At 74.0% G+C, this 55,041-nt stretch carries 53 protein-coding genes and 1 pseudogene (1 of these 54 only partly in view); 30 read left to right on the plus strand and 24 right to left on the minus strand.

What is annotated here, in order from left to right; genetic code table 11:
* Nucleotides 1-148 precede the first annotated feature (148 nt).
* Nucleotides 149-2,125 carry an N-acetylmuramoyl-L-alanine amidase gene (locus ACE1OA_RS31990; protein ID WP_384870358.1) on the minus strand — a complete coding sequence of 659 codons (1,977 nt, stop codon included), beginning with the start codon at nt 2,123-2,125 and terminating at the stop codon, nt 149-151.
* 387 nt (nt 2,126-2,512) lie between these two features.
* The gene (locus tag ACE1OA_RS31995; protein WP_356606960.1) at nt 2,513-3,637 is read right to left on the minus strand and encodes an aminoglycoside phosphotransferase family protein; all 1,125 of its coding nucleotides are present in this window, start codon (nt 3,635-3,637) and stop codon (nt 2,513-2,515) included.
* 234 nt (nt 3,638-3,871) lie between these two features.
* On the opposite strand from ACE1OA_RS31995, the gene ACE1OA_RS32000 reads away from it, so the two are divergent.
* A complete protein-coding gene (locus tag ACE1OA_RS32000; RefSeq protein ID WP_356606962.1) occupies nt 3,872-5,365 on the plus strand; it encodes a DNA-binding protein NsdB in 1,494 nt (497 codons plus the stop codon).
* A 276-nt stretch (nt 5,366-5,641) separates the two neighbouring features.
* On the opposite strand, the gene ACE1OA_RS32005 is transcribed toward ACE1OA_RS32000, so the two are convergent.
* A complete protein-coding gene (locus tag ACE1OA_RS32005; protein ID WP_386542427.1) occupies nt 5,642-7,078 on the minus strand; it encodes a PP2C family protein-serine/threonine phosphatase in 1,437 nt (478 codons plus the stop codon).
* A 197-nt stretch (nt 7,079-7,275) separates the two neighbouring features.
* Here ACE1OA_RS32005 and ACE1OA_RS32010 point away from each other — a divergent pair, with 197 nt between their 5' ends.
* The 3 genes from ACE1OA_RS32010 (at nt 7,276) to ACE1OA_RS32020 (ending at nt 11,092) form a co-directional block, all read left to right on the plus strand.
* The gene (locus ACE1OA_RS32010) at nt 7,276-8,940 is read left to right on the plus strand and encodes a hypothetical protein (protein ID WP_386542428.1); all 1,665 of its coding nucleotides are present in this window, start codon (nt 7,276-7,278) and stop codon (nt 8,938-8,940) included.
* Nucleotides 8,941-8,989: 49 nt separating this feature from the next.
* On the plus strand, nt 8,990-10,183 hold the full coding sequence (locus tag ACE1OA_RS32015; protein WP_432753785.1) for a threonine synthase: 1,194 nt from the start codon (nt 8,990-8,992) through the stop codon (nt 10,181-10,183).
* 393 nt (nt 10,184-10,576) lie between these two features.
* Nucleotides 10,577-11,092 carry a GNAT family N-acetyltransferase gene (locus ACE1OA_RS32020; protein WP_356606970.1) on the plus strand — a complete coding sequence of 172 codons (516 nt, stop codon included), beginning with the start codon at nt 10,577-10,579 and terminating at the stop codon, nt 11,090-11,092.
* 46 nt (nt 11,093-11,138) lie between these two features.
* On the opposite strand, the gene ACE1OA_RS32025 is transcribed toward ACE1OA_RS32020, so the two are convergent.
* The 4 genes from ACE1OA_RS32025 to ACE1OA_RS32040 form a co-directional block, all read right to left on the minus strand.
* On the minus strand, nt 11,139-11,717 hold the full coding sequence (locus ACE1OA_RS32025) for a YdeI/OmpD-associated family protein (protein WP_356606972.1): 579 nt from the start codon (nt 11,715-11,717) through the stop codon (nt 11,139-11,141).
* Between the two features lie 249 nt (nt 11,718-11,966).
* The gene (locus ACE1OA_RS32030) at nt 11,967-12,320 is read right to left on the minus strand and encodes a DUF805 domain-containing protein (protein ID WP_356606974.1); all 354 of its coding nucleotides are present in this window, start codon (nt 12,318-12,320) and stop codon (nt 11,967-11,969) included.
* A gap of 219 nt (nt 12,321-12,539) precedes the next feature.
* Nucleotides 12,540-12,905, minus strand: a complete 366-nt coding sequence (locus tag ACE1OA_RS32035; protein WP_356606976.1) for an SPW repeat protein — start codon at nt 12,903-12,905, stop codon at nt 12,540-12,542.
* A gap of 340 nt (nt 12,906-13,245) precedes the next feature.
* Nucleotides 13,246-13,638 (minus strand): VOC family protein, encoded by a 393-nt coding sequence (locus ACE1OA_RS32040; protein WP_356780041.1) that lies wholly within the window; start codon nt 13,636-13,638, stop codon nt 13,246-13,248.
* Nucleotides 13,639-14,083: 445 nt separating this feature from the next.
* Here ACE1OA_RS32040 and ACE1OA_RS32045 point away from each other — a divergent pair, with 445 nt between their 5' ends.
* From ACE1OA_RS32045 to ACE1OA_RS32065, 5 genes and pseudogenes are all read left to right on the plus strand, one after another.
* Complete coding sequence (locus ACE1OA_RS32045) at nt 14,084-14,455, plus strand: cupin domain-containing protein (protein WP_356606980.1); 372 nt, start codon at nt 14,084-14,086, stop codon at nt 14,453-14,455.
* Nucleotides 14,456-14,497: 42 nt separating this feature from the next.
* A pseudogene (locus tag ACE1OA_RS32050) lies at nt 14,498-14,587 on the plus strand (DUF664 domain-containing protein); the annotation flags it as partial.
* A gap of 231 nt (nt 14,588-14,818) precedes the next feature.
* Complete coding sequence (locus tag ACE1OA_RS32055; protein WP_356606982.1) at nt 14,819-15,349, plus strand: GNAT family N-acetyltransferase; 531 nt, start codon at nt 14,819-14,821, stop codon at nt 15,347-15,349.
* 131 nt (nt 15,350-15,480) lie between these two features.
* A complete protein-coding gene (locus tag ACE1OA_RS32060) occupies nt 15,481-15,819 on the plus strand; it encodes a DUF4440 domain-containing protein (RefSeq protein WP_432754116.1) in 339 nt (112 codons plus the stop codon).
* A 303-nt stretch (nt 15,820-16,122) separates the two neighbouring features.
* Nucleotides 16,123-17,568, plus strand: a complete 1,446-nt coding sequence (locus tag ACE1OA_RS32065) for a carboxylesterase/lipase family protein (RefSeq protein WP_432753786.1) — start codon at nt 16,123-16,125, stop codon at nt 17,566-17,568.
* A gap of 139 nt (nt 17,569-17,707) precedes the next feature.
* Here ACE1OA_RS32065 and ACE1OA_RS32070 read toward each other — a convergent pair whose 3' ends face one another.
* Both ACE1OA_RS32070 and ACE1OA_RS32075 read right to left on the minus strand, forming a co-directional pair.
* On the minus strand, nt 17,708-18,292 hold the full coding sequence (locus tag ACE1OA_RS32070) for a type 1 glutamine amidotransferase domain-containing protein (protein ID WP_356606985.1): 585 nt from the start codon (nt 18,290-18,292) through the stop codon (nt 17,708-17,710).
* Between the two features lie 40 nt (nt 18,293-18,332).
* Entirely contained in the window at nt 18,333-19,121 is a 789-nt protein-coding gene (locus ACE1OA_RS32075) for a metallophosphoesterase (RefSeq protein WP_384874471.1), read from the minus strand.
* A gap of 181 nt (nt 19,122-19,302) precedes the next feature.
* On the opposite strand from ACE1OA_RS32075, the gene ACE1OA_RS32080 reads away from it, so the two are divergent.
* Entirely contained in the window at nt 19,303-19,995 is a 693-nt protein-coding gene (locus tag ACE1OA_RS32080; RefSeq protein WP_356780033.1) for an RraA family protein, read from the plus strand.
* A gap of 95 nt (nt 19,996-20,090) precedes the next feature.
* Here the strand turns inward: ACE1OA_RS32080 and ACE1OA_RS32085 are convergent, their stop codons facing one another.
* The gene (locus tag ACE1OA_RS32085; RefSeq protein WP_356606991.1) at nt 20,091-20,531 is read right to left on the minus strand and encodes an OsmC family protein; all 441 of its coding nucleotides are present in this window, start codon (nt 20,529-20,531) and stop codon (nt 20,091-20,093) included.
* A 294-nt stretch (nt 20,532-20,825) separates the two neighbouring features.
* Here ACE1OA_RS32085 and ACE1OA_RS32090 point away from each other — a divergent pair, with 294 nt between their 5' ends.
* Together ACE1OA_RS32090 and ACE1OA_RS32095 are read left to right on the plus strand one after the other, a co-directional pair.
* A complete protein-coding gene (locus ACE1OA_RS32090) occupies nt 20,826-21,215 on the plus strand; it encodes a hypothetical protein (protein WP_386542433.1) in 390 nt (129 codons plus the stop codon).
* Between the two features lie 97 nt (nt 21,216-21,312).
* Nucleotides 21,313-22,329 (plus strand): glutamate ABC transporter substrate-binding protein, encoded by a 1,017-nt coding sequence (locus ACE1OA_RS32095; RefSeq protein WP_432753787.1) that lies wholly within the window; start codon nt 21,313-21,315, stop codon nt 22,327-22,329.
* Nucleotides 22,330-22,441: 112 nt separating this feature from the next.
* On the opposite strand, the gene ACE1OA_RS32100 is transcribed toward ACE1OA_RS32095, so the two are convergent.
* Nucleotides 22,442-23,125 (minus strand): class I SAM-dependent methyltransferase, encoded by a 684-nt coding sequence (locus ACE1OA_RS32100; protein WP_432754117.1) that lies wholly within the window; start codon nt 23,123-23,125, stop codon nt 22,442-22,444.
* A 141-nt stretch (nt 23,126-23,266) separates the two neighbouring features.
* Complete coding sequence (locus tag ACE1OA_RS32105; protein ID WP_432753788.1) at nt 23,267-23,929, minus strand: NADPH-dependent F420 reductase; 663 nt, start codon at nt 23,927-23,929, stop codon at nt 23,267-23,269.
* A 237-nt stretch (nt 23,930-24,166) separates the two neighbouring features.
* Between ACE1OA_RS32105 and ACE1OA_RS32110 the strand changes: the two genes are divergently transcribed.
* The 7 genes from ACE1OA_RS32110 to ACE1OA_RS32140 all read left to right on the plus strand — a co-directional run bounded on the left by ACE1OA_RS32110 (nt 24,167) and on the right by ACE1OA_RS32140 (nt 31,285).
* Nucleotides 24,167-24,736 carry a dihydrofolate reductase family protein gene (locus ACE1OA_RS32110; protein WP_356780025.1) on the plus strand — a complete coding sequence of 190 codons (570 nt, stop codon included), beginning with the start codon at nt 24,167-24,169 and terminating at the stop codon, nt 24,734-24,736.
* 234 nt (nt 24,737-24,970) lie between these two features.
* Complete coding sequence (locus ACE1OA_RS32115; protein WP_356607001.1) at nt 24,971-26,281, plus strand: YncE family protein; 1,311 nt, start codon at nt 24,971-24,973, stop codon at nt 26,279-26,281.
* Nucleotides 26,282-26,353: 72 nt separating this feature from the next.
* Nucleotides 26,354-26,998 carry a hypothetical protein gene (locus tag ACE1OA_RS32120; RefSeq protein ID WP_356780021.1) on the plus strand — a complete coding sequence of 215 codons (645 nt, stop codon included), beginning with the start codon at nt 26,354-26,356 and terminating at the stop codon, nt 26,996-26,998.
* A 176-nt stretch (nt 26,999-27,174) separates the two neighbouring features.
* Nucleotides 27,175-28,128 carry an alpha/beta hydrolase gene (locus ACE1OA_RS32125; RefSeq protein WP_432753789.1) on the plus strand — a complete coding sequence of 318 codons (954 nt, stop codon included), beginning with the start codon at nt 27,175-27,177 and terminating at the stop codon, nt 28,126-28,128.
* Nucleotides 28,121-29,287 (plus strand): acyltransferase family protein, encoded by a 1,167-nt coding sequence (locus ACE1OA_RS32130; protein WP_432753790.1) that lies wholly within the window; start codon nt 28,121-28,123, stop codon nt 29,285-29,287. Before ACE1OA_RS32125 ends, ACE1OA_RS32130 begins: the two co-directional genes overlap by 8 nt.
* Before the next feature lies 1 nt (nt 29,288).
* Nucleotides 29,289-30,611, plus strand: a complete 1,323-nt coding sequence (locus ACE1OA_RS32135) for a sensor histidine kinase (protein ID WP_356607009.1) — start codon at nt 29,289-29,291, stop codon at nt 30,609-30,611.
* Nucleotides 30,608-31,285, plus strand: coding sequence for a response regulator transcription factor (locus ACE1OA_RS32140; RefSeq protein WP_361315973.1), 678 nt, complete (start codon nt 30,608-30,610; stop codon nt 31,283-31,285). Before ACE1OA_RS32135 ends, ACE1OA_RS32140 begins: the two co-directional genes overlap by 4 nt.
* Nucleotides 31,286-31,367: 82 nt before the next feature.
* On the opposite strand, the gene ACE1OA_RS32145 is transcribed toward ACE1OA_RS32140, so the two are convergent.
* Together ACE1OA_RS32145 and ACE1OA_RS32150 are read right to left on the minus strand one after the other, a co-directional pair.
* Entirely contained in the window at nt 31,368-32,192 is an 825-nt protein-coding gene (locus tag ACE1OA_RS32145; RefSeq protein ID WP_432753791.1) for a hypothetical protein, read from the minus strand.
* On the minus strand, nt 32,192-33,463 hold the full coding sequence (locus ACE1OA_RS32150; RefSeq protein WP_356607015.1) for a VWA domain-containing protein: 1,272 nt from the start codon (nt 33,461-33,463) through the stop codon (nt 32,192-32,194). Before ACE1OA_RS32150 ends, ACE1OA_RS32145 begins: the two co-directional genes overlap by 1 nt.
* Before the next feature lie 311 nt (nt 33,464-33,774).
* Between ACE1OA_RS32150 and ACE1OA_RS32155 the strand changes: the two genes are divergently transcribed.
* Nucleotides 33,775-34,344 carry a GNAT family N-acetyltransferase gene (locus tag ACE1OA_RS32155; RefSeq protein WP_432754118.1) on the plus strand — a complete coding sequence of 190 codons (570 nt, stop codon included), beginning with the start codon at nt 33,775-33,777 and terminating at the stop codon, nt 34,342-34,344.
* Nucleotides 34,345-34,512: 168 nt separating this feature from the next.
* Here ACE1OA_RS32155 and ACE1OA_RS32160 read toward each other — a convergent pair whose 3' ends face one another.
* The gene (locus ACE1OA_RS32160; RefSeq protein WP_432753792.1) at nt 34,513-35,397 is read right to left on the minus strand and encodes a winged helix-turn-helix transcriptional regulator; all 885 of its coding nucleotides are present in this window, start codon (nt 35,395-35,397) and stop codon (nt 34,513-34,515) included.
* Between the two features lie 133 nt (nt 35,398-35,530).
* Here ACE1OA_RS32160 and ACE1OA_RS32165 point away from each other — a divergent pair, with 133 nt between their 5' ends.
* Nucleotides 35,531-36,787 carry an MFS transporter gene (locus tag ACE1OA_RS32165; RefSeq protein ID WP_386542436.1) on the plus strand — a complete coding sequence of 419 codons (1,257 nt, stop codon included), beginning with the start codon at nt 35,531-35,533 and terminating at the stop codon, nt 36,785-36,787.
* Between the two features lie 13 nt (nt 36,788-36,800).
* Here ACE1OA_RS32165 and ACE1OA_RS32170 read toward each other — a convergent pair whose 3' ends face one another.
* The 5 genes from ACE1OA_RS32170 to ACE1OA_RS32190 form a co-directional block, all read right to left on the minus strand.
* Nucleotides 36,801-37,517, minus strand: coding sequence for a flavodoxin family protein (locus tag ACE1OA_RS32170; protein WP_432753793.1), 717 nt, complete (start codon nt 37,515-37,517; stop codon nt 36,801-36,803).
* A 324-nt stretch (nt 37,518-37,841) separates the two neighbouring features.
* Nucleotides 37,842-38,675: an endonuclease I family protein gene (locus ACE1OA_RS32175; protein WP_432753794.1), complete on the minus strand. Its 834-nt coding sequence runs from the start codon at nt 38,673-38,675 to the stop codon at nt 37,842-37,844.
* 256 nt (nt 38,676-38,931) lie between these two features.
* Nucleotides 38,932-39,888, minus strand: coding sequence for an endonuclease/exonuclease/phosphatase family protein (locus ACE1OA_RS32180; RefSeq protein WP_386542438.1), 957 nt, complete (start codon nt 39,886-39,888; stop codon nt 38,932-38,934).
* Nucleotides 39,889-40,076: 188 nt separating this feature from the next.
* Entirely contained in the window at nt 40,077-41,282 is a 1,206-nt protein-coding gene (locus ACE1OA_RS32185) for a hypothetical protein (RefSeq protein WP_432753795.1), read from the minus strand.
* A complete protein-coding gene (locus ACE1OA_RS32190) occupies nt 41,279-41,911 on the minus strand; it encodes an ankyrin repeat domain-containing protein (RefSeq protein ID WP_384874513.1) in 633 nt (210 codons plus the stop codon). Before ACE1OA_RS32190 ends, ACE1OA_RS32185 begins: the two co-directional genes overlap by 4 nt.
* A gap of 403 nt (nt 41,912-42,314) precedes the next feature.
* Here ACE1OA_RS32190 and ACE1OA_RS32195 point away from each other — a divergent pair, with 403 nt between their 5' ends.
* Both ACE1OA_RS32195 and ACE1OA_RS32200 read left to right on the plus strand, forming a co-directional pair.
* On the plus strand, nt 42,315-43,535 hold the full coding sequence (locus tag ACE1OA_RS32195; RefSeq protein ID WP_432753796.1) for an RNA ligase: 1,221 nt from the start codon (nt 42,315-42,317) through the stop codon (nt 43,533-43,535).
* Nucleotides 43,536-43,539: 4 nt separating this feature from the next.
* Nucleotides 43,540-44,457: an AAA family ATPase gene (locus ACE1OA_RS32200; RefSeq protein WP_356607033.1), complete on the plus strand. Its 918-nt coding sequence runs from the start codon at nt 43,540-43,542 to the stop codon at nt 44,455-44,457.
* On the opposite strand, the gene ACE1OA_RS32205 is transcribed toward ACE1OA_RS32200, so the two are convergent.
* Both ACE1OA_RS32205 and ACE1OA_RS32210 read right to left on the minus strand, forming a co-directional pair.
* Complete coding sequence (locus ACE1OA_RS32205; RefSeq protein ID WP_432753797.1) at nt 44,442-44,804, minus strand: hypothetical protein; 363 nt, start codon at nt 44,802-44,804, stop codon at nt 44,442-44,444. The two genes, ACE1OA_RS32200 and ACE1OA_RS32205, sit on opposite strands and share 16 nt — an antisense overlap.
* Before the next feature lie 98 nt (nt 44,805-44,902).
* Nucleotides 44,903-46,210, minus strand: a complete 1,308-nt coding sequence (locus ACE1OA_RS32210; RefSeq protein ID WP_432753798.1) for a serine hydrolase domain-containing protein — start codon at nt 46,208-46,210, stop codon at nt 44,903-44,905.
* Nucleotides 46,211-46,390: 180 nt separating this feature from the next.
* Here ACE1OA_RS32210 and ACE1OA_RS32215 point away from each other — a divergent pair, with 180 nt between their 5' ends.
* From ACE1OA_RS32215 to ACE1OA_RS32230, 4 genes are all read left to right on the plus strand, one after another.
* Entirely contained in the window at nt 46,391-47,515 is a 1,125-nt protein-coding gene (locus tag ACE1OA_RS32215) for a CapA family protein (protein ID WP_356607039.1), read from the plus strand.
* A gap of 42 nt (nt 47,516-47,557) precedes the next feature.
* Complete coding sequence (locus ACE1OA_RS32220) at nt 47,558-48,931, plus strand: phosphoribosyltransferase family protein (protein WP_384874524.1); 1,374 nt, start codon at nt 47,558-47,560, stop codon at nt 48,929-48,931.
* Nucleotides 48,932-49,143: 212 nt separating this feature from the next.
* Nucleotides 49,144-49,905, plus strand: coding sequence for a hypothetical protein (locus ACE1OA_RS32225; protein ID WP_356607043.1), 762 nt, complete (start codon nt 49,144-49,146; stop codon nt 49,903-49,905).
* Nucleotides 49,906-50,061: 156 nt separating this feature from the next.
* Nucleotides 50,062-50,775 carry a DUF4232 domain-containing protein gene (locus tag ACE1OA_RS32230; RefSeq protein ID WP_384874527.1) on the plus strand — a complete coding sequence of 238 codons (714 nt, stop codon included), beginning with the start codon at nt 50,062-50,064 and terminating at the stop codon, nt 50,773-50,775.
* A 177-nt stretch (nt 50,776-50,952) separates the two neighbouring features.
* Here the strand turns inward: ACE1OA_RS32230 and ACE1OA_RS32235 are convergent, their stop codons facing one another.
* On the minus strand, nt 50,953-51,420 hold the full coding sequence (locus tag ACE1OA_RS32235) for a hypothetical protein (protein WP_356607047.1): 468 nt from the start codon (nt 51,418-51,420) through the stop codon (nt 50,953-50,955).
* A 300-nt stretch (nt 51,421-51,720) separates the two neighbouring features.
* Between ACE1OA_RS32235 and ACE1OA_RS32240 the strand changes: the two genes are divergently transcribed.
* The 3 genes from ACE1OA_RS32240 to ACE1OA_RS32250 all read left to right on the plus strand — a co-directional run bounded on the left by ACE1OA_RS32240 (nt 51,721) and on the right by ACE1OA_RS32250 (nt 54,836).
* Nucleotides 51,721-53,208: a carboxylesterase/lipase family protein gene (locus ACE1OA_RS32240; RefSeq protein ID WP_432753799.1), complete on the plus strand. Its 1,488-nt coding sequence runs from the start codon at nt 51,721-51,723 to the stop codon at nt 53,206-53,208.
* A gap of 199 nt (nt 53,209-53,407) precedes the next feature.
* Complete coding sequence (locus ACE1OA_RS32245) at nt 53,408-53,773, plus strand: hypothetical protein (RefSeq protein ID WP_356607049.1); 366 nt, start codon at nt 53,408-53,410, stop codon at nt 53,771-53,773.
* A gap of 136 nt (nt 53,774-53,909) precedes the next feature.
* Entirely contained in the window at nt 53,910-54,836 is a 927-nt protein-coding gene (locus tag ACE1OA_RS32250; RefSeq protein ID WP_356607051.1) for a glutaminase, read from the plus strand.
* 80 nt (nt 54,837-54,916) lie between these two features.
* Here ACE1OA_RS32250 and ACE1OA_RS32255 read toward each other — a convergent pair whose 3' ends face one another.
* A protein-coding gene (locus ACE1OA_RS32255) for a maltokinase N-terminal cap-like domain-containing protein (RefSeq protein ID WP_386542447.1) crosses the window boundary here: on the minus strand, nt 54,917-55,041 show its 3' portion. The gene runs 547 nt beyond the window's last position; only the last 125 of its 672 coding nucleotides appear in the window; its start codon lies beyond the right edge, outside the window; its stop codon occupies nt 54,917-54,919.

Here is a 55,041-nt window from a genome sequence, read left to right on the forward strand (position 1 = left end):
GAGCGCGGTCGAGCGGGGCGGATGCCCGCCCAGCATTACCCGTCGCCCGTACGGCGCACGCCGTCCCGAGGTTAGTCATATGAACGGCGGAGGGTGCCGGCGAACCCACGGTCCGCCGGCACCCCCCGCCGCTCCGCGCCTGTCGACCTCAGCCGCGAGAAACCCGCACGTCAGCGGCCTTCACAAAGGCCACCCGGTGGCCGAACTGGATCTCGTAGTACTCCTCCTGCCCCCGCACCACCGTGTGGCCCGTGGTGTCGAACACCGGCGCGAAGTAGTACTCGCCCGGGGTCCGGTCGCCCACCACGTACCGCTGGCCGGCGAGCAGCCGGTACGGCAGCGGCGACACCGCCTGGACCGGGACGCCCGCCGGGTACGCCGACGCCTCCGGGTAGGCGCGCCCGTACACCGGGACCGACGCCGCCCCCTCCTTGGGCGTCAGCACCAGGGCGCGCGCGTTCACCGCCGTCGGCCGCGCCGCCGGGTTGTGGAACCAGGCGATCTGACCGAGGTACCAGATCGCCGTCCAGTCCCCCCGTCGCTCCGCCACCGCGAACTGCTGGCCCGTCGACGCCCGCGCACCGGTGTCGTTGACCCCGGTCGTCGAGTCCTGGCCGCCTGGGTACAGGCCGACGTCCTTCACCAGCGGGGCGTCGGCGCTCGGCGCCGTGTGCAGCCGGACGGCGTTGCTGCCGTGCGGGGCACACGCCTCGCCCGCCGTCACACATCCCGTGTAGACCGGCTGGTTCGCGCTGTAGTCGGGACGGATCGTGACCACGCCCGCGCGGGGACCCGCGCTCGGAGTGATCGGCCGGCCGAGCAGCCGGAAGTAGTGCGCCCAGTCCCAGTACGGACCCGGGTCCGTGTGCATGCCGCGGATCGTCGCCGTGGTCGTCCCCGGCACGGTGTCGTGCCCCAGGATGTGCTGACGGTCCAGCGGGATGTCGTAGCGCTGGGCGAGGTACCGCACCAGCCGGGCCGAGGTCCGGTACATCGCCTCCGTGTACCAGGCGTCCGGCGAGGTCAGGAAGCCCTCGTGCTCCAGGCCCACCGACTTGGCGTTCACGAACCAGTTGCCCGCGTGCCAGCCGACGTCCTTGAGCGGCAGATGCTGGGCGATGTGCCCGTCCGAGGAACGCAGCGAGTACTGCCAGGACACGTACGTCGGGTCCTGCACGAGCTTGAGGGTGACGTCCCAGGACGCCTCGGTGTCGTGCACGACGATGTAGTCGATCGACTGCGACACCGGCCGGTTCGCCTTGTCGTGGTTGCCGTAGTCCCCGTCGCCGAACTCCTCGTACGGCGCCGGGATCCACTCGCAGGCCACCGTCCGCGGGCACTCGGTCGGGCCGCCGTCCGCGGTCCGCAGCCCGAGCGCGGCGAGTTGGCCCGTGGCGGGCGCCACGTCCGGAACGGCCGCCAGCGTGACCACCTGGCCGCTGTCCGTCGTCCGGGTCTCGCCGGAGCGGATCACCTCGTACACGTCGTTCGCGTACGTCGACGCCGTCGCCGTGTCGTCCGCACCGGAGTAGCGGGCCACGGCGCCGTACCAGTCGGCCGGGTCGGCGCTCAGCGGCCGGCCCGACTCCCGTTGGGCGGCGGCCAGCAGGGCGGCCCCGCCCTCGATGTTCGCCGCCGTGCTCGTCCGCAGCTCCTCCGCGGGGATCCCCGACACGCGGGCGGCTCGCTCCAGCGTCCTGAGGCGCGCGGGAAGCTGCTCGGCCGTCGGCGGCGGGGTCGTCGCCGCGGCGGTCGCGGCGCCGGCCGCGGTCCGGGGGGCGCGCGCGTCGTCGCCGCGGGCGTCCTCCTCGCCGTGCGAGTGGTGCGGTGCCTCGGCGAGGGCCGTCACGGCGTCCGTCAGGTGCATCGGGCCGTAGCCGCCGGTCACGCTCGGCGCCCCGCCGTGCGTGTCCCACCGCGACTGGAGGTACGACACGGCGAGGAGCACGCTCCGCGGCACGCCCTGACGCTCGGCGGCGGCGGTGAACTGCTGCTGCAGGCTGCCGGAGTCCTCCGGCCGGGCGGTGGCGGGAGGCGTTGCGGCGAGCAGCGGGAAGAGCAGAGCGGCGGACGCCACGGCGCCCGCCGCTCGGGTGACACGTCTGGGGGACGCGGATCGGTGCAAGGCAGCCTCCGGAGGCGGGGGGTGACGACGGGGCGTGCGGGGCTGGACCCGTACAGGGGTATCGGCTCCCGGACGATCCGTCAATCACCCCTCACGACACGGGATTTCCCATGTCAGGAGCGGTGCGCCGGAGTTTCGCGACGGCAGTGCGCGGGCCTGCGGCGCGTCAGTGGAGTGGACCAATGCCGCCGTCCCGGAGGGGGCGGACGCGTCCCGGCGCGGCTCGGTGCCGCCGCTCGACGCGGACCGGGGAGGCGTCCGCGCGAGCACGCGGGAAGGCGCACCGCCCCGGGGTGTCTCCTCCCGACACATGGCGACGCCCCGCGTGCCCGGTGCTCTCGGCACCGGGCACGCGGGGCGTGCTTCCGTCTCCTGGTCCGGCGCGCCTCAGCGGGTGCCGACCGCGGCGCGCACGGCCCGCCGCGCCATGGCGCAGTCGTCGTGCAGGCGCCGCAGCAGGCGCCGCTGCTCCTCGCCGGGCGAGACCGCGCCCGACGGGACGGGGATCGAACCGGCGGGCGGTGCCTCCCTCATGGTCCGCTGCACCGCCGTCTCGTAGGTACGGATCTCCCGCGTCAGCACGATCATCAGGTTGACCAGGAAGGCGTCCCGGGACGCCGGTCCCGCCTGCTGCGCGAGCTGGCTGATCTGGCGACGGGCCAGCGGCGCGTCACCGAGCACCGCCCAGATGGTCGCCAGGTCGTATCCGGGGAGGTACCAGCCGGCGTGCTCCCAGTCGACCAGCACGGGGCCGGTGGGGGAGAGCAGGATGTTGGAGAGCAGGGCGTCGCCGTGACAGAACTGCCCCATGCCCTGACGGCCACCGGCGTGCGCCAGGCCGTGCAGCAGCTTCTGCAGGTCGTCGCGGTCCCGGTCGGTGAACAGGCCCAGTTCGTGGTAGCGCGAGATCCGCGAGGCGTAGTCGAGCGGGGCGTCGAAGGTGCCGGCCGGCGGGCGCCAGGCGTTGAGCCGGGCCACCGCGCCGAGCGCGGCCCGGACGTCGGCACGGGGCGGCGCCTCCACGGGGTGGCGGGTGAGCGCCGCCGCGCGTCCGGGCATCCGCTCGATGACCAGCGTGCAGTTGTCCGGGTCGGCTGCGACGAGCCGGGGGGCCCGTACCGGCGGGCGGTGCCGGACGAAGGAGCGGTAGGCGGCTATTTCGTGCTGGAACCGCTCGACCCACGCGGGGGAGTGGTCGAGTAAGCACTTCGCGACCGCCGTCGTGCGTCCCGTCGCTCCCACGATGAGGACGGAGCGGCCGCTGCGGCGCAGCACCTGGACGGGGTTGAACTCCGGGCAGATCCGGTGGACGGACGCGATGGCCATCCTCAGCTGCGCGCCCTGCGGACCCGAGAGGTCGATGCGTCCGCTGAGCGGCTGGGCGGCGTTCGCCACCCACCGCCTGGCCCGGCCCGGCTGCGTCACGGGGGCGAGGTACGGTCCGCTGCCGACCGGCACGGTGCGGTGCTGGGGCCGGGGCGGGGCGGACACGGAGGACGATGCTGTGTACATGGAGGAAACAGATCCCTTCGTGTGCCGACGAGTTGCGTGCGTCGCCCCGCCCGGCCTCCGGGCCGCACCCTGGGGAATGTGGGCCGGTTACCGGGGCGGGGTGGCGCTTTCCTACCTGACACCCGGGCGCGGGTGGCGGAACATCGGGCGCACCCTGGCGAACCCTGGCGAATAGTCGCCAGCCCTATGACAGGGGGTTACTGTCAACTCAGCCGAGAACCTGGGGGCTTAGACGTGACCGGACAAACCAACACCCGCCTGGCAGACCTCTTCGGCCTGGCCGGCTGGTCCAAGGGCGAACTCGCGAGACTCGTCAACCGGCAGGCGGCGGCCATGGGCCACCCGCAGCTGGCGACCGACACCTCGCGGGTGCGGCGGTGGATCGACCTGGGGGAGACCCCTCGCGATCCCGTCCCCCGGGTGCTGGCAGCACTGTTCACCGAGCGACTCGGCCGTGTCGTGACCATCGAGGACCTCGGGTTCGTACGACGCGGTGGCGCCGGGAAACGGCAGAACGTCAGGAAAACCGACAACCCTGACGGGCTGCCTTGGGCGCCCGAGCGTACGGCGGCGGTCCTCACCGAATTCACGGGAATGGACCTCATGCTCAACCGACGCGGCATGGTGGGCGCGGGAGCCGCGCTCGCCGCCGGCTCCGTACTCACCAGTGCCATGCACGACTGGCTGCACACCGAACCCACCCGTCCGTCCGCCGCCCCCCGCCGGACCGATCCCCTGCACGCCGACCCCGCCGGGTTCGACCGCTACGAGGCCGCCCCCATCGGGTCGCAGGAGATCGAGGCCCTGGAGCGCTCGGTCGAGGTGTTCCGGGCCTGGGACGCGGCGCGCGGAGGCGGACTCCAGCGCAAGGCGGTCGTGGGGCAGCTCAACGAGGTGGGCGGCATGCTCGCCTACCACCACCCCGACCACCTCCAGCGCCGCCTCTGGGGCGTCGCCGCCAACCTGGCCGTGCTGGCCGGCTGGATGTCGCACGACGTCGGCCTCGAACCGACCGCACAGAAGTACTTCGTGATCGCCGCCCACGCGGCACGCGAGGGCGGCGACCGGCCGCGGGCCGGTGAGGCGCTGTCCCGCGCCGCCCGCCAGATGGTGCACCTCGGCCGGCCCGACGACGCGCTCGACCTGATGAAGCTCGCCAAGTCCGGTTCGGGCGACGAGGTACTGCCCCGGACGCAGGCGATGCTGCACACCATCGAGGCGTGGGCCCAGGCGTCCATGGGCAAGGGCCAGGCCATGCGGCGCACGCTCGGCGAGGCCGAGGACCTCTTCGTCTCGGACCGGGCCAACGTCCCGCCGCCGAGCTGGATGCAGAACTTCGACGACGCCGACATGCACGGCATGCAGGCGCTCGCCTACCGCACCCTCGCGGAGCACGACCCGGCCGCCGCCGTCCCGGCGCAGCGCCACGCCAAACTGGCGCTCGAACTCCGGCGCAACGGCCACAACCGCTCGAAGCTCTTCGACTACATCTCGCTGGCCTCGGCCTGCTTCATCGCCGACGACCCGGAGCAGGCCGACCGCTATGCCCGGCTCGCCCTCGTGTCGATGGGGGACACCTCCTCGCACCGCACTTGGGACCGGCTGCGCGAGATGTACCGGCTGACCGGGCAGTACGCCGGCTACTCGAAGATCGAGGACCTGCGCGAGGAGATCGCGCTCGCCCTGCCGACACCGTCGGCCGGCACGCCGGGGACCGGCGCGGTCTGACGGCGAGACGCCGGGTACGACGTCACGGGCACGGACCCAGGTGCCCCACTCCGCACACTCCCGCGCACACGCCCAGGCCCTGGCGGGCATGACGGGCAGGCACCCGCACGTACACACAAGGGCACACCGGCTCCGCCGGTATGCCCTGGAACGAGGCACGACATGGTGCCCCGTCGCGCCGGTGTGTGCGGCCACCGCCCGGGAGTGACACGCCCCTCGTGCGGTCCGAGCTCAGGAGCCGGACCGCCCGTTCTTCGCCGTGGCTCCCTCCGACCCCTACCGACCGACCCTGACCACCATCACGCAGGCGTCGTCGTCGCGCGGCGCCTCGCCGAACTCCGCGACCACCGACCGGACGCAGTCCTGCGCGTCCCGTGCCGCCGCCAGCCGTGGCGCGAGCGCCAGCAGCCGTTGCGTGCCGGAGTCGTCCCCGTCATGGCCGCGGGTCAGCCCGTCCGTGTGCAGGACCAGCAGATCGCCGGGAAGCAGCCGGATCTCCGCCTCCTCGTACGAGGCGGCGGCCGTCGCGCCCAGCAGCACGCCGTCCGGCCTGGCCAGCGCGCGCCCCGTCCCGTCGCGGAAGAGCAGCGGGGCGGGGTGTCCGGCCTGCGCCCAGGAGAGTGTCTGGCGCGCCGGGTCGTAGCGGCAGCACATCGCGCTGCCCAGGGCCGGCTGGACCGAGGTCTCGAGCAGCTGGTTGAGGTGGCCCATGAGGGCCGCGGGGCGGATTCCCGCCACCGCCATCCCGCGCAGCGCGCCCAGCAGCATGGCCATGGAGGAGGTGGCCGACACGCCGTGCCCGGTGAGGTCACCGACCGTCAGCAGCGCGTCCCCGTCCGGAAGCGCGAGCGCGTCGTACCAGTCGCCGCCGATGAGGCCGGTGCTGGCGGCCGGCAGGTAGTGGCCCGCCACGTCGAGCGGGGCGCCCGGGCCGCCGTGGGCGAAGCTCAGCGAACCGCGCCACGGAGGGAGGACGGCCTCCTGGAGTTCGACGGCGACCCTGCGCTCGGTGCGCTCGACGTGACGACGGCGCTGGAGGGAGTCGCGGGACTCGCGGACCGCGCGCTCGCTGCGGCGCAGTTCGCTGACGTCCCGTAAGACGGCCCACATGGAGGCGGTGCAGCCGTCCTGGTCGAGGACGGGCTCGCCCATCATGTGCAGGGTCCGGACCCGGCCGTCGGTGCGGACGATGCGGAACTCGCCGTCGATCGGCTTCCCGTCGATCAGACAGTCCGTCACCATCGCCTGGAGCAGCGGCTGGTCCTCGGCGAAGACCATCGACGGCAGTTCGTCGAGCGACATGGGGCCGCTCTCCTCGGTGCGGCCGAAGATCCGGAACAACTCCTCGGACCAGCTGACCTCGTCGGTCAGCAGGTTCCACTCGGCGCTCCCGACGCGGCTCAGCAGAGAACCGGCGGACGCGCGAGCGGGTGCCGGCGCACCGCCGTACGCGGCACCGGGCGTGGTCGGCAGGTCGTCGGGCAGGCCGTTCTTCAGCTGCCCGAGATGGGCGCCGAGGTCGTCGAGTTGATGTACGGCCAGGTCACAGAGGGCGCGCTGCCAGCGGTTCTGGGGGTCGTCCTCGTCCAGGACGGCGTCCCGGCGCACGGCGTCGACATCTCCGCGCAGACGCCGTGTCTGCGAGATCAACGCGTCCACCGTGCCATGCTCTGACGGCTGGGCGGGACGATCCGCGAAGCGAGGGGACGGCATGTCGTACTCCGATACAGGCGCGGCACGGCCGGAAGTGGAACAAGGCCCGGTTACGACTGTGGCACAGGCGACGACAGGCCGTAAGGGATTTGGCAACACTCGATACGGTGGTGCTTGCGGCATATGCCGCAGGCCCGCCGGGGGTCGGCCCTCAGGATGGTAACGGTAAGTGCCGGTAAGAAGGTTACGGTGCTGCTGTGGTGAGCAACGAGGTGGACACGGTGGGGACGGCGCTGCTGCTGGCGGCAGCGCCCGCGGGGCGCGGACGAGCGATGGACGCGGCCTCGGTGCTGCCCGCGCTGGCGGCGGTACCGCCGAGCGCGCTGACCGGCACGCCGGCGGCGACGGTCGTCGAACTGGCCGACCCCCTGGACCCGCAGACGGTCCTGACCCGGTTGCGGGCCGCGGCGGCCGCCCCGGGACCCCTCGCGGTCTACCTGGCGGGCCAGTTGCACCTGGACCGCCGCCAGCAGCTGCCGCACCTGGCCCTGGCGCGGACCACGGCCGCGACGCTCCGCTACACCGGGCTTCCCTGGCACTGGCTGGCGGGTGAACTCGCCCTGCGGGCACCCGGAACGACCACCGTCGTGGTGGACCTCGTCGCCGACGCGGAATTGTGGCAGCGGCTGACCGCCGCCCCCGGTCTCCTCTCCCTGGGACCCGGCCCGCTGCTCTACGGCCGGGTCCTGCCGGCCCCGCGCCGCGGCGCGCCCGCGACTCCGGAGTACCTCCGCGCCTTCGCCACGATCTGGCGCACGGGCGCCCGCCCGCCGTTCGCCGCCCTCCATGAGGAGGCGGCGGCCGGCACGGCCGATCCGGACGCGCTGCTGCTGGCACCGGGGAGGCCGGCTCCCGGGGCGGCGGGCGGCGAGTGGGGCACGGGGCAGGTGGCCGGTGCGGGGACCGGTGCGACGGCGTACGGGCCGGGTGACCGGGGAGCGGGGGAGAGCGGCGGGCCCGGCGTGGCGGCGGTCGGAGCGACGGTGTCCGGAGCGGCCGTGATCGGTGTGCCGACGGCCGGTGTGGCGGTGGCCGGGCCGCCGCTGCCCGGGGCGGCGGTGACGGGCGCGGTGCCGCCCCCGGTGCCCGGAGTACTCGGCGAGACCGCGACGGCCAGGATCCGGCGGACCGTCCCCCGTGCCGCCGCGGCCTCTCCCGACACGCCGGGTCCCGCGCGCGCGACGGCCCAGGCGGCGCCCCCGCCGCGCGCCGCCGCCCCTCGACAGGTGCCCGCCCCGGTCTCCACGTCCGGACCGGGTTCCGCGTCCGGCCAGGTGTCCACGTCCGGCCCGGCTTCCGCGTCCCGCCCCGGCCCCGTACCCGTACCGGTACCCGTACCGGCTCCGGCGCCGCCCCAGGTACTTCCGCCCGCCCCGCTTCCGCCGCCCGCCCCGGTGCCCGCTCCGGCCGCCGTCGCGACTCCGTCGCCGCGGCCGGCCGCGCCCGCGCCCGGCGCCTACGACCCTCACCCCGCGATCCTCGCCGCTGCGCAGGCCGGCCGGCACGGAGAGGCCGTGGCGCTGGCGGTGGCCTGGGAACAGGAGGCCCTGCGACGGCACGGCGCACGGTCGCAGGAGGCGGTGCACTGGATGGAGGTGCGCGCCGACCTGGCGCGGCTGGCCGGGGAACCCGCGCGCAGCAGCGAGTTGTGGATCTCCGCGGCCCAGGCCAGGCTCGGGCTGAGCCAGGGCCCCGGAGACCCCGACGTCGAGGGTGCCGTCGACCGGGCGCACCACCAGTGGGAGCAGATCCAGGACACCTCGCGCGCACGGGAGTTGGCGCCGGCACTGGTCGAGCTGCGCGAACGCGTCCCGGGCCGCCGGGCCGGAGCCCTGGAGGCGATCCGGCGCAGGCTCCTCTGACCTCGGCCCGTCAGGCCCATCCCCACCCGAAGGACGGTGTCCCCGTCGCATGACCTCGCTCGCCACCGCCCAGCGTTCCCTCGCCGATCCCGGGGTCCGTCACCCCCTCTGGCCGCCGCTGACCTCCGGCTGTCCCGTGACGTCGACCGCCGAGGTCGCGTACGCCCTGGACGTCGACTACGACTACGACCGGGTCCCGGCCGACCTGTTCGAGCGTCCCGCCGCGCACGGCCTGGAGCGCTGGGCGCCGCTGCTGCCGCCCTTGGCGGCGCCGGGGCTCGGCGAGGGGAACACCCCGCTCGTCGAACTCCCCGACGGCACATGGGTCAAGGACGAGTCCCGCAACCCGACCTGGAGCCACAAAGACCGCCTCAGCCGGGTGGCCGTGAGCGCCGCCGTGGCGTCCGGGGCGGCGGGGATCGTCGTCTCCTCGTCCGGCAACCACGGGGCGGCCGCGGCGGCGTACGCGGCGCGCGCCGGTCTGCGCTGCGCCGTGTTCACCTCGCCGTACGCCCCGCCGGCGGTCGCCTCCCATCTGCGCGCGTACGGTGCGACCGTCCTGACCGTCCCGGTCGAGTCCGTGCGGCCGCTGATGCGGCGGATCGTCGGAGAGCTGGGATTCCACCCCGTCAGCAACCTCACCGACGCGTCCCACACTGGCCATCCCTTCGGCCCGGAGGGTTACAAGACGATCGCCTACGAGATCCGTCTCGCGCTCGGCCGCGCGCCCGCGGCCGTGTATCTCCCCACCGGGTACGGCGAGTTGCTCTTCGGAGTGGCGAAGGGCTTCCAGGAGCTCGCCCGGCTCGGCCGCTGCTCCTCGGTTCCCCGCGTGTACGGCTGCGAGCCCTCCGCCGCCGGGGCGCTCGCGAAGGCCGTCCGCACGGGCAGGCCCGCGGCCCGCGTCGCCGTCGGGCCGACCGACGCGTACGCGATCGACTGTGAGATCAACAGCTATCGCGGGGTCGTCGCCGTCCGGGACTCCGGCGGCGCGGCACTCACCGTGACGGATCAGCAGATGGCGTCGGCACAGCGGGAGTTGGCGGCCCAGGGGCTCTGGTGCGAACTCTCCGCGGCCGCCGGGCTCGCCGGCCGCCGGGCCCAGGGAACGCGCGAGACCGACGGTCCCGTGGTGTGCGTCGTCACGTCCAGCGGCTACAAGGACATCGCCACCGCGACCGTCCCGGCGTACGAGCCGATGGCGGCCGACTGGCCGTCCGTGGCGGCGGCCCTCGGCGGCTGAGCGGGGCGCCCGGACCGGCCGACCGCACCTTGGGCGTGTTGCGAAAGTCCCGCCTGCCTCGCGACGCCTGGCACGCACTCCCCCGTAGCCCTTCGGGCACGGGAGGTGCCCCCACGCCGCGTTGTCGGGATCGTCCGAGTACGCCCCGTACGAGGGCGACCCTCCGCCTTGCGATCGCACGCACCAGACGCCGCGAGGCCCGCCCTTCGGGCGGACGTCGGTACTTTCGCAACACGCCCTAGTCCGGCGGCCGGGGTGCCGTGACGAGAGTGCCGGCCCCCGCGGGCGAGTGCCCCGCCCGCCCGCCGGGGTGGCCGCCCGGCCGCGCCCGTGGGCCCGAGCCGCAGGGGCCGCGGTCCCGGTCGGCCGGGCGGGGCTGCCATGATCGGAGGCATGGGTATCTCCTCCGCACCAGCCGCAGGCCACCGCCCCGAGGCGGCGACCGTCACCACGGAGCGGCTGCTGCTGCGGCCCGTCCGGACCGGTGACGTGCCGGCCGTCACCCGGCTGTGGACCGACCCGGAGGTGCGGCGCCATCTGGGCGGCCCGGTCGCCGAGCGCATCGTGCGCATCCGGCAGCAGCGGGTGGTGGGCGCACCGGGCGTCCACGCGGTCGTGCGAGCCGCCGACCGTGTGCTGCTCGGACTGGTGACGGTCGAGCCGGAGGCGCGGGACGGCGAGACGGAGGTCTCCTACCAGTTCCTGCCCGAGCACTGGGGGCGGGGCTACGCCCGTGAGGCGGTGGCCGCCGCCCTCGAACAGGCCCTGGAGGGCACGCCGAGCGTGGTCGCCGTGACCCAGGAGGCGAACGCGCGCTCGCGGCGGCTCCTGGAGGCCGTCGGCATGACCCATGCCGCGTCCTTCGTCGAGTTCGACGCGCACCAGGTGCTCTACCGCAGGCGCCGCTGACCCCGCACTCCCGGCGGGGCCGCGCCGCCCCGGCGCGCCTTCCGCCTCAGCGCACCTTCTCGCCCGTCGCCAGGAGCCCCACCATCCGGGCCAGCCGGTCCGCCCGGCCCTTCGGCGTGCGCGCCTGCCACAACCGCAGGATCACCATGTACTGGTCCGTCTTGCCCAGCTGCTCGTAGAAGGTCCGCGCCCGGTCGTCGGCGGCCAGAGCCGCCGCCAGGTCGTCGGGGACCGTCGCCTCGGCCTGCGAAGGGTAGGCGGAGGCCCAGCGGCCGTCGTCCTTCGCCGCCTGGACCTCCTTGAGCCCCGGCTCGCGCATCCGGCCCGCCGCCTCCAGCGCCTCGACCTTGCGGACGTTCACCATCGACCACAGGCTCCGCGGCCGCCGACGCGTGTACTTCTGGTAGTAGTACACCCCGTCGCCGCCCTTGCGCGTCGCGTCGATCCAGCCGAAGCAGAGCATGCAGTCGAGCACCTCCGGGATCGTCAGCGACTCGCCGCCCTTGCCCTTCTTGGCGATCCTCAGCCAGACGCCGGGAGTGTCGGCGTGGTGGGTCTCCAGCCAGGACTCCAGTTCCGCGGTCTTCGTGACGGTGATGAGCTCGAGCCCCTCGAACTGCTCCACGGGACCAGTCCCCCTCTGTTCGTGTAGGTCGTGCAACGGATGATCACCACGATATGGACAACACGGCGGGAACGGCCGCGACTTGCCGGATCCGGTGGCGCGCGATCGTCTCCCGTGCGCACGAGGGTGACGGGCCCGCGGCCCCGCGTCCGCCGGCCTGCGGCGGGCTTCACGGCGGCCGCCGTGACGGAGGCGGGATGCACAAAGCCCCCGGAAGGAATCCTTCCGGGGGCTGCGTACGAGGTGTGACTAGTACGCCGGGGCCAGCTTCGGGTTCGGGCCGTGGGCGTTCTGCTGCTGCTCACCGTCGGAAGCCCAGAACACGATGAGGATGATGGAGCCGACCAGCGGGACCAGGCCGATGAGGAGCCACCAGCCGGAGCGGCCCGTGTCGTGCAGGCGACGGATGGCGACCGCCAGGTACGGAATGATGATCGCGAGGATGTAGATGGTGCTCAGCAGCTGGATGCCGATCGCGGCGTCGACGATCGAGAGCACGATCAGCGCGATGATGTTGAACAGGTAGAACATCCAGAATTCCTTGCGGCGCGCGCGGCCGCTGAACACTGCGTACTTCTTGAGAACGTCGAGGTACCAGTTCACTTTGTCCCCCCAAGGACTGGGATGCATACGGGAGCCTGTCCCTGTGGAGCAAGCTTACGCAGAACTTATGTGGCCGAAACTGCGTGGGTCAATTCGTTATCTGCGAGAGGGCGTTGAGGGGCGGTGTGGGTGGATTTGCCCGCGGAGCGGCGGTACACGAAGAGCGGCGCCGCGTCCTGATGGAGAGGACGCGACGCCGCCGGGGGTGGTTTCGGTGCGTCAGCCCGACTTTCTCGTCTTGCTCATGAGCAGGCCGCCCGCCGTGAGGGCGAAGAGGCAGACGCAGGCGCCGGTGATGACGTTGCTCAGGATCGCGCCGGTTCCGGCGTCCTGGGCGACGATCCACGGCGAGACGATCAGCCACGCGCCGAGCAGCAGGACGACGAAGTTCAGGTCCTGGGACCGGTCGGGGGCCATCGACATGCACAGCCCCAGGCCCGCGAGGGCGAGGCCCACGATCAGGTTGCTGATCGCGAGCTCTGGTTGGGCTGCCGCGAAGTGAACCGTCCATGCGGAGACCGCGGCGTAGATGCCGGCGAGGATCACCAGTTCCTCGACCGCCGTCACGCCTCGCGTCTGGAGCATGCGCGAGTAACGTTCACGCATTTCCGGCGCGTCGGGGTGTCCCCTGATATCACCAGGACGGTGAGAGACGTCGGCCATACGACTCGCCTCCTTCTGGCGTCTTGCCCGTCTGACCGCTTTGCGGCGACTGGCGCCGCGGTTTCATTGTGCGCTTATCTGGCCTTTATGTGTAGATCTGTCCGGTAAGGGATCTGTACAAAATGCGGACCCCGGATATGCGGGGAACCGCCAAAGTGGGTGACCTTTCACATAACTACGGCCGAAGCCGACGGAAAGGCGGAACGGCTCCCGGGCGCGACGCATGCGGCACGCCCGGACGCGGTCCGGCCTCCGCTTCCGCTCAGGCCGCACCCACGCGCGTGTAGGGGCGCGTGAGGATCTCCATGTTGTGGCCGTCCGGGTCGGCGAAGTAGGCGCCCCGGCCGCCGAAGAGCCGGTTCACCCGGCCGGGGTCGGAGTGGTGCGGATCCGCGTAGTACGTCACCCGCGCGACCTCCAGCCGGGCGATCATGGTGTCGAACTCCTCCTCGGGCACCAGGAAGGCGAAGTGCTGCGGGACGAGGGTCAGCTCGGGGTCCTCGTAGAAGTCGAGGGTCACCCGGTTGTCGAGATCCACCGGCACGAAGGGCCCGAACGGCGCGCCGACCTCCACGCCGAGGATGCCGGCGAGGAACCGGGCGGAGGCCTGCTTGTCACGCGAGTGAACGACGGTGTGGTTGAGCTCGATGGCCACGAAGGGTCCTTTCGAAGGGCATGCCGCTCGGCGCACGGGACGTGCGGGGCATGCGGGCGTCTTCCGGAACGATGCGCCGACGGGACCGACCCGTCGGCGGCGGACGCGCACGCACGATGTGCGCGTACGCGGCGGATCGCGCGTGCCTCGCGTGGGCGGCGGCGACGCGTGGAAGACGACCGAAGGAGGGCCTCGGGCCCGCCCGGCGGCGGTCACACCAAGGCCGGGTGCCTTACTCGATCACGGCCCATGGCCGACCCGGCAGTCATACCGAACACGCTATCGGGCGCTCGCCCCGGCGGGCAACGGCGTATCCCGGCCAGGCGCCCGCGTCGGGCCGGCCGGCCGGGGTGCCCTTCGGCCGGAGGGCCGGGCCCGGCCGCCCGGCGTAGCCTGGAAAGTGGACTCGGGGCGCGCTCGTTGCACCACCGGGAGGCGCACGAACATGACCGGAATCGTGTCCAGGAGCTTCGACTCCGCGGACGAGACCCGTCCCTTCGAGGACGGCAAGGGGCGGCTGGACCTCGTGACCACCGAGCGCGGCGCGGTGGGCCGCGCGGTGTTCGAGCCGGGGTGGCAGTGGTCCAAGCACGTCAAGCCCATCGCCGGCACCGACAGTTGCCAGGCGTCCCACGTCGGGTACGTCGTCAGCGGCCGGATGAAGGTCGTCATGGACGACGGCGAGACCGCCGAGCTGGGTCCCGGCGACTTCATGGCCGTGGCACCGGGGCACGACGCCTGGGTGCTCGGCGACGAAGCGTGTGTGGCCCTCGACTGGGTCGGCTTCGGCGACTACGCGGTACGCGCCGACGGCTGACCACCGGCCGCGCCGTACGACGTCGCCCGGACCCCCGGGAGGGTGCTCGCCCACATGATCGAGGAGTACGCCCGGCAGAACGGCCACGCCGACCTGCTGCGGGAACGCATCGACGGAGAGACCGGCGAGTAGCGGGGGGCCGGAGTGCGTCGTGCGGGGTGCGAGCACGACGCAGGCCGCCGGGGGGACGCAGCCGCGTCCCCCCGGCGGACCGCGCGTACGTCCCGCCCCGGCGTACGGCCCGCTGCGTGTGGGGGCCGGCCACGCCTCCCCGACCGGCCGTGCCGACGCCCCGGCCACGCTGACCATCCGGCCGGAAAAGGCCCTGATCATCGGGGCCGTTGGCCTGTTATCGTCGCCCGCATGCCCGAACTGATCGCCCCCACGGCAGGTCTCCACACCTCGTGGCTCGAGGCGCACGCCGAGTGGAACCCCGGCGCCCACCAGGACGGCGCCGGCATGCGGCTGGTGCGGGAGGACGCGTTCGCCAGCCCCGAGGTCTTCGCCGCCTGGGTGGGACGGCTGCGGGAGCAGTCCGATCCGTCCCGGCCGCTCGCGGAGGGCTGGGTACACGCCACGCACTGGTGGATCGTCGAGGACGGCGCGTACATGGGCGCCATCGACCTGCGTCACCGGCTGAACGACTTCCTGCTGCGGGCCGGCGGACACATCGGCTACAGCATCCGGCCCTCCGCCCGCCGTCGCGGGCTCGCGACCTGGGCGCTGGGCGCGGTCCTGCCCGAGGCCCGCGCCCTGGGGATCGATCGCCTGCTGGTGACCTGCGACGACGACAACGTCGCCTCCGCCCGCACGATCGAGCGCAACGGCGGCGTCCTGGAGGACACCCGCCAGACGGAGATCGGGCTCAAGCGCCGCTACTGGATCGCCCTGTGAGCGAGCCGGCAGCCGGGGACACGGGCCCGGACCGGGCTCCGGGCGGGTCGTCGGCCGGGCGTCCGTCCGAAGCCCCCGACCAGGAGGCGCGGGAGGCGATCGCCGCCGCCGTCGCGGGGGAGCTGCGGCTGATGGATCCGGAGGTCCGCACCTCCCGCGCGCTCGCCCGCGAGCTCCTGGACCCCGAGTTCGTGGAGATCGGTGCGTCAGGCCGCCGCTGGACGTACGAGGAGATGCTCCACGCCCTGCCCGAACTGTCCGGCAGCGCGCCGGCCGGCCCGCGCTACCGGCCGTCCGGCATGACCGGGGCCCTCCTGGCGTCCGGAATCGTCCTGCTGACCTACGAGACGGTCATCGAGGGCACGCGGGCGCGCAGGAGCTCGCTCTGGCGCCGCTCCGCCGACACCGGCTGGCGGATGTACCACCACCAGGCCACACCGGCCCCGGCGACGTCCGGCGACGGGGCGTAGCCAGGCCCGGGCCCGCCGCCCGCGCGCCCTTCGTCCCCACGGCGGATTCCGCGCCGCACCCTGTGCCACCTCGTGAGTGACACGTGTAAGTGACACGTGTCACTTCCGGTTCCCGTACGTTGACTCCGCCCGTTCACCGGGCGGAGGCTGGGCGCGTCCTCGACGACTCCGGCGGCCCCTGCCACGGCACCTCGCCCTCACCCAGGGCGTCGAGCACCCCGGCACCGTCCACCGACAGGTCGCCGCCGAGCAGTCGAACCGATCGAGAGCGTCCCGCGACGCGTCAGGAGCCGGCACCGCCCCATGAACACCGCACTGGTCGACACCGCCGGCGGCCCCGTCCGCGGCGAGCGCCGCGCCGACGGCAGCCTGCGCTTCCTCGGCATCCCGTACGCGCAACCGCCTGTCGGCGCGCTCAGGTTCGCCGCGCCCGTACCGCCGGAGCCGTGGACCGAGCCGCTGGACGCCACCGCGTACGGACCGACCGCCCAGCGCCGCCCCTTCGCCGACGTCACCACGATCCCCGAACCCTCCGTCCCGGGGGACGGGGTGCTGAATCTGAACGTCTTCACGCCCGACACCGCCCCCGAGACGCCCCTGCCGGTGCTCGTGTGGATCCACGGCGGCGGCTACGTCGCCGGATCGGCGGCCAGCCCCTGGTACGACGGCTCCGCCTTCAACCGGGACGGCGTCGTCCTGGTCTCCCTCGGCTACCGGCTCGGCATCGAGGGCTTCCTCCACCTCGACGACGCTCCCGACAACCGCGGAGTCCGTGACTGGATCGCCGCCCTGGAATGGGTCCGCGACAACATCGCCCGCTTCGGCGGAGACCCCGCTCGGGTGACCGTCGCCGGGCAGTCGGCCGGTGGCGGCGCCGTCCAGACCCTGCTGGCGGTGCCCGCGGCCCGGGGCCTGTTCCGTGCCGCGCTCTCCGTCTCCGGCGCCGTGATGCGGCCGGACGGGCCCGAAGTCGCCCGCGCGGCCTCCCGTCTGTTCACCGCGCGCACCGGCGTGCCCGCCACGGCCGAGGCGCTGCGGGAGCTCGGGTCCGAGGAGCTGCTCGACCTCCAGGACCGGCTGGGCGCACCGGGCCCCGACCGCGAGGGGCTCCCGCCGATGCTGTCCCTGGCGCCCTTCGCCGACGGCGAGCTGATCCCGGAGGCCGTCCTCGACGCCCTCACGGCCGGCGAGGCGGGCGCCGACGTCCCGCTCATGCTGGGCTTCACCGCGCACGAGTTCAACGCCGTACCCGGCCCGGGTCCCGACGGCCCGCCGCTGCCGGTGCTGCTCGGCGGCCTCGGCCTGGCCCCGGACCGGGCGGCGGCCTTCGCGGACTCCTACGCCGACGTCGACCCGGACCGTCTGTTCGGGCAGGCCCTGACCGACGCCACCTTCCGCGCCCCGTCCCTCGCCGTGGCGGACGCCCGAGCCGCACGGGAACGGCCCACCTGGCTCTACGAGTTCACCTGGGAGTCGCCGGTCGACGGCACCGCCTTCCACTGTCTGGACCTGCCGTTCGCCTTCGACCTGCTCGACGTCGAGGGCGTCACGGCGGCCGCGGGCGACCATCCACCGCAGGCGCTCGCCGACGCCGTGCACGGGGCGTGGGTCTCGTTCGTGCGGGACCTCGACCCCGGCGCCGACTGGCCGCGCTACACGGCCGCCGACCGCGCCACGATGGTCTGGGACGTAGAGCCGCACGTGGCCCACGACCCCCTGCACCGGGTCCGCGCGCTCTGGAACGAGTGACGACCCGCCGGCGCCACGTGCACGGCGGCGGGGGAGGAGACCGCGGGGGCGGGTGACACCGGGCGCTCCGCGGCCCTCGTCGGACCCGCGTCCGTCGTCCCCCCGCCCGCCGCTCCTGCGTGGTGGCCCGCGTCCGCCGTCACCCCGCCCGCCGCTCCTGGCGATGCGCGGACAGGGCGGAGAGCGACTCGACGATCGCCGCGGTGAACGGCCTCAGGTCGGCCGGCCTGCGTGAGGTGATCAGCCGGTAGCCGCCCGAGTCGTCGATGACGACGCTCCGGTCCTGCCAGGTGGCGCCCGCGTTCGTCAGGTCCGCGCGGAGGGACGGGTACGAGGTCAGTTCCCGGCCGCGCGCCAGCCCGCTGTCGACGAGCAGCCACGGTCCGTGACAGATCGCCGCCACCGTCCTGCCGGACGCGGCGAACTCCGCGAGCAGCCGCCGCGCCTCCGGGTCGGTCCGCAGACGGTCCGCGTTGACGGTGCCGCCCGGCACGACGACCGCGTCGAAGGGGTCCGCGGACATCCCCGCGTACGTGCCGTCCGGGATCACCACGTCGCCCCGGCGCCGGTCCGACATCAGCGTCAGGACCGGCTCGTCGGCCCGGGCGGCCACCGTGACCCGGGCGCCCGCCGCGTGGAGCGCGGCGACGGGCTGCATCAGTTCGTCCTGCTCGGTGCCGTAGTTCGTCGTGATGACCAGGACCTGCGTGCCGTCGAGAGACACGGTCGTCTCCTCTCCTTCCGCCCTGCCGTCACCCGGCGAGTCACCCCGTGGCGGGCTCCCAAACGGGAACGCTCCGGAAATGCGTGGTGATCCGCCCTTCGTCGTCGAGGACGTGGAAGGCGAGCGAGGGCGCCATCTCGTCCCGGTAGACGTGGTCGGCCGGATGGGCGTACGGCTCCCAGGGCAGCTTTCCGGTCGAGATCACTCCCGGGGCCACGATCAGCGGCCGCCCCGCGAACACCGTGGCGGCCGCCGTGTGGGCGTGCCCGCAGAGGAAGGCGGCGATGGCCGGCCGGCGCTCGGCCAGCGCGGCGAGGCGCCGCTCCCCGAACTGGCGGATGCCGTCCACGAACGGCATGCCCAGGGAGGTCGGCGGATGGTGGAAGCCGACCAGCACCGGCACGCCGTCGGGCGTCTCGTCCAGCACCCCTTCCAGCCAGTCCAGCGTCTCCTCCTCGAGGAAGCCCTCGTCCTTCCCCGGCACGGAGGAGTCGCCGAGCGCGAGGACGAAGCCGTCGCCGCGCAGCACCTGGTTGACCGGGGCGTCCGGGCGCCCGGCTACGGGAGGCGCCCCGAGGAGCACCTCGCGGAACACGTCGCGCCGGTCGTGGTTGCCCGGACAGACGAGCAACGGGTGCCGGGTGTCGAGCAGTTCGCGGACCAGGAGGTACTCCGACGCGAGGGCGTGGTCGGCGATGTCGCCGGTGACCACCACGGCGCCGAAGTCGAAGTCCAGGGTCTCCAGGTACGCCATGACGGCCCTGGTCCGCGCCACGCTGCGGGGCGAGCCGTCGATGTGGATGTCACTGAGGTGCGCGATCACTGTCACGGTGGTGGACCTCTCCTCGGAAGGCGGGCACGGACGGCCTCCGCGTCCGGCGTGAACGTACTGCGCGCGCCGGGCAGGCGCCCGGGCCACGACCGGATCGGTGGCCTGCCCCGGCGATAGCATCGCCACCGCGGAGCAGGGCGCCCGGATCCGGGCGCCACCCCCAGAGAACGGAATCCCGATGCTGAAGGAATTCGCCGAGCTCTCCACCCCGTTGATCGCCGACGCCTGCGTCCGGCTCGGCGAGGAGCTGCGCGTCGCCCCGGCCGGCATCGCCTCGCTGGTGCCGGGACAGCGCGTGGCCGGGCGGGTGCTGCCCGCACGCCACTACGGCAGCGTCGACGTGTTCCTGGAGGCGTTCACCCGGGCCGAGCCCGGCGACGTCCTCGTGGTCGACAACGGGGGCCGCCGTGACGAGGCGTGTGTCGGCGACCTCGCCGTCCTGGAGGCCGAGGCGGCCGGGGTGGCCGGTCTGGTGGTCTGGGGCCTGCACCGCGACACCGCCGACCTCATCGAGATCGGCGTGCCCGTCTTCTCCTACGGACGCCACTCGCCGGGCCCGGTGCGGGTGGACCCGCGCGAGCCCGAGGCACTGCGCAGCGCCCGCTGCGGCGACCACCTCGTGACCGCCGACGACATCGTCTTCGGGGACGAGGACGGTGTGGTCTTCGTCCCCGAGGCCCGGGTCGAGTCCGTTCTTGAGACGGCTCGCGTCCTCTTCCGCACCGAGCGCGAACAGGCGCGCCGGATCAGGTCCGGTGAGACGCTGCGGGCGCAGACGGGCTTCGGCGACTACCTCGCCCGCCGGGACGCGGAACCCTCGTACACCTTCCGGCAGCATCTGCGCCGGATCGGCGGTGCGATCGAGGAGTAGCGGGCGTCCGCCCGGCCCTGCGCGACCCGAGTGTGCGCGCGGGCCCGGCCGGACGGCGTCGCGCGCAGGGCACGTCACCCCACCGGCGGCGGTGGTCAGCCCGCGCGGAAGCCGACCGTGCCGTCCGGGAGCACCGCCTCCACCGCGGCCCCGTGCTCGACGGTCCGGCTGACGGTGCAGAACTTCTCGTGGGTGAGGCGGACCGCCCGTGCGAAGACCTCCGCCGCCCGCGGGTTGCTCTCCGGCAGCTCGAACTCGTAGCTGACCCGGATCCGGCCCAGCCGGCCGTCGTCCTCCGGCTCCGTCACCGACTCCACCACGATGCGCAGATCGTCGTGGTCGACCGCGCGTGCCGTGCGGTCCACGACCATGCCGCCGCAGCCGCCCATGGCCGCGAGCAGCAGCTCCACCGGGGTGAACGACGGCTGCACGTCCGGATCGTCGGCGGCGCCGATGCGCACCTCCGCGCCCCGGTCGTTACGGGCGGTCCAGTTCCGGTAGCCGTCGCGGACGGTCTCGATGCGGTACTCGGCCATGGCGGCGGTGCTCCTTCAGGTACGGGGAGGGCGGCGCCGACCGCCCGCGCGCGGCCCGGTCGGTCCCTCGTCCGCCCAGCGTACGCGCCGCTTCCCGGGCGCCCGGGCCGTGCCGGGCCCGTCCGTTCCCCCGGGCCGGCGTCCGGGGGAGGACACCGCGCGCGGAGGAGGCGGCCCCCGTCCGGGGCGCGGCCGGCCGGCGCGGCACTGAGTACCTGAGTAGCTGTCGGTTGAGTACGTCGATGAGTACGCCGACCGATGCCCGGCGCCGGACCCGGCTGGTCGAATAGGGGCATGACCTCGGAAGACCGGCGGCTCCGCCGCATGCAGCACGTCACCGTCACCGGATCGGCGCTCGCCGTGGCGCTCGGCCCGCTGGTCGTGGGCGCGCTGCTCGCCAGGTCGGTGGGCGCCGACCCGATGACCTCGGTCAACGCGCTGATCGCCGGGGGCGGTCAGCGTGCCCGGCTCTCGCGCGACCAGATCCGCGGCTGCGGAGGTCGCGTCCTGCGCACGGCGGAGGCCGGGGTGCGGTCGGTACGGTCGCTGCGGTCCGCCCGGCCGATGCCCCGCCTGCAGCTCCTGCCGTCGAGCCGGTCCCTGATGCCGGTGCGGCCCACCCGGGTCATGCGGGCGGATCCGGTGCCCGCACCGCCCGCCCCTGCTGTGGCCACGGCGCCCTGAGTTCCCCACCTCCTCCAACTCGCCTGTTGACCGGACGTGTTGGTGCTCCGGTGCGTAGCCTGGGGCGCGGGGAGCCGACTGTGCGGGGGTGGAGCGGGTGGCCGCTGGAATCGGGATGCGACGACGGCTGAGGGAGCGGTGCCTCGCGCACCCCCGAGGGTCCTCGGTCGGGCGGGCCGCCGTGTGGCCCGTGCTCATGGCCCTGCTGGTGGTGACGGCCCCGGCCGCCGCCGTCACGGACGGGGCCGCCCGGCACGAGTCCGCCCGGCCCTCCCGTACGGAGGCCGCCGTGCCGGCCCGGGCGCCGGCCTGCGATCCCCGGAAGGCCGGACCGCGCCCCTCGCGGGTCGACGGGCCGGCCGTCGAGCGGATCCGCCGGCGAGGTCATCTCGTCGCGGGCGTGGACCTGAACAGCTACCTCTGGGGCTCGCGGGACCCGCAGACCCGGGAGCCCTCGGGCTTCGACATCGACCTGGTCCGGGCGATCGCCCGGGACATCCTCGGGCCCAGGGCCACCGTCCGCTTCGTCAGCATGCCGCCCAGTCAGCGGATCGCGCGCCTTCAGTCCCGCCAGGTCGACGTCATCGTGCGCACGATGAGCATCACCTGCGAGCGGCTGACCGAAGTGGCCTTCTCCAGCGTCTACTTCGAGACCGGGCACCAGTTGCTGGTCCCCGACGGCTCCCCCGTCAAGGGTTTCGACGCGGGCCTGCGCGGCAGGAAGGTCTGCCTGAGCAAGGGCAGTTCGGCCGCCGACCTGCTGCGGAGGTCCGGCACGGGCGCCACGGCCGTGGAGACCGCGAGCCACCTGGACTGCCTCGTCGAACTCCAGCAGAGCAAGGTCGACGCCATCCTCACCCACGCCACCCTCGCCGCCGGACTCGCCGCGCAGGACCCCACGCTGCGCCTGGTCGGCCCCCGTCTGGACACCGCCCTGTACGGGGTCGCACTCAACAAGGGCGACACGGATCTGGTCCGCCGGGTCAACGCGATCCTGGAGGACTACCGCAAGGGCGGCGCCCGCAGCCCCTGGCAGACCTCGTACGACAAATGGCTCGCCCCGACCCTGGGCGCCGCGCCCTCCGGCCCGCCACCGGCGGCGTACGCCGACTGAGCCGCGACCGGAGCCCCGGAGCCCCGGAGGCCACGACGGCGGGGCTCCGGGCCCGGGCCCCGGCATCGCGCGAAGGGTGGTCCGGCGCCGGCCGGACCACCACGTCCGCCCACTACTCCCCGGACGGCGTCCCGGTCCCCGGCTTCCGCGCCGTCAGGATCGCCTGCGGGGATTTCTCCGTGGCGTCCGCCGGCTCCCGCACCAGGCGCGCCGTCACGTCGAGGCCGGCCGCCTCCAGGAACTCCGCGATGCGGTCGGCCGGCCACCGGTAGACGTCGAGGGCGACCTCGTGGCCGTACGCCTGCCGCAGCCGTACGCACTCGTCTCCGACCTTGAACCCGATCAGGAGTCGGCCGCCGGGAGCCAGCACACGGTGGAACTCCGCGAAGGAGGCGACCAGTTCGTCCTTCGGCATGTGCACGGTCGAGTACCACGACAGCACACCGCCGAGGGAGCCGTCCGCGAGGTCCAGGGCCGTCATCGTGCCCGTCTCGAAACGGATCCCGGGGTAGGTCTCGCGTGCCACCGCGATCATCCCGGGGGAGAGGTCCACCCCGAAGACGTCCGCGCCGAGCCCCCGCAGGTGCGCGGCCATCCGGCCGGTCCCGCAGCCCAGGTCGCCCACCGGCCCCAGCCCGTCGTCGCGCACGCCCTCGGCGAAGGCCCGCAGCATCGCCGCGTCGACGGGTGCCGACACGATCCGGTCGCCGAGAAGGCGCTGGTAGGCGACGGCGACGGTGTCGTACGAGTCACGGGTGCTGTGCGGCGGGAGGGGGTCCTTCGCCGCCTCGGACACGGACGGGGGCGGGGGCGCGGTCGTCGGCAGGGATTCGCTCACGGCCGACCACCCTAAGGGCTGTCCCGTCCTCCCGGACGGCGCCCTGAGGAGGGGCCGTCCGAGTCCTGTGGACATCGCGCACGGCTGCGCGCGGAGGCGTCAGCCGCGGAAGCCGGCCGGGCGCTCGGGGGACGCCTCGGCCAGCGCCTTCGTCACGGCCTCGACGTCGCCGCGCAGGCCGTAGACCGGGGTGTCCGGCTGCTGGCGCCAGGACTCGTCGATGCCGCCCGCGTCGACCGTGTCGAAGCCGAGCTCGTCGATGAGGCCCCGGACGGTCCGCTTCGCCGCCTCGTCGTCGCCCGCCACGGGGAGGGCGATCCGCTCGGGGTCGCCGGCCGGGCGCGGCCGGTCGAGGATGTCCGACGCGTAGGTGCCGTTGAACGCCTTGATCACCGCGTGGCCGACGTGCTGCTCGGTCCAGCGGCTCTCCGTGAGCCCGTCGTCCTCGATCGCGGCGATCCGGCCGTCCCGCTCCCGGGGGTAGTAGTTGCCGGTGTCGATCACGGCGAAGCCGTCCGCCGCGCCCGCGAAGAGATCCGCGGGGAGGTCCGGGACCGCCCGCAGGGGGACGGTGACGACGACGACCTCGGCCCCGCGCGCGGCCTCACCGACGGGCACGGGCGTCGCCCCGGTCTCCGTCGCGAGCGCGGTGAGGGTCTCGGGTCCGCGGGAGTTGGCCACGGACACGTCGTGCCCGAGGGCGGTGAGCCGGCGGGTGAGGTTGCCGCCGATGTTGCCTGCGCCGATGATGCCGATCTTCATGGTGATGTCCTTCCGGGCGGGTGCGGCCGCGTGCCACGCCAGACCCGAACCGTCGTCCCGGCGCACCTATTCCGGCCGCCTCGCCGATCCGTCGCTTTCGCGCCGGGCGAGCCGTCCGGCGGCACGCGACGAGGCCGACCGCGGTGAGATCCCCGACATCCGCCGGAGAGGGGCCTATAACCGTAGGCGCGAGGGGTCCACCGGCCCCGTGGGGCGCAGAGCGAAGGAGACCGATTCATGGCGCGGCAGATCATCTTGTGGATGGGTGTCTCCCTCGACGGCTACATCGAGGGCCCGGACCGCGACATCAGCTGGCACCGGGTGGACGAGGAACTCCACCAGCACATGAACGACGAGCTGGGCGTCATGGGCGGGTTCCTCGCCGGCCGCGTCACGCACGAGCTGATGGCGGACTACTGGCCGACGGCGGGGGCGGATCCGGCGAGCTCGCCGATCGAGGTGGAGTTCGCCGCCATCTGGCGCGACATGCCCAAGACGGTCTACTCGCGGACCCTGCAGCGGGCCGACTGGAACACGACCATCGTCCGGCAGGTCGACGCCGACGAGGTGCGGGCCCTCAAGGAGCAGCCGGGCGGCGACCTGGCGCTCTCCGGCGCGGACCTCGCCGCCGCGTTCATGGAGCAGGACCTGGTCGACGGGTACCGGATCTACGTCCACCCGGTGCTCATCGGCAGGGGCAAGCCCCTCTTCCCGACGACGGACGTCGTCACCGGGCTGCGGCTGGCCGAGAGTCGGACGTTCGGCAACGGCGTGGTCCTGCTGCGCTACGAACGGGACCGAGGCTAGGGATCGTGGCCGACTGCCCGTCCGGGCGGCGTGCGACGGCCCCGGGATGCCGTCCGGCGTCCCGGGGCCGTTTCGTTTCCGCCATCGGCCGTCGGCAGGGTCGCCGAGGCGCCGGCGGGGTGCCCGCGACTACTTCCGTACCGACTCTTGTGGTGTGCGGGGCGACTGCTTACTTTCGAGTAACTCGCCTTCCCCGCACGGGTGTCGGCGCCGACTGCCCCGGAAGGAACTCGGATGTCCGCTGCCCGGAAACGTGGTGCACGCCGCCTCCTGCTCGGTTCGCTGGCCACCCTCACCGCCCTCGCGCTCGGCGCGGGCGGCGGGGGAGCGACCGTGGCCGCCGCGCCGTCCGGACCGGCCGGGGGAGCGGGAACCGCCGCGGCGACGGACTCCGCCGGCCTGCGGCAGGTGATGTTCGTCGGGAACAACTGGGACGGCACCGCCGACGTCATCGAGTCGACCGGGTCGTTCCGGAGGATCGGCCGGGTCGACGTGGTGCCCGACCGCAGCCGCCGGATGTGGGAGATCTCCCTCAACCCGGTCAAGCTCGCCTACTTCCTCGGGATCCGGCAGGGGCCCGGCGAGGGCCACGACCAGTTCGTCGACGACATGTACGCCACCCCCGACGGCACGGCCATGGTCGTCTCCCGCCCCAGTTTCGCCGACGTCGTCTCGATCGACCTGCGCACCGGAGCGCTCAACTGGCGCTTCCCCGTGGCCGGATTCCGCTCCGACCACATGGCGGTCTCGCCCGACGGGACCCGCGTCGCCGTCTCCGCCTCCACGGCCAACAAGGTGCACGTCCTCGACATCACCGACGGCCGGGAGGTCGGTTCCTTCGCCACCGGCGACAAGCCGCACGAGAACGTCTTCAGCGCCGACGGGCGACACCTGTGGAACATGTCGATCGGTGAGGTCACCACCGCCCTCGACGATCCGGTCTTCGACTGGACGAAGGGCGACCGGCGCATCACCGTCGTCGACGCCCGCACCTTCCAGCAGGTCCGGGTCATCGACATGCGCGACCGGCTCGACGCCTTCGGCCGCAAGGACCTCTCGGACGCCGTGCGGCCCGTCGCCTTCACCCCCGACGAGTCCACGCTGTACTTCCAGGTCTCCTTCTTCAACGGCTTCCTCGAGTACGACGTCGCCACCGACCGCGTCACCCGCCTCAAGACCCTCCCGAAGAACCCCGCGACCGATCCGGACCGCACCAAGTGGGTCAACGACTCACGTCACCACGGGCTGTCGATGAGCCCGGACGGCAAGCGGCTCTGCGTCGCCGCCACCATGGACGACTACGCCACGGTCGTCGACCGGGCCACCCTCGCCGAGGGGCCGCTCGTGGAGGCCGCCAAGCCCTACTGGGCCACGGTCAGCGGCGACGGCCGCGCCTGCGTGATCTCCGAGAGCGGCGCCGACCGGGTGACCGCGATCGACTTCGCCACCGGCAGGGCCGTCGCCTCCGTCGCCGTGGGCGACCACCCGCAACGCGTCCGCCTCGCCCGTGTCCCCGCCGACTGGACCGGTCCCGCCCAGGGCTGAAATCCACTGCCGGGCGGCGCCCGAGGGAGCACCCGACGTGTACCGGGCGCCGCCGCGGGCAGCCTCCCTGCCGTGGACCACGACGAGCCGAACCCCCGACCGGCGGACGAGCGGGCCGACGAACCGGCACACGAGCCGCAGCTCCGCTGGACGCCGTTCACCCCCGAGGACGAGGCCAGACACCGCCAGGACTTCCTGGCGGGAACGGTGTTCGTGGCCGCGGCCGGGATCATGGCCCCCGACGACGGGCCGGGACCCGGATCGCCGGATCCCGTCCTCGTCCTCGAGGTGCACGAGGACGAGCGCACCTTCGCGGTCGTCCCCCAACTGCGCGAAGCCTTCGCCCTCCTCGACACGTACGGCGCCGTGGACCTGCACCACCGCACCGAGATCGCCACCGGCTGGTCCGGCATGGGCGGCCACGACCCGCTGGTCAAGCTCCAGTTGCGCTTCCTGGGTCCCCAGCCCTCGCCCGGCACCGGCCAACTGGTCGTCCCCGGGCGGCGCCACGCCTCCCTCTGGCAGCACGTCGTCGACGGCGGCCTGATCGGCATCAGCTCCGCGCGGCGGATGGAACGGGCGGTCGCCGGCCCCGAGGCGACCTTCGCCGACGGCATCGGCGCCTGCCTCCTGCTCGCCACGGGAGCGTCCCCCGTCCTCGACCAGTTCATCGAGGGCTACGGCTGGCCCCGCGGCGCCCGCTCCTCGCCGCCTTGATGCCGGGGCATGCCCCGGGCCCCACCCCGGATGAGGCCCGCCCCGCGGCGCCCCCTACCCGTAGTACTCCAGAGCTACGCGGCAAGTGTCCCCCCTGGTGGGACGTCAATGACCCGGCGTGATCCATAACTTCGGCACCGGAATCGAGAACCGCCCCGGTACGGAAGGACCACGCCATGGCGTCCCGCCCGCGCAGCCGTCGGCTGCGCCGCACCCTGCTCGCCGCCCTCGTCGCCGCCTCGGTGGCGGTGCCCACCGTCGGCGCCGCCGGCCCGTCCGCCGTCCCCGCACCCGCGCCCGCCCCGCTCGGCCCCCTCTCGTTCGCCGACCCCGGCGCCCTCGCCGCGCGGTACGACGCCAACCGCGCCGCCGTCCGGGCCGCCGAGGTCATGGCCGAGGCGCACGGCGACCGCGAACGCGCCGCCACCCTGCGGGCCATGGCCGGGGAGGACCACCGGCTCCTCTCCTTCGACGGCCGGGACGGCGGCCGCAGCGTCGAGGTGTTCGGCGACCTCGCCGGCGCCACCCGCATAGCGGTCCTCGTGCCCGGCTCCGACACCCGGCTCGACAGCCACCGCTTCCGGTCCGGAGCCGCCGCGCTGCAACGCGAACGGAGCCGCGGGACCGCCGTCCTGGCCTGGCTCGGGTACCGGACCCCCGCCACCCTCAGCGCCGCCGCGGCCACCCCCGGGCGCGCCGAGGAAGCCGCCCCGCTCCTCGCCGCCTTCGTCCGTGAACTGGCCGCCGCCGCACCGCGGGCACGCCTCACGCTGCTGTGCCACTCCTACGGTTCCGTCGTCTGCGCCAAGGCCGCGGACGGCCTCCCGGTCGCCGGCCTCGTGCTCTACGGCAGCCCCGGCACCGGCGCCGACCGCGCCGCCGGCCTCGGCACCCGGGCCACCGTGTGGGCCGGCCGCGGCACGGACGACTGGATCGCGCACGTTCCCCACGTCCGAGTCTCCCTGGGCCTCGGGGAGATCGGCTTCGGCACCGACCCCGTCGCCCCGCGGTTCGGCGCCCGCGTCTTCGACGCCGGCCCCGGCGGCCACAGCGACTACCTCCGCCCCGGCTCCGTGCCCCTGCGGAACATGGCCCGGATCGTCGCGGGAGCGGAGCCGACCGATGCGTGACCTCGCCCGCCGGATCGACGCCGCCACCCCACCCGGCCGCGACCGGGCCCTCGACGCCCTGCGCGCCCTCGCCATCGTCGGCGTGGTCCTCGGACACTGGCTCGTCACGGCCCTGACCAACGACAGCGGCACCCTACGGGCCGTCAGCCCCCTGAGCCGCCTGCCCGAGTTCACACCGGTCTCCTGGGTGTTCCAGACCCTGGCCGTCTTCTTCCTGGTCGGCGGACGGGTCGCCGCCGCGAGCCACACCAGCGCCTTCGCCCGGGGCACGTCCTACCGTGACTGGCTGACCGCGCGCCTCGGCCGGCTGTTCCGGCCCGTGGCCGTCCTCCTCGTCGTGTGGGCCGCGGCGGCGTTCGCGATGACCCTGAGCGGGGTGCCCTGGCAGACCGTGCACACGCTGGGCAAGCTCGTCCTCTCCCCGCTCTGGTTCCTGCTGGTCCTCGCCGCCCTCACGGCGGCGACCCCCCTGGTCGCCCAGGTGCACCCGTTGTGGCCGCTCGCCGTCGTGCTGCACGTCGACGTGATCCGCTTCGGCCTCGACGGCCCCGAAGGGCTCGGCTGGACGAACGTGGCGGCCGGCTGGCTCGTCCCGTACTGCCTCGGAGCCCTGTGGGCGCGGCACGGCATCAGGAAACGGGCCGTCGGATGGGCCCTGCTGGTCACGGGCACCGTGGCCACCGTCCTGCTCGTCCTCGTCGCCGGCTACCCGGCGTCCATGGTCGGCGTGCCCGGCGCGCCCGTCTCCAACCTCAACCCGCCCACGCTCGCCGCCGTCACCTTCGGCCTCGCCCAGTGCGGCGCCGCCTTCCTGCTCGTCGGCCCGCTGCGCCGGACCCTGCGGCGGCCCGCCGTCTGGGCGGCCGTGGCCCTCCTCAACCTCAGCGCCATGACGGTCTTCCTGTGGCACCAGACCGCGATGATGGCCGTCACGATGCTGGGCCTGCTCGTCGGCGGACCGACCGGGCACGGCCCCCTGACCGGCCTGCACACCGTCCCCGAAGGACACTCCTGGATCCTCGCCCGGCTCGCCTGGCTGCCGGTGTTCGCGCTCGCCCTGCTCGCCTGCGTCGCCGTCTTCCGTACGTACGAGACGGGCGGCCGCCGCCGCTCCCGAGCGCGGCGACCCGCTGCGAGAAGGCAGGTACGACGTGCATAGGGTGGACGCGACCGACAAGGGGGAACGGGTGGGGGACGGTGACGGGCGGGCGCCGGGCGCCGCCCTGCGCAGGGCGGCGATCAGGCTGCGCCGCGACCTGTGGACGACGGCCCGCGACCCGCTGCCCCGCCAGACCTGGTTCGGCTGGCTGCCGCACGGACACCTCGTGCTGCTCGCCACCATCGCGGGCATCGCCAAGATGGCCGAGTACGCCGAGGCGATCGACGTCCTCAGCGCTCCCGTCGAACTGCTCGTGGTCCTCCAGGCCGCCTCCCTCGTCCTCGCCCTGAGCCGACCGGTGCCGGCCTGGTGGCTGTCCACGCTCAGCCTGTTCCTGACCTCCGAGCTCACCGACGCGACCGTCGGCGTCGACATGCTCTGGCCCTGGAGCGTCTGGGGCATCGTCGTGCACACCTTCGTGGTGCTGCTCCTCGCGCTGCGGGTCCCTCCGTACGTCACGGCCGTCACACTCCTCCTCACCGTGCTCTCCGGGATGGGCAGCGCCGCCGTGCCCTCGGGCATCGTGCACAACGAGGACGTGGTCGGTGGCACCCTCGCCTTCGCGATCGCGGCGGTCGTCGGCGCGTCCCTGCGCCTGAGCCGGGTCGCCCGGAACAAACTGCTCGAACAGGAGGTCCTCACCGCCGAGGAGCGGGCCCTGCGCACCGTCCTGGAGGAGCGCGGACGGATCGCCCGGGAGCTCCACGACGTCGTCGCCCACCACATGTCCGTGATCTCCATCCAGGCACAGGTGGCCCCCCACCTCGTCGAGAACCCCTCCGACGAACTGCGGGAGAACCTGGCGGGCATCCGCCAGAACGCCGTCGAGGCCCTGACCGAACTGCGCCGCGTCCTCGGCGTCCTGCGCGCGGAGGACCCGTCGGCCGACTCCGTACGGCACACCCCGCAGCCCACCCTGGACCGGCTCGACGAGCTCCTCGACAACGTCCGCGCCGCCGGACTGTCCGTCGACACCGCCACCAGCGGCGAACGCCGCCGGCTCTCGCCGGGCGTCGAACTGTCCGCCTACCGCATCGTCCAGGAGGCGCTGAGCAACGCGATGCGGCATGCGCCGGGAGCCCCGGTGCGGGTGGAGACCGGGTACCTGCCCACCGGGCTCACCCTCCGGATCGCCAACACCCCGGCCACGCGCCCCGTCGACCCGGCGTCCGCCCCGCTCTCCCCAGGACTCGGCCACGGGCTGCTCGGCATGCGGGAACGCACCGCCATGCTGGGCGGCGAGCTCGTCGCCGGGCCGACCCCGGACGGCGGCTACGAGGTGACCGCCACCCTGCCCCTCGACACCCCCAAGGACGGCACATGACCGGCGGCACCATCCGTGTCCTCATCGCGGACGACCAGATGATGGTCAGACAGGGGTTCACGGTGCTGCTCAACGCCGAGCCCGGCATCGAGGTCGTCGGCCAGGCCGTGGACGGCGCCGACGCGGTGACCAAGGTCGCGGAACTCGCGCCCGACGTCGTCCTGATGGACATCCGCATGCCCGGCACCGGCGGCATCGAGGCCACCCGGATCCTCACCACGGCCGCCGGCGCCACCGTGAAGGTGCTCGTCCTGACCACCTTCGACCTCGACGAGTACGTCTACGAGGCCCTGCGCGCCGGTGCCTCGGGCTTCCTGCTGAAGGACGCCTCCGCCGACGAACTCGCCGAGGCGGTACGGGTGGTGGCGCGCGGCGACGCCCTCCTCGCCCCGGACCTCACCAAACGTCTGATCCTGGAGTTCTCCCGGCTCAGCGCCACCCCGCGCAGCCCCCTCAAGGACCGCGTCGGAGTGCTGACGGAGCGGGAGACGGAGGTCCTGACCCTCGTCGCCCAGGGCCTGTCGAACGCGGAGATAGCGACGTGTCTCGTCGTGGCCGAACAGACCGTCAAGACCCACGTCAGCCGCATCCTGGTCAAGCTGGGACTGCGCGACCGCACCCAGGCGGCCGTCTTCGCCTTCGACACCGGCCTCGTCCGCCCGGCCGGCCACTGAACGCCGCCGCCGCGCCGTGACCGCGCCCCCGGGGGCCGGACCCGGGGTGCGCGGCGGCCGCGCACCCCGGATCCGCGGACCGTCAGACCGCCGGCGGAACCCGGGACGGGCGACCCGAGCCGCGCGTCAGGGTGTAGCCGCCGATACCGGCGAGCGCGCCGAGCACACCGCCCACCGCGGTCCAGATCCAGCGGTCGGACCACCAGCCCGAGGACCAGCCGTCCTCGGGCGAACGTGCCTCCACCGCCGACGGCTTCGCGGTGTCCGCCTCGGACTCGTCCCCGGTGGTGGCGCCCGGCACCAGCGGCGCCGCGAGCGCACCGTCGGCGGCGTACGCGCCCCCCTTCTCGGCGGAGACCGCCCCGATCCGCGCGGTGAACGACTGGCCGAGGTCCTCCTCCGGGAGACCGGTGGCCGTCAGCCGCACGAAGTAGCTGCCCGGCAGCGGGTCCTCGTCCCAGGTCTCCGCCCAGGGCCGGACCGTCCGCAGGGTGCAGGTCAGCTCGACGGACGCGGCGTCCTTCGCCGCGGTGCGCGACTGCATCCCGTACATGCACGGCTGACGGCGCCGCAGTCCGTCGTAGACGTCGACGCGCCAGGTCGAGGCGCCGTGCCGCAGGGCCGCGTCCGGCAGGGTCACGGTGGCCCGTACCGTCGGACGCTGCCCGGTGTCGGCGGGGAACACCCAGTAGAGGTAGGCGCCGGTCGAGGCGCTCGCGGTGGCCTCCTGACCCTGCCGGAAGAAGGCGGCGTCACGGAAGCCGGTGCCGGCGCGCGTCGGCCCCGCCCCGGCCCCGGCGCTCGCGCTGCCGCTCGGCGTCGGGGAGTCGGCCAGCGCGGGGGCCCCGACGCCCAGGAGCGCGGCGCCCGTCAGCAGGGCGGTGGTGAGTGTGCGTACGGTACGCATCAGTTGGTCCTCCAGACGGCGACGCGCCAGCGGGACAGCCAGCCCCACAGCAGACCGCCCACGAAACCGGCCAGTACCAGCACGCCGAGCAGCCACCAGCCGCGGCCGAGCCCGAAGGCGGCGACGTCGGAGGCCTCGTCGGGCGCGTCGACCAGGTCGACGGCGAGCTCGATCGGCATGCCCGGCGTCGTCTTGACCGACGGCGGTGCCGAGAAGGAGTTGCTGACCTGGAGGCACACGGTCTCGGCCGCGGGCTTCTCACCGTCGATGTCGTCCCGGGGAGCCTTGGGGTAGCGCAGGCCGGTCGAGATCAGGTCCGTCCGTCCGTCGCCGGCCTCGGAGCCGCGGACGATCTCACGGCCGTGCACGGTCACCGCGCGCAGCAGCACGCCGTAGTCGTCGTTCACGGCGCGGTCGGCGGACACGCTCACGGAGGCACGCAGCTCCTGACCGGGCAGGACGTCCACCCGGTACCAGCGGTGCTGGCCGAAGGTCTCGCGGTCGGTGTACAGGCCCGGCTTCAGCACGGGCGCGTCGGCGCACCGCCCGGCGCCCGCGGCGGCGATCGGCGTGACGACCGGGTCCGCGGCGCGGTCCACCAGTTCGCGGACGCGGCCGGAGAGTTCCTCGGTGTGCTTGACCGAGGTGTACGTGCCGCCGGTCGCCTCCGCGATGCAGGTCAGCTGCTGACGGGTCTTGGCGTCCGGCACCAGGCCCAGGGTGTCGATCGTCAGATGGATGCCCTTGGCCGCGATCTCCCGCGCCACCTCGCACGGGTCGAGCGGGGCGCAGGTGTCCTCGCCGTCGGTGATGAGCACGATCCGGCGGGTGGCGTCACCGCCCTTGAGGTCCTCGGCGGCGCCGAGCAGGGCCGGGCCGATCGGGGTCCAGCCGGTGGGCGCCAGGGTGGCGACGGCCGTCTTCGCCTCGGTCCGGTCGAGCGGGCCGACGGGGTAGAGCTGACGGGTGTCCTTGCAGCCCTTCTGGCGGTCCTGTCCGGGGTAGTCGGCCCCGAGGGTCCGTATGCCGAGCTGCACCTCTTCGGGGACCGCGTCGAGCACCTCGTTGAACGCCTGCTTGGCGGCGGCCATACGGGACTGGCCGTCGATGTCGCGGGCCCGCATCGAGCCGCTGACGTCGAGCACCAGCTCTACCTTGGGGGATTCCTTGGCCGCCGGTTCGTCGGCGGCGGCGCCGGTCGGGACGAGCCCGACGGCCAGTGCGGCGAGCAGCGCACAGGCCCCGGTCGCCAGCCGTTTTCTCGTGATCATTGGCGGATCGTATGGAGGATCTTCCGACAATCCAAAACGGCCTCGTGGTGACCCTTCCGGGCAGCCGTCAGGAGACGGTCGCGGCCTCGTCGCCACTCGGGTGCTACGGGGATGTCGTGCCGATCTCGTCCGGCCGTCGGCGGCTTCCGCGCGCCGGGACACCACCGGCGCCCTGGAGCAATTCCTGGAATGCCGCACCTCGTGGTGAGTGGGGCCGTCGGGCGCTGCTGTGGAAAAGGCGTGGCTGCCCGTCAATCGTGATGCGACGATCAGTCCGCATCGTGATCCACATCCGCGTCCCGGAGGTCCGCATGGACATCGCCCCTCTGCTGCCGATGACCACGCGCCGGTTGTCGCTGCGTCTGTTCACGCCCGGCGACGCCGACGACCTGTACGCCTACCAGAGCCTGCCGAGCGTGGCGCGCTACCTGTACCGGCCGCCGCACACGCGGGAGCGCAGCGAACAGGTTGCGGCCGAGCGCGCGGCGCGCGCGGTCTGGTGCGCCGACGGGGACAAGCTGGCGCTCGCCGTGTGCCGACGCGATGAGCCCGGCCTTCTCGGCGAGGTGACGCTCACCCTGGCCCATGCCCGCGCCGCCCAGGCCGAGATCGGCTGGACTCTCGACCCACGTCACGAGGGGCACGGCTATGCGACCGAGGCGGCCCGGGCGCTGGCCGGGTTCGCCTTCGACAGGCTGGGCGTGCACCGGCTCTACGCACGGCTGGATGTGGAGAACACCGGGTCTGTGCGGGTCTGTGAGCGCCTCGGGATGCGTCGGGAGGCGCACCTGGTCGAGAACGACCTCGACGGCGATCGCTGGGGCAGCGAGTACGTCTACGCGGCGCTGGCCGCGGACATGGGCGGTCGATCGGGCAGGTGACCTCCGCAGCCGGGCGTGGGCGACGACCTGGCGGTGCGCGGCGCGGCGCTCGCCTCCGGGGCGAGCGACGTCAGCCGTCCCGCCCGTTGCCGCACCGGCGCCCCTGCGCGCGCCTTCCACGGTCGACGGAGGTCCGCGAGCGGTCTGCCCTCGGGAATCCCGAAGGTGTCAGTCCTCCGCGGCCAGGCGCCGTACCTCGGCCAGCGCCTCGCCCACCGCTGCCGGGATGTCCGTCACCGGGAACCGCGCGTGCCGCACCGTGCCGTCACGGTCGACGACCAGCACGGTCCGTTTCAGTCGCAGGAGTTGTCCGGCGCGGAAGGTGGGCAGGCGCAGGGCGGCGGCGAGGCGGAGGTCGACGTCGGAGAGGAGGGTGAAGGGGATGTCCTCCTGGCTCGCGAACACGCGCTGTTCGTCGGGGCGTTGGGTGCTGACGCCGTGCACCTCCGCGCCCGCGGCGCGGAAGTCCTCGTAGGCGTCCCGGAAGAGCCGGTTCTCCAGCGTGCAGCCGACGGTGCCGGGGATGTGTGACCAGCCCTCCGGCAGGGGGCCGGGGCTCCCGGTCGCCGGATAGCAGAACAGGACGGTGGCCACGCCGCCGGCCACCGGGTCGACCGGCGCGCCGTCCCGGTGACCGGGCAACCGCAGGCGCGGCAGTCGCCGGCCCGTCAGGTCCGCGACGCGCCGTGCCTCCGCGCTCGTCTCGTCGGCGGTGCCGGTGAGCGAGCCGTCGCCGAGGAGCCAGCGGTCGGCCCAGTCCTGCATCGACAGCAGGACCGGCAGCAGCCCCCGGCCGCTCTCGGTCAGCCGGTACTCGTGCCGCGTCGGCCGCTCCTGGTACGGGACCTTCACCAGCACCCCCGTCTCCACCAGGTGCGCCAGCCGTTCGGTGAGCACCTTCCGGGAGATGCCCAGCTCCTCCTGGAGCACGTCGAACCTGTGGTGCCCTCGGGCGGTCTCCCGGATCAGGAGCAGGCTCCACCAGTCGCCGACCACCGACGCGGCCTGCGCGATCGCGCAGGCGGCGTCCCGCTCGGGAACCGACCTCGTCACTGCGTCTCCACTTCTGCGCGCACGGCGGCCGCTCGTCGGGACCATCTTGCGCGACGAGGTCGGTTCCGGATAGAAACTCACCTGAACAAGTGAGTTCCCAAAAGAGACTAACAAGACCCGGGGGGTGGGCCGTATGAGCGGACCACAAGCGATCCAGGAACACGACCGACGCGACGACGAACGGGAGACCTCATCGCCGGGTGTCTTCTGGCGCTTCTGGGCCGCCGCCACCGTCAGCGGCGCGGGCACCGCCGTCACCGCCCTCGCCCTGCCGCTCGTCGCCCTCACCGTCCTCGACGCCACCGCCTTCGAGGTCGCCCTGCTCGCCGCCGCCGGGCAGGTCTCGTGGCTGCTGCTCAGCCTTCCGGCGGGTGTCCTCGCGCAGCGCGTGCCGCTGCGCCGACTCCAGGTCACGCTCGACCTCGTACGGTTCGCGGCGCTCGGATCGCTGCCGCTCGCCTCGTGGATCGGCACGCTCACGTATGCGCACCTGCTGTTCGCGGCGCTCGTCACCGGCTCGGCGACCGTGCTGTTCGACATCGGCAACTCGACCTTCCTGCCCGCCGTCGTCCCGGCCCGGCAGCTGGCCGCCCGCAACAGCGTCATGTCGGGCACGCACGCCGTCACCGACACCGGCGGCCCCTCCCTCGGCGGTGTCCTGATCGGCGCGACGGGCCCGGTCGGCGCGCTCGTCGTGGACGCCGCCACCTACCTGGCCTCCGCCGTGCTCCTGCGCACCCTCCCCGAGAGCCGCCCCGCGCCCCGCACCGGCGAGAGCGCACTGCGGCTGATGCGCGACGGATGGAGGTACGTCACCAGGCACCCGGTCATGCGCCCCTGCATGATCTGGGCGACCGCCGCCAACTTCCTCAACGCGGCCCTCGTCGCCCTCACCCCCCTCTACCTGGTCCGCGGGGCCGGACTCGACTCCGTTCAGCTCGGTCTCGTCCTCGCCATGGACGGGGTCGGCGCGCTCGCCGGCGCCGCCGTCGCGGTCCGCGTGACCACGCGCCTCGGCACCGCGCGGGGCGTCATCGTGGCCGATCTGGCCGGCGGCTCGCTGCTTCTCCTCGCCCCGCTGACCACGTCGGCGGGGGACGCGTACTGGTTCGCCCTGGGCAACGCCGGCTTCGCCTTCGGCACCGTCATCGGTTCGATCACCACCCGCACCTACCGGCAGACGCAGTCGCCCCCGGAACTGCTGTCCCGCGTGATGGCCACCGTCCGCTTCGTCTCCTGGGGCGCGATGCCGCTCGGCGCGCTGACCGCCGGCCTCCTCGCCACCCGCCTCGGCGCCCACACCGCGCTCTGGACCGTCTGCGCCGCCGCACTCCTGCCCCCGCTCTACCTCTTCTCCACCAAGGTGGGCCGCCACCGCGACCTCATCTGACGCCGGGGCGCGCTCAACGGTGCTCGGGGTTCTCGAAGTCGAACCGGCAGCCGGCGTCCCACTCGGAGCGCTGGTTTCCGTGGGCGGGGATGCCGCCGGTGTCCCGGAGCATCCTCGCCAGGTGGAGCTGGTTCCAGGTCATGAAGGTCGTGTTGCGGTTCGTGAAGTCGTTGTCCGGCCCGCCGGAGCCGGGGTCGAGGTACGACGGACCCGGGCCGGCCTCCCCGACCCAGCCCGCGTCCGCCTGCGGCGGAATGACGTAGCCGAGGTGCTGGAGGCTGTAGAGGACGTTCATCGCGCAGTGCTTGGCGCCGTCCTCGTTGCCGGTGATCAGGCAGCCCCCCACACGACCGTAGTAGGCGTACTGGCCGCGCTCGTTGAGGATCGACGAGCAGGCGTACAGGCGCTCGATCACCTTCTTCATGACCGAGGAGTTGTCTCCCAGCCAGACAGGTCCAGCCAGGGTGAGGATGTCCGCGGCCATGACCTTCGAGTAGATGACGGGCCACTCGTCGGTCTCCCAGCCGTGCTCCGTCATGTCGGGCCACACGCCGGTCGCGATGTCGAGATCCACCGCTCGCAGCACTTCGACCTCGACGCCCTGGCGCTCCATGATCCCGCTGCTGATGTCGATCAGCCCCTGCGTGTGGCTCCGCTCCGGCGATCGCTTGAGCGTGCAATTGATCACCAGGGCGCGGAGACCACGGTAGGACGTGTCGGTGTCGGTCATGGATGCTTTCCCCTGTGGACGAGTGGGCGGGTCGGGCGGCGAATCACGCCCGGTTGCCGACGTCGATGGGGCTCCGGGTCGGGCCGGCCGATAATCCCGTCCACTCTCTCGCCTCGTCGGACGGAATGACCGGGCACCACGCCAGTGCTGACGAAGTCGCCCACCCGATCACCCGCGTGGCGTCATGTCCGGCCAGGCGGCCAGGCGGCCGAACGCACGACGCCCGGCCGCGGGGGCCGGGTGTCGTGCGCTGCCATGCCCGGCCGTGCGCCGGGGCCCGGCGCCGGACCTCCGGATTCATCGGTGGTCCGGCGCACGGTCTCGCTACCAGATCGCCTCGACCCACTCCGGGTGGTCGATGAAGGGGTTCCGGTTGCCCTGGTAGGTGCCGAAGATGATGTCGTTGCGCCGCTGCTCGAAGGCGCTCGGCGGATCCTGCTCGTTCCACTGCTTCAGGACCGAGAGACGACCGTGGTAGGGGACGCTGCCGTTGGTGGTCGAGTCGTTGGGCTCCAGGTTCGCCCAGGCGTCGTCGCCCTCGTAGCGGACGGCCATGTACAGGATCATGCGGGCCACGTCGCCCTTGTCGGCGTTGCGCGGCTCGAAGGAGTTGCTGTCCGTGTAGCTGCCCGTCGCGCCGCTGACCGGGCTGCCGCCGTTGTCGAAGTCCTTGTTCCCGCGCGTGCTGTTGACCTGGACGTCCGCCGGCCGCAGGTGGTGGAGGTCGGTGCCGGGGCCGGCGGAGGTGCCGAAGTTCCCGTGGGACTGGGCCCAGACGTGCTCACGGTTCCAGTCGCCCACGTCGCCCCCGTTCAGGGACTTGCTCCGCGAGGTGCCGCTGTACAGCAGGATCACGTTGCTGCTGTTGGCGGGGTCCTGGTCGGTCACCTTGAGGGCGTTCCAGACGGCGTCGTACGAGATCTTCGTCTGGGTCTTGATGATCGTGTGCAGCGAGGACTTGAGGCTCGTGCCGGTCTTGCCTATCGCGTCCTCGTAGTACGTGGCGTCGTAGGCGGTCGTCGCGGCGGCGACCTGGGCCGGGGCCGCGGACGGCGCGGCGCCGGCGGCGGCCGTCGCGGGGGCGAAGCCGGTGCCGAGGAGCGCACCGAACGCGGCGAGGACGGCGAGGGCGCGAGGGGATCTGCGGATTCGGGACATCCGTCGTTCCTCCATGGGGGTGAGGGGTGGGCGGTACGTCTGAGGGGGCGTGCGGGAACCCACTCTGCGCGCGTAGAACGTCGTCGCACGGACGTCCGAGCGCCGCGCGCTTGAACGGTACATGACCAGTTGGTGCCTATGGAATGCCCTGCTCCGCAGACGAATTGAAGACACCGGGCCGGAAACTGTCCGCGCGCGGTCCTCGTCGGTCTCGCCCGGCCGCGGACCACCGACCCCACCGCGGCGGTGCGGACCCTCAGAGCCGTACGTGCGCCGCGATCGGCAGGTGGTCGCTCCCGGTGCCGGGCAGGGTCCAGGTCCTCGTGACCACCGCGCCGCGCGTCAGGACGTGGTCGATGCGCGCCAGGGGCAGACGGGCCGGCCAGCTGAACGCGAACGCGTCCCGGCCGGCCCCCACCAGCGACGTGACGGGCCGCAGGCCCCGGTCGTCGATCGTGCCGTTGAGATCGCCGGCGACCAGGACCCTGCCGTCCGCGTGCTCCGCGGCGATCGCGTCCCCGAGCCGCCGCGCGCTCTCGTCGCGCCACCCCGTGGCGTACCCCTCCGTCGCGCGGACCCGGACCGACGGCAGATGGACCACGTACGCCGTGAGATCGCCCCGCGGGCCGGTCACCACGGCGCGCAGCCCGCGCTCCCAACCGTCCGCCACCGCACGCGGCCTGATGTCCACGCGGCCGGCGTCCCGGAGCGGATACCTCGACCACAACCCCACCGAGCCCACCGTCGCGTGATGGGGGTGGGTGGGGGCGAGCGCCGCGCGGTAGACGGGCAGCCGCTCCGGCGTCAGCTCCTCCAGCGCGACGAGGTCGGGGGACGCGCCGAGGAGGATCCGCACGGCCCGGGCCGGGTCGGCGTTCTCGTCGCTCACGTTGTGCTGCACCACCGTCAGATCGTGCGGGCCGTCGCCCGGCGAGGGCGGCAGCACCGACCGGAACGCCCAGGCCCACACACCGAGAAGCAGCACGCTCGCCACCACCGCGACGACCGAGCGGCGTACGGCGGCCACGACGAACCCGGCCAGGGCCACCAGCCCGAGCCACGGCAGGAACGTCTCCAACAGGCTCGTCGCGTTCCCCGGCAACCGGGGCAGCCTGTCGTGGCCCAGCAGCAGCCCCGCGGCCACCACCGCGACGGCGGCCGTCACCGCCCCGCGCGGCCACCGCCCCCGCGCCCCGCCCTCGATCTCGCCCACGCCGCTCCCCTCCGTCCCTCCGTCCCGCCTCGGGCCCCCGCCCGGCCGCGACGCCGTACGCCCCGCCTTCGGCAGGGACGCCCGGCACGACGAGCCAGTTCCGGGGGGCCGGCGCCCGCGCGGCCAGGAGGGCGCGGGGCGGCCGTACCCGCGTGGCTCGTGCACGTGACGGCCGCCGCCGAGCACCCCTACAGCACCACGACTCCGAGGGGCCGCTCGCCGGCCGCGACCCGCCGCGTGTCGCCCGAGGCGAGGTCGACGACCGTCAGGCCGTCCCAGGAGCCGTCGCGCGTGAAGCCGCCGGTGACGTACGCCGTCCGGCCGTCCTTCGACACCGCGACGTTCTCGTGGGGCCCGTCCAGCGGGATGATCCGCTCGGTGCCGTCCGGGCGGCGCACGGTGAGCGACGCGCCCTGGTCGGAGGCCGGGTCGACGGGTCCCGTGCCCACGACGAGGAGCGTGCCGTCCGGCGTGACGGTGGCCCCGTGCTGGTGGGTGTCGGCCGTCATCGCACGGATCTCCGTCCGCCCGGTCCGCGGGTCGACCTCGGCCAGCCGTTCGCCCTCGAACGGCAGCAGCAGTCTGCCGTCCGAGGGCCGGACGACGGCGTAGTGCGGCTTCAGCCAGGAGCCGAGACCGCCCTCGGTGCCGTACGGCGCGACCTCGATGCGCCGCGTGCCTCCCTCGCCGCCCGCGGTCGCCGCCGGGACGACGGTCACGTCGAAGGAGTCGTGGTTCGTCACGTACACCTCGGCCCCGTCGCGCGAGACGTCCACGTCGAAGGGGCGCCGGCCGACGGGAACGGTGCCCGTCACCGTGAGGTCCCGGGTGTCGACGATCTCCAGCGTGCCGTTGCCGCCGGGGACGTTGACACCGACGTACGCATGCGCGCCGTCGGGGGAGAGGGCGATGCCCATGCCGCCGCCCCGGTACTCGCCCGTCGCGACCGGACCGGAGTCGGTGGCGTACGGCACGAGCGCGATCCGCTCGCGCGTCCGGGTGTCGACCACCGCCACGCCTTCGGCCGTGGCCACCCAGGCGCGTCCGTCGGCGCCGAGCGCCAGCCCGTAGGGCGCCGTTCCCACCCGCACGGAGGCGATCGCGCCCTTCGCCGGGTCGACGAAGGTGACGGTGTCGGCGCCGAAGTCGGCCACGAGCAGCGTCCCGGCGGGGTTCGTGACGGGCCGGCCGGCCGGAGGAGGGGGCCCCTCGGCCGGCGCCGGCCGGGCCGACGTCGCGGGAGCGGACGCGGGGGAGGCCTGGCCGCCGGCGTCCGCTCCGGGCGCGCAGCCGGTGATCAGGGCGAGGACCGCCGCCGCGGGCACGAGGAGCCGCGGCGACGCCCGCCGCCGAGCGGGGCAGGCCCGTGCGGAAGGGCGCGATCCCGGGGTCATCGGGTGGCTCCGCGGCCGGGCGCGGTGGCGCGCGCCGACGCCGCCTCCAGGAGACCGGCGATCGTGCGGAACCCGCGCCGCCGGGCGTGGGCCTCGGGCGTGGTGCCGTCGTGGTCCGCGAGCAGGGGGTTCGCCCCCGCCGTGATCAGGAGTTCCACGATCTCCTGGTGGGGGAGGCCGCCGTCGCCGAGGATCACGGCCTCCAGCAGTGCCGTCCAGCCCAGTCGGTTGACGTGGTCGACGTCGATGTCGGTCTCGTGCAACACCGCCCGTACGTACGCGACATGCCCGCGCTCGGCGGCGGGGATGAGCGAGACGCCGCCGAACCGGTTGGTGAGCGCGAGGTCGGGGCCCGCCGGCAGCAGTGTGCGCATCATGGCGACGCTGCCGGTGACGCCGGTGACCAGCCACGGCGAGTCGTGGCAGTCGTCCTGGGCGTTCACGTCGGCGCCCGCGGAGACCAGGACCCCGGCCACGGCCACGTGGTCGGCGCGTGCCGCGAGCAGGAGGGGCGTACGGCGTTCGTCGTCGCGGCACTCGACGTCCGCGCCGGCGGCGAGGGCCGCGCGCGCCTCCGCGACGTCCCCGCGTCGGGCCGCCGCCAGCAGAAGCCGGTCGTTCGTGTGCATGGACGTTCTCCTTCTGGCCGCCGAGGGGACTGCGCGGGAGGCGGGACGGGTCCGCCTGCCGTACTCCATCCTGGGTCCGCCGCGGACCCGCCCCGGTCGGCCCGGCGGCCGGGAACGGGGCACCGACCGGCCGACCCCCGGGTCGTCCGATCGGACGACCCCACGTCGGCGCGGCCCGGTGTACGGGCCCGCCCGGCGGCGCGCACGGTCACCTCGGTGGGACGGACTCGCCGAGGGGGTCCGGACACCGCGCGGTCCGCGCCGGCCGACGCGGTGCGCACGGTGGGGCCCATCCGCCCGGAAGCGGCGCACGGTGGCCCATCCGCCCGCGCCCCCCGGAAAACCACTGTCGGCACGGCTCCGCCGCAGGTGACAATGAGTCACCACGAACCAGGAGGAACCCATGAGCCAGGGCACCCTGACTCTCCACGAGCTGCTGCCGTCGCGGGATCTCGCGGCCGCGCTCGACGCCGGGCACGTCACGCGGAAGTCGCACCCCGAACTGCCGCTGTCGATCTACACCTACACACGGGCCTGCCAGTACGAGCAGATCTGGAACCAGGTCACCACGCGCTGCCGCGGCCTCGTCGCCGACGACGCCACCGGTGAGATCGTCGCCCTGCCGCTGCCGAAGTTCTTCAACCTCGGCGAGCACGAGACCGGCCGGCCGTACGCGCCCGCGCTGCCCGACGAGCCGTTCGAGATCTACGACAAGGTGGACGGCAGTCTCGCGGTGGTCTTCCACTACGCGGGCCGCTGGCGTGTGGCGTCCAAGGGTTCCTTCATCAGCGCCCAGGCGACCTGGGCACAGCGCCGTCTCGACCGGGCCGACACCGGCGCGCTGACCCCCGGGGTGACCTACCTCGCCGAGATCATCTACCCGCAGAATCGTATCGTCGTGGACTACGGCGACCGCCGGGACCTGGTGCTGCTCGCCGCGATCGGCGCGGACGGCACGGAGGTCCCGCTCGCCGAGGCCGCGTCCCACTGGCAGGGCATCGGCTCGGTCGTCACCGTCTGGCCGGCCATGACGATCGGCGAACTGGTCGAGCTGACCGAGTCGAACATGCTGCCCGGCGGCGCCACGGCCACCGGCACCGACGCCGAGGGCTTCGTCCTGCGCTTCGCGTCGGGCGTACGGGCCAAGGCCAAGCTGTCCGAGTACGTCAGGCTCCACAAGGTCCTGACCGGCGTCACCGAACGCGACATCTGGCGCAGCCACGGCATCCAGCGGTTCGCCGGCATGTCCGCGAAGCGGCTGGCGCAGGGGCTGGGCTGCTCCCTGGCCGAACTCGGCGGGATCCGGGCCGACGGCGGCCGGCCGCTGGACGCCCTCCTGGAGCAGGTGCCGGACGAGTTCGACACCTGGGTGCGCGGGGTGATCGCCCGCCTGGAGGACGAGGCGGCGGCCCGCGAGCGCGCCATCGAGGACGCCTACGCGAGCCTCGCCCACCTCGCGGACGACCGCGGCGCGTTCGCGAGGGCCGTCAAGACCCTGCCCGCCGACGACGGCATCCGGTCGGCCATGTTCCAGCGACTCGACGGACGCCCGGTCGACCTGCTCGTCTGGCGCGCCGTCAGGCCGCGTACGGCCGACCCCTTCACCACAGACCAGGAGAACTGACCCCGTGCCCGTAGTACACGTCATGACCGGGCTCCCCGCCTCGGGGAAGACCACCGCCGCCCGGCGACTGCAGGCCGAGGCCGAGGGCCGGATGCGCCGCGTCAACCTCGACGACCTGCGCACGATGCTCGACGTCCCCGCCCCCGAGCGCGGCCGGTCGCACGCCCACGAGCAGACGGTCCTCGACATCCAGGACGCCGCGGTCCGGTCGGCCGTCGAAGGCGGCTTCGACGTCGTCGTCGACAACACCCACCTGACGCCGCACATCCCGCGGCGGCTCAAGGCCGCGGTCACCGGCCTCGAGACCGACTTCGTCGTGCACGACTTCACCGACGTGCCGGTGGACGAGTGCGTACGCCGCGACGCGGCCCGCGAGCGCCCGGTCGGCGAGGAGATCATCCGCCTGCTCGCCGACAAGCACGCCAAGGCCACCCGCGGCGGCTGGCGGCTGACCGCCGAATGGCTCGGCGCCCGCCCGGGCGTCCGTCCCTACGTCGCCGACCCGGCGCTGCCGTCCGCCGTCATGTGCGACATCGACGGCACGCTCGCCCTGCGCGGCGACCGGGGCCCGTACGACTTCACGCGCTGCGACCTCGACCTGCTCAACGGCTCGGTCCGCGACGCCCTGCGGGCCTTCCGCCACGCCGAGAACGACACGATCGTGCTGTTGTCCGGCCGCAGCGAGGACCACCGCGCACTCACCGAGGCGTGGCTGGCGCGCCATCAGATCCCTTACGACGAGCTGTGGATGCGGGCGTCGGACGACGGCCGCAGCGACGACATCGTGAAGGCGGAACTCTTCGACGCCCACGTGCGCGACCGGTACGCCGTCCGCGTCTCCCTCGACGACCGCGACCGCGTGGTGGCGATCTGGCGGCGCATGGGCCTGCCGACCTGGCAGGTCAACTACGGCAACTTCTGACCGGACCGCCCCGCCCGGGCCCTCGTGAACCGGGCGGCGAAGGGCCACCTCGGCCGGCGCGCACGGCGGCCGAGGCCCGGGCCGGTTCCCCGCCGTTGCCCCGGGGCGCCGTCGTGTCCCGGGAGGCCGGGGGACAGGAGGGGCGCCTTGCGCCGAGCCTGCGCCTGGATCTCGTGGTGCGACTCGTGGGCCGTCACGCGGAACGCCTCGTCGTACGCGGCCATGGCCGCGGTCAGGGCGGCCCCGGCCGTCCCACGGCGTCTGACGTGGCGGGCCAGCAGGCCGAAGCAGCCCATGACCAGGGCCACGGACACGGCGAGGACGAGGAGCGGCACGAGGTCACGCATGGCGACGACCCTACGCCCGGCACTGCGGGGCGGTCAGCGCGGCGGCGACACAGGTCGCCGGACGCCCCGCGGATCCGGCCCCGCCGCCGGGACACCGCTCATCCCAGGTGCGGGGCGCGGCCCGGCGCGAGGACTTCGGCGAGCCGGGTCATGACGAGCTCGGCGGTGTTGCCGCCGGGCGTCCGCCGGCCCTCGGTCGTCGCCACCGCGATGGCCAGACGGTCGGCGGGCAGATACGCCTGGACGGCGCTGTAGCCCGAGAACGAGGGGTTCTGCACCACCCAGTCGTCGACGACGAGCACCCCCGTGCCGTAGTGGGTGGCCTCGGTGTTCTTCAGGCAGACCGAGGCAGGACACGTCGAGGTGGGGCCGCCGAGGCCCACCGTGCCGGGATCGAGCAGTGCGGCGCGGCTCCGGGAGGAGAGGAGCGCGCCGGAGCCGACGCCCGCGGCGGACCGGGCCAGGTCGCAGATGTCGGTGGTCAGGACCGCGCCCGGAGCGGTCGTCCACGAGGGGTTCCAGTACGTGGAGTCCTCGTACGAACCGTCCTGCGTGGTGAAGGCGTGCAGGACGGGGGAGGGGATCTCGGGCGTCGCCGCGGCGCGGGTCTCGTGCATGCCGAGCGGGTCGAGGACGCGCTGCCGCAGCAGGACGTCCAGTCGCGTCCCCGTGATTCTCTCGAGCGCGGAGCCGAGGATGACGGAGTTGGCGCGTGACCGGCTCCAGTTGGCGCCCGGCGCGTACAGCAGCGGCTTGCCCGTCGCGCGTGCCACGAGCTCCTCGGACGTCCACTGCCGGAAGGGGTTGTCCTCCTGTGCCGCCAGGAACGCCGGGTCGGTCGAGTAGTCGACGAGCCCGGACGTCGACGCGGCCAGCATGCGCAGCGTGATCCGGTGCGCGTACGGAAGGTCGGGGAGCCATCGCGAGACGGGGTCGTCGAGGCGTACACGGCCCTCGTCGACCAGCCGGAGGAGGGCCGTTCCCATGACGGCGTCGGCGACCGCACCGGCCCGGAAATGCTGGGCGGGCACGGCCGGAACTCCGGCCATCGACTCACCCAGTCCGGTGGTCACGAGCTCCTTGCCGTCCACGGTCACGCGCAGGAGCACGGCCGCCAGGTCCAGCTGCTTCCTGGCCTGCTCGGCGATCCGGACCACGTCCGCGGCCTGCCAGCCGTAGGGGAGAGGGGAGTTGACGCACGGAGCCGGTACGGCGGGGGCCGGCGCGCCCGCCCGAGTCGCGGCAGCCGCCGCGCCCGGCTCGTGCGTGCGCGGCTCGTGCGTGCCCGGGCGCATCGCCGCCGGGGCCGGGCCCGCTGCCTGGACCCCGGGTGCGGCGCCCGTTGCGAGACCGGTGGCGAGAAGGGCGCCGGTGCACAACAGCGCCGCGATGCGTGAACGTCCCATGCCCGCAGTATCGGCAGGTCAGGGCCCGTGAACGGGGCAGCCCGTGCCGAGCCGCGCGGGATGTCACCCGTCAGGTCGCCTCCGGGCGAGGCCCCTCTCCGCGGTCCCGAGCGGCCTCGTCGCACGGCCCCGGACCCTTCGCCCTGCGCACCCCCCGGTGGCGCCGTCTACCCTGGGTGTATGGGCACTGACCTGGTCAGACTGTTCCTCAGCGGAGACGTGATGCTCGGCCGGGGAATCGACCAGATCCTCCCCCACCCCGGCGATCCCGCCCTCTCCGAGGGGTACGTGAGCGACGCGCGGACCTACGTGTCGCTGGCGGAGACCGTCAACGGCCCCGTCCCGCGACCCGTCGGCCCCGGATATCCCTGGGGCGAGGCCCTGGACGCCCTGGACCACGCGGCGCCCGACGCCCGGATCGTCAATCTGGAGACCGCCGTGACCGGCGACGGGGCTCCGGTTCCCGGCAAGGCCGTCCACTACCGGATGCACCCCGCCAACCTGCCCGCCCTCGCCGCCGTCCGGCCCGACGTCTGCGTACTGGCGAACAACCACGTCCTGGACTACGGACACGGCGGTCTCCACGACACCCTGGACTCCCTGAGCGCCCTGGGCCTGCGCACCGCCGGCGCGGGGCGCGACGCCGACGAGGCACGCCGCCCCGCCGTCGTCCCCCTGCCCCGGGGCGGCCGGGTGCTCGTCCTCGCGCTCGGCCTGTCCTCCAGCGGCGTGCCGCGCGACTGGGCGGCCACCGCGCGCCGCGGCGGGGTCGACTTCGCCGCCCGGGCGGACGACCGCACCGCCGCCCGGCTCGCGGCCCGGGTACGGGGCGAGAAGGGGCCCGGCGACATCGCCGTGGTCTCCCTCCACTGGGGCTCGAACTGGGGCTACGCCCTCCCCGCCTCCCACATCGCCTTCGCCCACGCCCTGATCGACGGGGGCGCCGACATCGTGCACGGACACTCCTCCCACCACCCCCGCCCCCTGGAGGTCTACCGCGGCAGACTCGTCCTGCACGGCTGCGGCGACCTGATCAACGACTACGAGGGCATCTCCGGCTACGAGGAGTACCGCGACGACCTGCGGCTGCTCCCCGTCGCCTCGGTGACCCGCGACGACGGCCGGCTCCGGGAGGTGCGCCTCATCCCCATGCGGGCCCGGCGCCTGCGGCTGGAACACGCCTCCGGCCCGGACGCGCGCCTGCTCCACGACGTACTGGCCCGGATCAGCCGGCCCCACGGCACCCGGATCACGCTGACCCGGGACGGAACACTGACCGCCCGCCCCGCCCTAGACGCCCCCTAGGGGGCGTCCACGCCCCGAGCGGTGCAGGGAGACGAGCAGATCATGTACTTCACCGATCGCATCGACGCCGGCGGGCAACTGGCGGCCCGCCTGGACCACCTCAAGGGCCGTGACGTCGTGGTCCTGGGGCTTCCGCGGGGCGGCGTGCCGGTGGCCGCGCAGGTCGCCGACGCCCTCGACGCGCCCCTCGACATCTGCCTCGTCCGCAAGCTGGGCGTCCCCCACCAGCCGGAACTCGCCATGGGCGCGATCGGCGAGGGCGGTGTCCGCGTCCTCAACGACAGCGTCGTGAGCGAGACCGGCGTCTCCGGCCGTGACCTGGCAGCCGTCGAGGAGCGCGAGCGCGACGTGCTCGAAGCACGCGCCCGGCGCTACCGCGGGCAGCGCGAGCCCACCTCGCTGCGCGGCCGGACGGTGCTCGTGGTGGACGACGGCCTGGCGACCGGTGCCACCGCGCTCGCCGCCTGCCTCGTCGTCCGCGCGCGGGGCGCCGCGCACGTCGTCCTCGCGGTGCCCGTCGCGCCCCACGGATGGCCGGAGCGGGTCGGCGACGCGGCGGACGAGACGGTGTGCGTGCACGAGCCGGACTTCTTCTACGCGATCGGCCAGTTCTACACGGACTTCTCCCAGACGTCCGACGAGGAGGTCCTCGGCGCGCTGGAGCGCCACCGCGCCGGCCCGGCTCCGGCGGCGGACGTCGGGGCCTCGCCGGACGCACCGGCCCCCTCGGACGGCCGGGCCTCCTCGGACGGCCCGGGGCTGGAGCCCGGCGCGTACGACGTGCTCGTCACGGCCGGCGACGTGCGACTCGACGGCCGGCTGTCCGTGCCGCCGGGCGCCACCGGGATCGTCCTCTTCGCGCACGGCAGCGGCAGCAGCCGGCACAGCCCGCGCAACCGTTCCGTGGCCGAGGCCCTGCACCGCGCCGGTCTGGGCACGCTGCTCTTCGACCTGCTCACCGACGAGGAGGCGGCGGACCGCGCCAACGTCTTCGACACCCCGCTCCTCGCCGGCCGCCTGACCGCGGCCACCCGATGGCTCCTCGCCCGCCCTGGAGGCGACCGCCTCACGGTCGGCTACTTCGGCGCCAGCACCGGTGCGGCCGCCGCGCTGTGGGCCGCGGCGGAGCCCGCCCCGGACATCGCCGCCGTCGTCTCACGCGGCGGCCGGCCGGACCTGGCGGGCCCCCGGCTGGATCGCGTACGGGCTCCTACCCTCCTCATCGTGGGCGGCCACGACACGACCGTGGTCGAGCTGAACGAAACGGCCCTGCGGCGGCTGCGCTGCCAGAACCGCCTCGTCGTCGTCCCCGGCGCCGGCCATCTCTTCGAGGAACCCGGCACGCTGGAACAGGTCGGCACCCTCGCGGCGGACTGGTTCCGCGACCACTTCGGAGCGCCCGCCGAGGGATCCTGACCCTCCGTCGGTTCGGGGAGGCCGCGAACGGATCACGCCCCTGCGGGCGGACGCACGCCTCCGTCCGTCCGGGAACGGGTGCCGCGAGGACCCGAACCACCGCCGGCCGCTGCCCTGGACGGGTGAGTGTGCCGCTCCGGAAGCGGGGGAAGGCGCGGATCGGGTACGGATCCCGCGTTGCCCGCCTCTCTCGTGTCGGAGGATGCTGCCCCATGCCCGTCCGCCAAGCCGCGGCCTACGCGCTCGTCAGCAGCGTGTGCGTGCTCGCGCTGCTTCCCGGCTGCACGCGGGAGCCCTCCGCACCCGCCGGCCGCTCCGACGCCGCGAACCCGGCGGCCCCCGCGCCCGGACCGCCGGCGACACCGGCCGACCCCACCCCCGTCGACCGCATCCCCGGGGTGGGCCCGCGGACCAAGGCGGCCATCCCGGACGGCACCGCCCAGGCGCTGGTGGTGACGGGCCGCACGCTCGACACGAACACGTCCACGGCGGTGCTGTACGAACGCGACGCGACGAACCGCTGGCGCCCGAAGGCCGGGCCGTGGCCCGCGCACAACGCGCTCAGGGGCTGGACGAACGACCACTCCGCGGGCGATCTGCGTTCCCCGATCGGGGTGTTCCGGATCGGCGACGCCGGTGGTCGGCTGCCCGACCCCGGCGCACGGCTGCCCTACGACCACGACGAGGCGTTCAGCGTCCAGGGCACCGGCTTCGCCGGCGAACCGCTGGAGGGCTCCTTCGACTACGTCGTCGCCATCGACTACAACCGGGTCCCCGGCACGACCCCGTTGAACAAGGAACGCCCCCTCGGCGCGGAGAAGGGCGGCGGCGTCTGGATCCACGTCGACCACGGCGGCCCCACCCAGGCCTGCATCTCGCTCGCCCGGGAGGTGATGCCCTCGTTGCTCCGCGCGCTGGACCCGGCCAGGGAACCCGTCATCGTCATGGGCCCCCGGGACGAACTCGCCCGGTGACGACACGCCGGGCGCCCCGGCCGGCATCGGAACGGAAGCGTGCCCTCCGTGACCCTGATCGGTAACAGTCCCCCGGCCGAGAGGAGTTCGGCGCGTCCGCGGGGCAGACTCCGCGAGTCGGCCCGATCGGGCCGTGCGGACACACGGGGGAACACCATGATCACTGCACGCGAGCGCGGGAGGACCTACGCCCTGGGGGCGTTGGTGATCGCAGCGCTCCTCGCCGGCACCGCCTGCGAGGCGGGCGGAACGGACGACGGTGCGAGCGGCGGGCCGTCCGGCCCGCCGAGCGCGACCGGATCCACCGAGCCCGGCGCCATCGGCAGCGGCACCCCGGAGCCGAGCGGCAGTCCGGCGAGCCCGAGCGGCTCGCCCGAGGCCGGCGGCTCCGGTACACCGGGCGGCACCGGGCAGGCCGCCGCGCCGGCCTGCGCGGACCCGGACCTGTCGATCACCACGTCGTTCTGGCAACGGGACTCGGGTCAGCACCTGCTCATCACGGCCACCAACGCCGGCGGCAGGACCTGCACCCTCTACCACTACCCGTACGTCGGGTTCGGTGAGAACGCCGACACCCCGATCGGCCCGATGGAGTCCAAGCCCAGGGCGATCGCCACGATCAAGCCGAAGCAGAAGGCGTACGCGGGCGTGCGCCTCTTCCGGGCGGGCGAGGGGACCGTCACCGTGGAGTCGTTCGCCCTCGGCTACCAGGACCGCGCCCTCGGCAGCAACCGTGACGTCGCGTCGCTCGACATCGCCGTGTCCGGCGAGGTCGACTTCCTGAACGTCGGCCCCAACCCCCTGGTCACGTACTGGAACACCGATCGTGGCGCGATCGAGGACTTCCTGTTCAGGTCGGGCAGGGGCTGAGGCCCGGGTCAGGGCCGTGCCCTGTCGGGATCCGGTCGCCCGGGGCCGGGCGACCGGACGGCCGGTTCCCGTGGATCGGGCGTGCGCCTCCGCCCGCGCGGAGGTGCACGCCTGTGCGCGGGCGACAGCGTTCCGCCCGGCCGAACCCGGTCGTCCTGCTCAGCCGCCCGGCCGGCGTCAGGCGCGGCGCCGCGTGGGCAGGGCCGCCGCGATCAGCGAGACGAGGAGGGCGACCACGCAGAGCGCGGCGACTCCCAGGGCGGCCAGGTGGAAGACGGTCAGCCAGGTCGCGGGCTTGCCGTAGGCGCGCTCGCCGAGAGCCTTCGCCTCACCCGTGAACGAGAGGGAGCCGTCGCTCCCGCGCTGGACGTCCTCGGAGGAGGCGAACAGCGTTCCGGTGTGCGCCTGTCCGTCGGCGGTCCAGCGGGTGCCCTCGCACTTGGCGCTGCCGTCGTCGCCGATGGTCTCGATGCGGCAGGAGCCGGGCAGGTCCACGGTGACGGCGGTGCCGAGGGCGTAGGCGGCGCCCCAGCCGACCGGTTTCTGCGAGGCGCTCCCGACGAAGCAGAACAGCCCGACGGCTATGGCTCCCAGCACCAGACACGCGCTCGCACGCTGCTTGAGCTTCTCCCCACGTCCTTGCATGACAGCCCCCACTTGGTTGTGTGCACGTCAATATCCGGGCTGCGGCAGGCCGTTGATGGCCGGTTCCCGCCCCCGGTGTGTCGCGCGTTTGTACCGCACCCGCAGGTCGCCCGACAAGGATCCGTGGGGCCTGAACGGGCCCACCGCCGACGACCCCTGGGCACCGCCGTCCCGGCCACCCGCCACGAAGATCAAATCGCTTGCCGCGCCCACATCCCCGTGGGAGCCTGTCCCGCCGCGGACACGCCGCCGGCACGACGAGGGAGGTCTGCCGTGCCCGGGCGGTTCGCCGAGGAGACCGTGACCACACACCGGGGCGGGATCCGTGGAACGGTCGTCGACGGGATACACGTCGCCCTCGGCATCCCCTACGCCCGACCGCCCTTCGGAGCCCGGCGCCTGCGCGCGCCCGCGCCCGTGCCGCCCTGGAGCGGGGTGCGCGACTGCACCCGTTTCGGGCCCGTCGCCCCGCAGTCGGCCGAACTTCCCGGCGCTCCGGCCTGGGACCCACGACAGGAGGACGTCCTCAGCCTCAACGTCTGGTCCCCCGTGGGCGAGCCGGGACGCGGACTGCCGGTGCTCTTCTGGATCCACGGAGGTGCCTACACCTTCGGCTCCTCCGCCCAGCCCGACTACGACGGCACGGCACTCGCCCGGGCCGGCCTGGTGGTCGTGACCTGCAACTACCGCGTGGGATTCGAGGGGTTCGGCCATGTGCCCGGACTTCCCGACAACCGCGGTCTGCTCGACCAGATCGCCGCCCTGCGCTGGGTGCGGGAGAACATCCGTGCCTTCGGTGGCGACCCCGGCAACGTGACGGTGGCCGGGCAGTCCGCCGGCGGCGGCTCCGTCGCCTGCCTGATGGCCGGCCACCGCGCCGGCGGCCTCTTCCGCCGCGCCCTCGTGCACAGCGTTCCCGACGCCTACTTCCCCCGGGAGTTCGCCGCCGCCCTCTCCCGCGAGGTCGCCGGGGCCGCCGGAGTCCCGGCGACGGCGGAGGCCCTCAGCGCCGCCGACCCGCAGCGCCTCGTCGAGGCGTCCGACCAGGTCGCTCGGCGGTACGCCGCCGACCCTCTCGCCGGCCCCCTGCACTACGACACCGTGCTCTACGGCCCCGTCCTCGACGGCGACCTGCTGACCACCGAACCCGTGGAAGCCCTCGCCGCCGGCGCCGCCACGGAGGTGGACCTCCTGGTGTGCCACACCACCGAGGAGTACTGGCTGATGCACGAGGTCGGCAGCATGCCGCCGGTCACCACCGACGACGGTCTCGCCCGCTACCTCGCGGACCAGCGGCTGCCCCCTCGGCTCGCCGCCGACTACCGCTCCCTCATGCCCCACGCCTCCGTGCGGGACGTCTTCCTCGCGATCGCCGGCGACGCCGTCTTCGCCACCCACAGCGTCCGCCTCGCGGAGGCCCACACCCGCGCCGGCGGACGCGCCCTGCTCGCCCGCTTCGACCGGCGCCGCACCCGTCCCGACGGCAGCGCCGTACGCGCCTGGCACGCCGCGGACGTGCCCTTCGCCTTCGGCACCCTCGACGCCGAGGGCATCGACTTCCTCACCGGCGGTCCCGCCGACGCGGACGACCGCGCGCTCTCGCGGCGCATGGTCCGCGCCTGGGCCGACTTCGCGACGAGCGGCGACCCGGGCTGGGCCCCGCTCGGCGCCAACCGCACCCCGGCGGACGTCCACGTCTGGAGCGTTCCGCACGACCGCGCCGAGGGCGAACTCCCGGCCCACGCCCGGTGGCGGCACCTCCGGGCCGACGCCGTGCACCTGCCGTGACAGCGGCCGGAGGGACCGGCACCCCGGGGCGACGCGCCGCCGCGACCCCGTCGGCCGTCCCGCCACCCGGTCACGCGATGATGGGTACGGGCACGCCCGACGTGCGGTGTCGCACCGCCGACGCGCCGCCCCGGCACGAGTCACCACGCGGTACGCCGACGCGCCGCACCGGCGCGCGGCAGGAGAGGGAGAGACCCTGATGGACGTCCGGCACTTCGAGCGCATCCACGCGTTCATCGAGGCACGCCTCCGCCCGCTCTTCGACGCCGAGACGGGCAGCGAGCACGGCTTCGGCATGGACGACACCTCCCGCGCGCTGCGCGCGCTCCTCGGCACCGTCAAGGCCGCGGCGGCGGTCAAGGGCCTCGCAGAGCAGCGGGCGACGGCCGAACCCACCCTGCGTCACATCATCGACCAGGCCCTGGAGCACAACTGGGACGTCCTGCGCGGCGTCGCGCGCAACTGGGAGGACCACCCGGACTTCGTCCGGGACTTCAAGCGGCACGCCTGGGAACTCGAGGCGCCCGCGGACTCCCCGGCTCCCGGGGCCCCCGCCACCGTCTGAGTCCCGCCGCCCTCACCCCGCCTCGGCCGGCACGACCCGGGCCGCCGGCGGGGCGGGCGCCGTCCCGGCCCCGCCCGGCCGGTTCCTCGACGCCGCCCGTGCCCCGGCCCGCCCTCCCGGCCCCCCTCGCGGCAGAATGGCGATCATGCTCCTGTCCTTCCTGCCCGTCCTCGAGCGCATCGCCGAGGAGATCGAGGATCTCGCCGGGCGCGGCCGCCCCGCCGACTACATCCCGGCGCTCGCCGCCGCCGACACCCGCCGCTTCGGGATGGCCGTCGCCGAACTCGACGGGACCGTGTACGGCGTGGGGGACTGGCAGGAGCCGTTCTCCACCCAGTCCGTCACGAAGGTCTACACGCTCGCCCTCGCCCTCGCCCGCGAGGGCGACATCCTCTGGGAGCACGTCGGCCGGGAGCCGTCCGGCAACCCCTTCAACTCGCTGGTCCAGCTGGAGTACGAGAACGGCATCCCCCGCAACCCGTTCATCAACGCGGGCGCCCTGGCCGTCACCGACCAGCTCCACCAGCTCACCGGGGACGCCTCGGGCACGCTGCTCGACTTCCTCCGGGAGGAGAGCGGCAACCCGGACCTCGACTTCGACCGCGACGTCGCCGCCTCCGAGACCGACCGGGGTGACCGCAACGCCGCGCTCGCCCACTTCATGGCCTCCTACGGCAACATCGCGAACCCCGTGCCGACACTGCTGCGGCAGTACTTCCGCCAGTGCTCGATCGCGGCCTCGTGCGCGGACCTCGCCCTCGCCACCGGCTTCCTCGCCCGCCACGGCATCCGGGCCGACGGCTCACGCCTGCTGACCCGCAGTCAGGCCAAGCAGGTCAACGCGGTGATGCTCACCTGCGGCACGTACGACGCGGCGGGGGACTTCGCCTACCGGGTGGGTCTGCCCGGCAAGAGCGGGGTCGGCGGCGGCATCATCGCCGTCGTCCCCGGCCGCTGCACCGTGTGCGTCTGGAGCCCGGGACTCGACGAACGAGGCAACTCGGTGGCGGGCGTCGCGGCCCTCGACCGCTTCACCACGATCACGGGCCTGTCCGTCTTCTGATCCACGGACCGGATCCGGATCCGCCGGCGGCGGACGGCGCGCCCCCCCGGACCCGCGGCGGCGCCGTCGGCACGACGGTCTCAGCCCTGCGCGGGACGCAGCACGAGGAACGGACCGCGCTGCTCGTCGCCGTCGGGGGACCGCCACCCGGCCGTGACATGGCCGAGGACCTCGCCGTCCGGCTCGCCGCCGGGCCGCAGCACCC

The organism is Streptomyces sp. JL2001 (assembly GCF_050917515.1).
GTDB lineage: Bacteria > Actinomycetota > Actinomycetes > Streptomycetales > Streptomycetaceae > Streptomyces.

Bases quoted from the DNA above. Each gene is read 5' to 3' on its own strand.
- ACE1OA_RS31995 (WP_356606960.1), bottom strand. From the start codon at position 3,637: ATGTACACAGCATCGTCCTCCGTGTCCGCCCCGCCCCGGCCCCAGCAC.
- ACE1OA_RS32005 (WP_386542427.1), bottom strand. From the start codon at position 7,078: ATGCCGTCCCCTCGCTTCGCGGATCGTCCCGCCCAGCCGTCAGAGCAT.
- ACE1OA_RS32015 (WP_432753785.1), top strand. From the start codon at position 8,990: ATGACCTCGCTCGCCACCGCCCAGCGTTCCCTCGCCGATCCCGGGGTC.
- ACE1OA_RS32020 (WP_356606970.1), top strand. From the start codon at position 10,577: ATGGGTATCTCCTCCGCACCAGCCGCAGGCCACCGCCCCGAGGCGGCG.
- ACE1OA_RS32035 (WP_356606976.1), bottom strand. From the start codon at position 12,905: ATGCTCCAGACGCGAGGCGTGACGGCGGTCGAGGAACTGGTGATCCTC.
- ACE1OA_RS32045 (WP_356606980.1), top strand. From the start codon at position 14,084: ATGACCGGAATCGTGTCCAGGAGCTTCGACTCCGCGGACGAGACCCGT.
- ACE1OA_RS32055 (WP_356606982.1), top strand. From the start codon at position 14,819: ATGCCCGAACTGATCGCCCCCACGGCAGGTCTCCACACCTCGTGGCTC.
- ACE1OA_RS32060 (WP_432754116.1), top strand. From the start codon at position 15,481: ATGGATCCGGAGGTCCGCACCTCCCGCGCGCTCGCCCGCGAGCTCCTG.
- ACE1OA_RS32065 (WP_432753786.1), top strand. From the start codon at position 16,123: ATGAACACCGCACTGGTCGACACCGCCGGCGGCCCCGTCCGCGGCGAG.
- ACE1OA_RS32080 (WP_356780033.1), top strand. From the start codon at position 19,303: ATGCTGAAGGAATTCGCCGAGCTCTCCACCCCGTTGATCGCCGACGCC.
- ACE1OA_RS32085 (WP_356606991.1), bottom strand. From the start codon at position 20,531: ATGGCCGAGTACCGCATCGAGACCGTCCGCGACGGCTACCGGAACTGG.
- ACE1OA_RS32090 (WP_386542433.1), top strand. From the start codon at position 20,826: ATGACCTCGGAAGACCGGCGGCTCCGCCGCATGCAGCACGTCACCGTC.
- ACE1OA_RS32105 (WP_432753788.1), bottom strand. From the start codon at position 23,929: ATGAAGATCGGCATCATCGGCGCAGGCAACATCGGCGGCAACCTCACC.
- ACE1OA_RS32110 (WP_356780025.1), top strand. From the start codon at position 24,167: ATGGCGCGGCAGATCATCTTGTGGATGGGTGTCTCCCTCGACGGCTAC.
- ACE1OA_RS32115 (WP_356607001.1), top strand. From the start codon at position 24,971: ATGTCCGCTGCCCGGAAACGTGGTGCACGCCGCCTCCTGCTCGGTTCG.
- ACE1OA_RS32125 (WP_432753789.1), top strand. From the start codon at position 27,175: ATGGCGTCCCGCCCGCGCAGCCGTCGGCTGCGCCGCACCCTGCTCGCC.
- ACE1OA_RS32130 (WP_432753790.1), top strand. From the start codon at position 28,121: ATGCGTGACCTCGCCCGCCGGATCGACGCCGCCACCCCACCCGGCCGC.
- ACE1OA_RS32140 (WP_361315973.1), top strand. From the start codon at position 30,608: ATGACCGGCGGCACCATCCGTGTCCTCATCGCGGACGACCAGATGATG.
- ACE1OA_RS32145 (WP_432753791.1), bottom strand. From the start codon at position 32,192: ATGCGTACCGTACGCACACTCACCACCGCCCTGCTGACGGGCGCCGCG.
- ACE1OA_RS32150 (WP_356607015.1), bottom strand. From the start codon at position 33,463: ATGATCACGAGAAAACGGCTGGCGACCGGGGCCTGTGCGCTGCTCGCC.
- ACE1OA_RS32155 (WP_432754118.1), top strand. From the start codon at position 33,775: ATGGACATCGCCCCTCTGCTGCCGATGACCACGCGCCGGTTGTCGCTG.
- ACE1OA_RS32165 (WP_386542436.1), top strand. From the start codon at position 35,531: ATGAGCGGACCACAAGCGATCCAGGAACACGACCGACGCGACGACGAA.
- ACE1OA_RS32170 (WP_432753793.1), bottom strand. From the start codon at position 37,517: ATGACCGACACCGACACGTCCTACCGTGGTCTCCGCGCCCTGGTGATC.
- ACE1OA_RS32175 (WP_432753794.1), bottom strand. From the start codon at position 38,675: ATGTCCCGAATCCGCAGATCCCCTCGCGCCCTCGCCGTCCTCGCCGCG.
- ACE1OA_RS32185 (WP_432753795.1), bottom strand. From the start codon at position 41,282: ATGACCCCGGGATCGCGCCCTTCCGCACGGGCCTGCCCCGCTCGGCGG.
- ACE1OA_RS32190 (WP_384874513.1), bottom strand. From the start codon at position 41,911: ATGCACACGAACGACCGGCTTCTGCTGGCGGCGGCCCGACGCGGGGAC.
- ACE1OA_RS32195 (WP_432753796.1), top strand. From the start codon at position 42,315: ATGAGCCAGGGCACCCTGACTCTCCACGAGCTGCTGCCGTCGCGGGAT.
- ACE1OA_RS32205 (WP_432753797.1), bottom strand. From the start codon at position 44,804: ATGCGTGACCTCGTGCCGCTCCTCGTCCTCGCCGTGTCCGTGGCCCTG.
- ACE1OA_RS32210 (WP_432753798.1), bottom strand. From the start codon at position 46,210: ATGGGACGTTCACGCATCGCGGCGCTGTTGTGCACCGGCGCCCTTCTC.
- ACE1OA_RS32215 (WP_356607039.1), top strand. From the start codon at position 46,391: ATGGGCACTGACCTGGTCAGACTGTTCCTCAGCGGAGACGTGATGCTC.
- ACE1OA_RS32220 (WP_384874524.1), top strand. From the start codon at position 47,558: ATGTACTTCACCGATCGCATCGACGCCGGCGGGCAACTGGCGGCCCGC.
- ACE1OA_RS32225 (WP_356607043.1), top strand. From the start codon at position 49,144: ATGCCCGTCCGCCAAGCCGCGGCCTACGCGCTCGTCAGCAGCGTGTGC.
- ACE1OA_RS32230 (WP_384874527.1), top strand. From the start codon at position 50,062: ATGATCACTGCACGCGAGCGCGGGAGGACCTACGCCCTGGGGGCGTTG.
- ACE1OA_RS32235 (WP_356607047.1), bottom strand. From the start codon at position 51,420: ATGCAAGGACGTGGGGAGAAGCTCAAGCAGCGTGCGAGCGCGTGTCTG.
- ACE1OA_RS32245 (WP_356607049.1), top strand. From the start codon at position 53,408: ATGGACGTCCGGCACTTCGAGCGCATCCACGCGTTCATCGAGGCACGC.
- ACE1OA_RS32250 (WP_356607051.1), top strand. From the start codon at position 53,910: ATGGCGATCATGCTCCTGTCCTTCCTGCCCGTCCTCGAGCGCATCGCC.